Genomic DNA, 55,434 nt, shown 5'->3' on the forward strand with positions numbered 1-55,434 from the left:
GGCGTGGGCGGGCAGTGCCACGGCCGTCGTGCTGGCTCTCGCGCTGGTCCCGTGGTCCGGGGCGGTGGTGTGCACGGTCCTGACGGCGCTGGGCGTCGCGGGCACGCTCGCGCTGCTGTGGCGGGAAAGCCGGATCCCGTGAGCCACGGCTACGCGACCTACGGCGACGACCCCGAGTTCTCGCAGGAGTACCTGGAGCCGGCGGATCCGACGCGACGCGACCTCGACGAGCTGTTCGCGGCCGTGGACGGGTTGCGTGAGACCGACGACCGCCTGCGCCAGGACGTCGCCGGCCTGACCGAGCGGCTGGAAACCGGCGGCGCGGCCGGGCAGCAGGACCGGATCGACCGGCTCGGCCGCCAGCTGGAGCGGCTGCAGCAGCAGGTCCGCGTCCTGGAGCGCGCGGTCCGCGTGTCCGACGGGGTCCCCCAGGCGGACCTCGACGACGTCGGCCCGGAGACGCGGGCGCTCGCGGCGCAGGCGGCCCGCTGGGACGACCTGCACAAGGAACTCGTCACGAAGGAGCAGCGCGCCCGCTACGCGGAGGAGATCGCGCACCTGGACGCGGTGCGCTCGGCGCTTTCCCGGTGTGACGCCGACCTGCTGGAGGTCGTGCGCGTTCTGGCGTCGACGGATCGCGGATCCCGGGCCCGCGGGGACGCGGAGTCGTCGTTGCGGGCGCTGTCGACCCGGCGCCGGACGCTGCTGGACGAAGAGATCCCGGCGGCTTCGGCGGCGGCGGAACAGGCCCGCCTGGCGTTGCGCGAGGCGGACGCGGTGCAGGCGCGGGTGGTCCCGCAGCTGGAGCGCGCCGAGCGGGCTTGGCACGACCTGCAGGTCCGCCTGCGGACGCGGATCACGGACGCACTGGGAGCGAACGTCCTGCTCCCGACGTGGTTCGGCAACACGCTGGGCGTGGCCCCACCGTCCGGCACGTCGGGTGACGCGTGGATCCGCACGGCGGCGTCGGTGCTCGCGTACCGGGTGACGTTCGGGATCACGGACCAGGCGTTGCCGCTGGGGCCGCCCGCTTCGGAGGCCGCGGACACGACGGAACGGCGGTGGACCTGGCGAGCGAGGCTGGAGTCCGACCTCGACGCCCTCTCGCTGTAGTGGCCGATCACCCGCGCAAGGCCGCCTCCAACCGGCGGTGCAGCTCGCCCGAGCGGGTCTTCCCCGGCTTCCCGGGCGGGAACTTCCGCAGGGTTTCGCGCACCACGGCTGGCGCCTGAGAGAGCGCCCACGAGATCTCCGCCTCCGCCGAGCCGCCCGCCAGTTCACGCGCCAACGCGGCCTGCTGGGCCGGGCCGACGATGTGCTTCACCTGGTGTGGGGAGGCCAGGGGGTGGAGGTAGGCGGCGCCCGCCGCGCCCACTGCGGCCCGGGCGGCCGCCGCGGCGGCCGGGTTCGGTGCCTCGGTGGCCGCTGCCTGGGCCGCCCAAGCCGCCGTGCGCAAGGCCTTCGTGCGTGGTGCGCCTGCCGAGAATTCCCGCGCCGCCGCGATCGCCGCCGCCGGGCGGGGGTCGTCCGGGGTCAGCGGCAGTACCCGCGCGGCGCAGTCGGCGGCCCAGCCCGTCAGCACGCGTAGCTCGTCAAGGGTCAGCTCCATGCCCCTGAAGCTTAACCTTGAACCGCCGGTTGAACCTCCGGGCGGCGCAGGGCCTGGCGGCGCAGCCGGTTGAACAGCTTCGCGTTGTTCAGCGCGACGACCCCCACCACCGAGCCGTCACGGGAGAACGTCGCCGCGAACGAGTCGGACGCGGGGGCACCCTCGACGAACGAAAGCGTGTCGTCCGGACGCGGGTGGCCGGCCAGCTGCAACGTCCCCGAATACTGGTCCGACCACACGTAACCGCTCGGCGTGTACGTCCGCGCGGTGTGTCCGGCGAGCAGGTTGGCCACCGCCACCGGCGCCTGCTCGGAGGCGTTCGTCCAGTGCTCGTGCCGTCGTCCCCCGTAGCGGGCCACGTCGCCGACCGCGACCACCTGAGGCAGCGACGTCACCAGCCCCGCGTCCGTGTGGACACCGTCGCCGACCTTCAAGCCGGACCCGGCCAGCCACTCGGTCGACGGCGTCATCCCGACGCCCGTCACCACCACGTCGGCCGGGACGAGCTCGCCCGAAGCCAGCGAGACGCCGGCCGGCGAAAGCCCGGACACCCGCACCCCGCAGCGCAGGTCCGTGCCGTGGTCGAGGTGCAGCCGGGCGCACACCGCGGCCAGCTCCGGGCCCAGCACCGGGGCCAGCGGCGCGGCCAGCGCCTCCAGGACGACCACGTCGAGACCCAGCGAGCGGCAGGTCGATGCCACCTCGGCCCCGATGAACCCGGCCCCGACGACGGCCACGCGGGCCCCCGGCACCAGCGCCGCACGCAACGCGAGAGCGTCGTCGAGGGTCCGCAGCACGAAAGCGCCCTCGAAGCCCGGCAGCGTGCGCGCCCGGCCACCGGTGGCGACGACGACGCCGTCCGCGTGCACCGAGGTGCCGTCCGAGAGCAGCACGCGCCGGTCGGCCGGCTCCAGCGCCGTCGCCCGGACGCCGAGCCGGAAGTCCAGGGCCAGCGCCGCGAGGTCACCGGCGTCGAGCAGCTCCAGCGACTCGCGCGAAGCCGTCCCGGCCAGGAAGGCCTTGGACAGCGGCGGCCGGTCGTAGGGCAGGTGCGGTTCGTCGCCGATCAGCACGATCCCGCCGTCGTACCCCTGCGCGCGCAGCTCCTGCGCGGCGCGGACCCCGGCGAGCGACGCGCCGACGACCGCGATGCGCTTCACGCGGCATCCTCGTTCGCCGTCTCCCGGACGTAGATGACGCCTTCGTCGACGACCACGGCGTACGTGCGCACCGGGTCCTTCGCCGGCAGGCCGGTCGGCCGGCCCGTGCGCAGGTCGAACCGCGCCGCGTGCAGCGGGCACTCGACGAAGCAGCCTTCGAGCCAGCCGTCGGCCAGGGAGGCGTCCTGGTGGGTGCACGTGTCGCCGATGGCGTACAGCTCGCCGTCTTCGGTGCGGAACACCGCGATGGCGGGCGGCCCGGGGAGCCGGACCGACTCGCCGACGGGCAGCTCGTCCACCGTGCACGCGCGAATCATGACGCCTCCGGAAATTTGTTGCGCATTGAGGAACACCCGCTGCGATACGCAACACAAGTCTGAGTCCCGCGAAGAACCGAGTCAAGGGGATACGCGCGGGTAATTTCGTTACCGGGCAACGAGAACGCGCACGCCGAAGCGCCCGTACCGAGGATGGCGATACGGGCGCGGGCGGCGCCGGGGGCTAGTTCTCCCCGTGGCGGTAGAACGGGGTCTTGATCGGGGCGAGCGGGGTGTTGCCGAGGATCAGGTCGGCCGCCTTCTCGGCGGTCATCATCACCGGTGCGTAGATGTTGCCGTTGGTGATGTAGGGCATCACCGACGCGTCGACCACGCGCAGGCCCTCGGTGCCGTGCACCCGCATGCTCTGCGGGTCGACGACCGCCATCTCGTCCACCCCCATCTTGGTCGTGCACGACGGGTGCAACGCGGTCTCGGCGTCCTTCGCGACCCAGTCGAGGATCTCTTCGTCGGTCTCCACGGACGGCCCCGGCGAGATCTCCCCGCCGTTGTACGGGTCCAGCGCGGGCTGGTTGAGGATCTTCCGCGCCACCCGCACCGCCTCGACCCACTCCTTCCGGTCGGTCTCGGTCGACAGGTAGTTGAACCTGATCGCCGGGTGTTCCCGCGGGTCGGTGGACTTGAGCTTCACCGAACCCCGCGTGTCGGCGTACATCGGGCCGACGTGCACCTGGTAGCCGTGCCCTTCCGTGGGGGCCGAACCGTCGTAGCGGATCGCCACCGGCAGGAAGTGGAACATCAGGTTCGGGTACTCCACCTCGTCGTTGGACCGGACGAACCCGCCGCCCTCGAAGTGGTTGGTGGCGGCCGGCCCGGACCGCAGGAACAGCCACTGCGCACCGATGTAGGGCCGCTTCCACTTCGCCAGCGACGGCTGCATCGACACGGGTTGCTTGCAGGCGTACTGGATGTACACCTCCAGGTGGTCCTGCAGGTTCTCGCCGACGCCCGGCAGGTCCTTGACGACGTCGATGCCGAGCTTCTCCAGCTCGGCGGCGTTCCCGACGCCGGACAGCTGCAGCAGCTGCGGGGTGTTGATCGCGCCGCCGCAGAGGATGATCTCCTTGCCGTACACCTCGCCCGGCACGCCGCGGCCCTGCGTGTACTCGACGCCGACCGCGCGGGTGCCGTCGAAGAGGATCTGCGACACGAACGCGTGCGTCTTCACCGTGAGGTTGGGCCGGTCCAGCACCGGGTGCAGGTACGCGCCCGCCGCCGACAGCCGCCGTCCTTTCCGGACGTTGCGGTCGAAGGCCGCGAAGCCTTCCTGCCGGTAGCCGTTGACGTCGTCGGTGCGCGGGTAGCCCGCTTCCTCGGCGGCGTCGAAGAACGCCTGGAACAACGGGTTCGACGCCGGGCCGCGCTCGAGCTCCAGCGGGCCGTCGTGGCCGCGCCACGGCCCGTCCGGCGGGTCGGCGAGGCAGTTCTCCATCCGCTTGAAGTACGGCAGGCAGTGCGCGTAGTCCCAAGTGGACATCCCGGGGTCGGCGCCCCAGCGCTCGTAGTCCATCGGGTTGCCGCGCTGGAAGATCATCCCGTTGATGCTGGAGGACCCGCCGAGCACCTTGCCGCGCGCGTGGTAGATGCGCCGCCGGTTCATGAACGGCTCGGGTTCGCTGCGGTAGCCCCAGTCGTAGAACTTCGACCCGATCGGGAAGGTCAGCGCGGCCGGCATGTGGATGAAGACGTCCCACTTGTGGTCCGACCGGCCGGCTTCCAGGACGAGGACCTGGTTCGCCGGGTCCGCGGAGAGCCGGTTCGCCAGCGCGCAGCCCGCCGAGCCACCGCCGACGATGACGAAGTCGTAGGTATCGGAACTCATGGCGCCTCCTGGAGAACCTTATTCAGCCGTCGGCCGGCGCGAGAGTCACCGCCGGCAGGTATGTCACGATCCATAGCGCCGTCCTAACCAGAATAAGGTTCTCAGCCGGGCAGGGTGTCCGGGGCGGTGTCGGGCAGGTGCTCGGGGCTCGTGTGGGACGAACCCCAGGTGCGGCGCCGGACGTAGAGCATGATCGCACCGATGATCGCGATCAGCCCGGTGACGATCACCGCGCCCCACTGGAAGTACCAGTGGTCGGAGCCGTAGACCTCGGCGCGCGGCCAGATCAGGTTGACGGTCATGGCCCCGCCGTGGAGCACCGCGACCAGGTTCACCGGCGTGCCCCAGCGGCCCAGCTTGAAGTACGGGCCGTGCTCCGGGCGCGGCCAGTGCCCGCGCAGGCGCCGCACCAGCATCGGGCCGGTGACCATCAGGTAGGGGATGTAGAACAGGATGATCGCCGTCGAGGTCAGGATGAAGAACGCCCGCTGGTTGCCCAGGTTGATCAGCAGCACCACCACGGTGAGGCCGCCGGTGAGCAGCGCGGGCAGCACCGGCACCTTGGAACGCGGCGAGACCTTCGACATCGCCCGGCTGAACGGCAGGCGGCCGTCGCGGGCCATCGCCCACGTCATCCGGATGGCGGCGGTCTGCACGGCGAGGCAGCACACGGTGATCGCGATCGCCGAGCAGATCAGGAACGCGTCGCCGAGTCCCTCGCCGAGGGTGCTCTTCAGCAGGTACGGCATGCCGGACGTGCTGAGCTCCTTGGCGCTCAGGTCGCCGACGGCCATCATGCCGAACAGCATGATCAGCCCGCCCACGACGAAGGCCGCGGTGAGGGCCCGCAGGATCGCGCGCGGCGCGTGCCGCCGCGGCTGGGTGGTCTCCTCGGCCAGCGAACCCGCGGTGTCGAAGCCGTAGAAGACGTACGCGCTCATCAGCGACGCCACGAGGAAAGCCCCGAGGTAGCCCCACGACTGGCCCTCGCCGGTGCCGGCGGTGTCGAAGACCAGGCCGGGGCCGCGCTTGATGTGGATGGCCAGCGCGATCACCAGCAGGATGCTCGCGCCCAGTTCGACGGCGACCCCGAAGTTGTTGATCTTCGCCATCAGCTTGACGCCGATGATGTTGACGATCGTGGCGAACACGACCAGCACCAGCCCCAGGATGATGGCGTTCTGCGCACCACCCGGTGTCGTCGTCTGGCCGACGTCGGCGTCGCTGCCGACGAGCTGGAACGCGGTCGACACCTGCGGCAGGATGATCTGGTAGGCGACCGCGACGGCCGCGGCGGTCACGATCGCGCCGATGATCATGATCCAGCCGGCCAGCCACGACGTCGCCGGCTTGGCGATCTGCTTGGCCCACTGGTAAACCGAGCCGGCGAGCGGGAACTGCCCGGCGAGCTCGGCGAAGCACAGCGCGACGGCGAGCTGGCCGAGGAAGACCAGCGGCCAGGTCCAGATGAACGCCGGGCCCCCCGACCCGAAGCCGAAGAAGAAGAGCTGGAACACGCCGGTGAGGATGGAGATGTAGCTGAACCCGGCGGCGAAGCTGGAGAACGACCCGAGCGAGCGCTCGAGTTCCTGGCGGTAGCCGAACTTCTCGAGTTCGGAGGAGTCGTCGGCAGCAGGCCCCCCGCCCGCCGGTATTTCCTGAGTGGTCATGGCATGCGTCCTCACGTGGTGGGGTGGGGGAGGGATCAGCCTTTGAACCAGTGCTGCGGAACGGGATCGATGTTCTGGTAGATGTGCTTGCTCTCCTGGTACTCCGCGAGCCCGGACGGCCCGAGTTCGCGGCCGATGCCGGATCTGCCGAACCCGCCCCACTCCGCCTGCGGCAGGTAGGGGTGGTAGTCGTTGATCCACACGGTGCCGTGGCGCAGGGCCCCGGCGACCCGCTGGGCGCGGGACGCGTCCGACGTCCACACGGCTCCGGCGAGCCCGTACTCGGTGTCGTTGGCCAGTGCGATTGCGTCGGCCTCTTCGCGGAAGCGTTCGACGGTGACCACCGGGCCGAAGACCTCTTCCCGGACGACCGTCATGTCCCGGGTGCAGTCGGAGAAAACGGTCGGCCGCAGGAAGAAACCGCCGTCGTACTCCGGTCCTTCGGGCCGGTTGCCGCCCGCGCGGAGCGTGGCCCCTTCCTTGAGAGCGCTTTCGATGTACCCCTCGACCTTGGCGCGGTGCTGCGCCGAGACGAGCGCGCCCGTTTCGGTGGCGGGGTCGAGCGGGTCGCCGACGCGGATGCGGTCGGCCCGCGCGGCGAGGTCCGCGACGAACCGGTCGTGGATTCCTTCTTGGACGATCAAGCGCGCGCCCGCCGAGCAGACCTGTCCGGAGTGGACGAAAGCCGCCATCAGGGCGTAGTCGAGCGCGGTCTCGTAGTCGGCGTCGTCGAAGACGACGTTCGGGTTCTTGCCGCCGAGTTCGAGGGCGACCCGGCGAACGCCCTTGGCGGCGGCCGCCATGATCTTCTCGCCGGTCGCGTAGCCGCCGGTGAAGGAGATCAGGTCCACGCTCGCGTGCTCGACCATCGCCGCGCCGACGCGGCCGTCGCCGAGGAGCAGGTTGACGACGCCGGGTGGCGTCCCGGCCTCGTCCAGGAGTTCCACCAGCTTGATCGTGGTCAGCGGGGTGACCTCGCTCGGCTTGAGCACCACGGTGTTGCCCGCGGCGAGGGCGGGCGCGACCTTCCAGGACATCTGCAGCAGCGGGTAGTTCCACGGCGCGATCAGCGCGCAGACGCCGACCGGCTCGTGCACGATCCGGCTGACGACGGTCGCGCTGCCCGCGTCGACCAGGCGTCCGGCGTCCTTGTCGGCCAGGTCGGCGTAGTAGCGGAACACGTTGGTGACGTCGTCGATGTCGATGCGGCCTTCGCCGAGCGTCTTGCCGGTGTCGAGGCTCTCCGTGCGGGCGAGTTCCTCGCGGTCGCGGACCAGCAGGTCGGCCGTCCGGCGCAGCAGTGCGCTGCGTTCGCCCGCCGTCGTCCGGCGCCACGGACCCGCGTCGAACGCCTTCCGCGCGGCTTCGACCGCGGCGTCGACCTCCTCGTGGCCCGCCTCGGCCAAGGTGGCGATGACCTGGCCGGTGGCGGGGTTGAGCACATCGAACATGCGGCCCTCCCGGAGCGGTAGTGGCTGCTTCGCGTCCAGAGTGCGTACATTTGTACGCGAAGTGTGTACAGATGTCCACAAGGAGGCTCGGTGGCGAACAGCGAACCCGGCGCGACGCGGCGCCGCGGTCCGAACGATCCCGAGCGCCGCGCGCGGATCGCCAAGGCGGCGATCGAGGTCGTGGCGCAGCGGGGGATCGACGGGGTCACCCACCGCTCGGTGGCGGCCGCGGCCGGCGTCCCGCTCGGCTCGACGACCTACCACTTCGCGACCCTGGACGACCTGCTGGAAGTGGCGCTGCACGAGGCGGCCGAGCGGAACGTCCACGCGCTGGAGGAGTGGGAGTCGGCGCTGCCGCCGGACGCCGACTTCGCCGCGGCGCTCGCCGAACTGGTGATGGGCTACATCAACGAGCAGTACCGGGACACGGTCGTCGAGTACGACCTGTACGTCGCGGCCCTGCACCGGCCGGCGCTGCGCAAGGCGAGTGCGGCCTGGGACGACGCCCTGATCGCGTTCTTCGGCTCCCGGACCGACCCGCTCACCGGGCGGCTGCTGGCCGGGTTGTTCTGCGGCCTGCTGATGCAGGCCGCCCTGGCCGACCCGCGTCCGACCCGCGAAGAGATCGAAACACTGTTCCGCCGGGCGATCGAGGGACCGTCGGCCCGAACTTGTTGACAGCCGTGCGTGGCGGCAGTCACTCTGTTCCGGAGTGTGCAACAAGACGCGTTCTGCGCAACTACTCCCGTCCTGATCCGCGGAGAGGACCACGCCGGTGACCACAACCGACCTGCCGCCGAGCCTGCTCGCCACCTTGCCCGGCAGCGCCTACACCGATCCGGCGGTCTTCGCGGCCGAGCAGGCGAAGATCTTCGAGGCGGACTGGTTCTGCGCCGTGCGCAGCGCCGACCTCGCCGGGCCCGGGGCGTTCGAGACCGTGCCGATCGGCAAGGAAAGCGTGCTGGTCTCGCGCGGCCGGGACGGCAGGCTGAGCGCGTTCCTCAACGTCTGCCGCCACCGCGGCGCCCGGCTGTGCACGGAGGGCAGCGGCACGGTCAAGCGCGCCTTCCAGTGCCCGTACCACGCCTGGACGTACGGGCTCGACGGCAAGCTGATCGCCGCCCCGAACCTCACCGGCATGCCGGACGTCGACCGCACCGAGTTCGGTCTCACGAAGCTGCACCTGCGCGAGTGGCTCGGGTACGCCTGGGTCTGCCTGGCCGACGAGCCGCCGTCGTTCGAAGAAACCGTGGTCGGCGCGGTCACCGAACGGCTCGGCGGCCCGTCCGAGATCGACGCCTACGGCATCGACGGCCTGGCGCTGGGCAAGCGCATCGAGTACGACGTGCAGGCCAACTGGAAGCAGATCATCGAGAACTTCATGGAGTGCTACCACTGCGCGACGATCCACCCGGAGCTCACCGAGGTGCTCCCGGAGTTCGCCGGCGGCTACGCCGCGCAGTACTACGTCGGCCACGGCGCCGAGTTCGGCGGTGACATCAAGGGCTTCACCGTCGACGGCAGCGAAGGCGTCGACCGCCTGCCCGGCGTCACCGAGGCCCAGGACCGGAAGTACTACGCGATCACCATCAAACCGGGTGTCTTCGTCAACCTCGTCCCGGACCACGTGATCCTGCACCGGATGTTCCCGCTGGCCCCGGACCGCACGCTGGTGCGCTGCGACTGGCTCTACCTGCCCGAAGTCGTCGAATCCGGGCGCGACCTGAGCCGCTCGGTGGAGCTGTTCCACCGCGTCAACCTGCAGGACTTCGAAGCCTGCGAACGCTGCCAGCTGGCGATGGACTCGCGCTCGTACGCGCGGGGCGGGGTGCTGGTGCCGAGCGAGCACCACATCGGCGCGTTCCACGACTGGGTCCGCGCTCGCCTGGCGGTCTAGATCAAGGCCCGGATGGCGGCCTCGAACCCGGTGACGTGCGCCTGCGTCAACGCGGCCGCCTTTTCGGCGTCACCTTCGATGATCGCGGTGAGGAGCGGGACGTGCTCGTGGACGTGGCCGGCCATCCCGGACAGCCGGGGCACGAACACGCACCAGATCCGGGTGGCCAGGTTGTCGTACTGCACCAGCGTGTCCTCGAGGAACGGGTTGTGCACGCACCGGTACACCGCCCGGTGGAGGGCGAGGTCGGTGCGCAGCAGGTCGGCGTTGTCGCCGCCGGTGACGTCGGCGTCGAGCTGCGCGCGCAGCTCGGTCAGCGTGATCCGGTCGGCGTCCGTGGCCCGGGAGGCCGCGGCGGCCGTCGCCATCGGTTCGAGGGTCCGCCGGACCTCGGAGATGTGCGCGAGGTCGGAGATGTTGACGTCGGTGGCGAACGTCCCGCGCCGCGGGTAGGCGACGACCAGCCGCTCGGACTCCAGGCGTTTCAGCGCCTCGCGGATCGGGGTCCGGCCCATGCCGAGCGCGGCGCCGAGCTCCTCCTCGTTGAGGGGCGACCCCGGCGGGATGTCCAGCATGACCAGCCGATCGCGGATGTACCCGTACGCCTGTTCGGCCAGGGACGGGGGATTGACCTGCGGATGCATGGCACTTAGCCTACATCGACGATTGATATATCAGAAGTCGACCACGGAAGGTTCGCGATGACCGACCTGCCGGAGCACCCGGACTTCCTCTGGGACAACCCCGAGCCCCGCAAGAGTTACGACGTCGTCGTCGTGGGCGGCGGCGGGCACGGCCTGGCCACCGCGTACTACCTGGCCAAACAGGGCATCACGAACGTCGCCGTGCTGGAGAAGGGCTGGCTCGCCGGCGGGAACATGGCCCGCAACACGACGATCATCCGCTCGAACTACCTCTGGGACGAGAGTTCCGGCATCTACGAACACTCCCTCAAGCTGTGGGAAGGCCTGGAGGACGACCTCGGCTACCCGATCCTGTTCAGCCAGCGCGGGGTGCTGAACCTCGCGCACAGCCTGCAGGACGTCCGCGACAGCGTCCGCCGCGTCGAGGCCAACAAGCTCAACGGCATCGACGCCGAGTGGGTCGACGCCGATCGCGTCCAGGAGATCTGCCCGATCGTCAACACCTCGCCGGACGTCCGCTACCCGGTGCTCGGCGCGACCTTCCAGCCGCGCGCGGGCATCGCCAAGCACGACTACGTGGCCTGGGGTTTCGCCCGCGCCGCGCACCGGCTGGGCGTCGACCTCATCCAGAACTGCGAGGTCACGGGCATCACGACCGCCGGTGGCCGGGTCAGCGGCGTCGAGACGTCGAGGGGCCGGATCGCCGCGGGCAAGGTCGCGTTGTGCGCGGCCGGGCACACCTCGGTGCTGGCTCGCATGGTCGGCCTCGACCTGCCGCTGACGTCGCACCCGCTGCAGGCGCTGGTGTCCGAGCTCCTCGAGCCGATCCACCCCACGGTCGTCATGTCGAACGCCGTGCACGTCTACGTGTCCCAGGCACACAAGGGCGAACTCGTGATGGGCGCCGGTATCGACTCCTACAACGGCTACGGCCAGCGCGGCTCGTTCCACATCATCGAGCAGCAGATGGCCGCCGCGCTGGAGCTGTTCCCGGTGTTCGCGCGGGCGCACCTGCTGCGGACCTGGGCCGGCATCGTCGACGTCAGCCCGGACGCCTCGCCGATCATCGGCCTGACGCCGGTGGAGAACCTGTTCCTCAACTGCGGCTGGGGCACCGGCGGCTTCAAGGCCACTCCCGGCGTCGGCGACGTCTTCGCCGCGACCATCGCGCGCGGCAAGCCGCACGAGTACGCCGAACCCTTCGCCCTCGACCGGTTCACCACCGGTGCCCTCGTCGACGAGCACGGCGCCGCCGCCGTCGCGCATTAGGAGCTTCCGATGCAACTGATTCCCTGCCCGTGGTGCGGGCCGCGTGAGGAAGCCGAGTTCCACTACGGCGGCCAGGCGCACATCGCCTACCCGCCGGACCCGTCGGCGCTGTCGGACGAAGAGTGGGCGAAGTTCGTCTTCTTCCGCGACAACCCGAGCGGGCCGCATCCCGAGCGCTGGAGCCACTCCGCGGGCTGCCGCCGGTGGTTCAACGCCGTCCGCGACACGCGCACCCACGACCTCCTCGCGGTCTACCGCCTCGACGAGCCGCGGCCGGTGCTCTCATGACCCGGCTCTCCGGCGTCCCGCTCAAGTTCACCTTCGACGGCCGCGAGCTGACCGGCTACCTCGGCGACACCCTGGCTTCGGCGTTGCTGGCCAACGGCATCCACCAGGTCGCGACCAGCATCAAGTACGGCCGCCCGCGCGGGATCGTCGGTGCCGGCGTCGAGGACCCGAACGCCTTGGTGCAGATCGAAAAGCCGTTCCCGGAGCCGATGCTGTCCGCGACCACCGTCGAGCTGTACGACGGTCTGGTGGCGCGCGGTCTGCGTGGCCGGGGCCGGCTCGCCACCGAACCGGACCCGGCGCGGTACGACGCGAAGCACGTCCACTGCGACGTCCTGGTCATCGGCGCCGGGCCCGCCGGACGGGCGGCCGCGGCCGCCGCTTCCGGCCGGGTCCTGCTCGTGGACGACCAGCCCGACGGCGAAGCTCCGGATGGTGTCCGGTTCCTCTCGCGGACCACGGCGTTCGGCATCTACGACGACGGGTTCGTGCTCGCCCTGGAACGCCGCGGGGAACCCGTAGCGCCCGAACGGATTTCGCGGCAGCGGGTCTGGCGGATCCGGGCGAAGCGGATCGTCATCGCGACCGGCGCCCACGAACGGCCGATCGTCTTCCCGGACAACGACCGCCCCGGCATCATGCTCGCTTCGGCTGCGCGCACATATCTGAACCGGTACGGCGTCCTGGCCGGGCGGAGCGTGGTCGTGTTCACCACCAACGACTCCGCGTACGACGCCGCCGACGACCTGGCCGGAGCCGGGGCCGAGATCGTGCGGATCGTCGACGCCCGCGAGGGGTACGGCGTCATCGGCACCGACGGTGACACCCACGTCACGGCCGCCCACGTGGCGAAACTGGGCGAGCTGCAGGGCGAGCGGGTGCCCTGCGACCTGCTGCTCGTGTCCGGCGGCTGGAACCCGGCCGTGCACCTCTACAGCCAGGCGCGCGGCACTCTCCGGTACGCGCCGGAACTCGGTGCCTACGTCCCGGATGGCTCGCTCGCGAACGTGGGTGTCGTGGGCGCCGCCGCGGGTGAAGGACTGCCGGAGACGAAGGTGCTCTGGCAGGTGCCCGCGCCGGAGTCCGAAGCAGACGCGCGGTTCGTGGACCTGCAGCGGGACGCCACTGTGTCGGACATCCTGCGCGCCACCGGCGCCGGACTGACCTCGCTGGAGCACGTCAAGCGGTTCACGACCATCGGTACCGCGCACGACCAGGGCAAGACGTCCGGCATGCTGGCCGCCGGCATCACGGCCGAGGCCCTCGGCGTCGACCTCGCCGACCGGCGGCCGACGACGTTCCGGCCGCCGTACACACCGGTCTCCTTCGCCGCGCTGGCCGGGCGGAACCGCGGCGAGCTGCACGATCCCGTGCGCGTCACCACGCTCCACCCGTGGCACGTCGAGCACGGCGCCGAGTTCGAGAACGTCGGCCAGTGGAAGCGGCCGTGGTACTACCCGCGGCCGGGCGAGTCGATGGCGGACGCCGTCCGGCGCGAGTGCCGCGCGGCCCGCAACGACGTCGCGTGCATGGACGGGTCCACTTTGGGCAAGATCGACGTGCAGGGCCCGGACGCCGGCTGGTTCCTCGACATGCTCTACACGAACCTGATGAGCACGCTCAAGGTCGGCCGGATCCGCTACGGCGTGATGTGCGGGGTCGACGGCATGGTGCTCGACGACGGCACGGTGATCCGCGTCGGCGAGGAGCGGTTCCTGGTCACCACGACGACCGGGAACGCGGCGAAGATCCTCGAGTGGATGGAGGAGTGGCTCCAGACGGAGTGGCCGCACCTGCGGGTGTTCGCAACGTCGGTGACCGAGCACTGGGCCACGATCCCGCTGGTCGGGCCGCGGTCGCGTGAGGTGCTCGGCCGCTTGGCACCGGACCTCGACGTCTCGAACGAGGCCTTCGGGTTCATGACCTGGCAGGACGCCGACGTCGCCGGGTTCGCCGCCCGGGTTTGCCGGATCAGCTTTTCCGGCGAGCTGGCGTACGAGATCAACGTCCCGTCGTGGCACGGACCCGCGCTCTGGCAGTCCATAGTGGACCAAGGTGTGACGCCGTACGGTACCGAGACCATGCACGTCCTGCGCGCGGAGAAGGGCTACCCGATCATCGGTCAGGACACCGACGGCACGGTCACCCCGCAGGACCTCGGCATGTCCTGGGCGGTGTCGAAGAAGAAGGCCGACTTCATCGGCAAGCGCTCCTTCGCCCGCGTCGAGAACAACCGGCCCGACCGCAAGCAACTCGTCGGCCTGCTGCCGGTAGATCCGGCGGTGCTGCTGCCCGAAGGTGCGCAGATCATCGAATCGGACGTCCTGCCGGAGCCACCGGTGCGGATGCTCGGGCACGTCACCTCCAGCTACGACAGCGCGGCCCTCGGCCGGACGTTCGCCCTCGCCCTGGTGCGCTCGGGCCGCGAGCGGATCGGCGAGACGCTCTACGTCCCGGTCGGCACCGAGGTGGTGCCGGTGACCGTGACCGGATCCGTGCTCTTCGACGAGGAAGGAGCCCGCCGTGACGGTTGACGCGGTCCACGAACCGTTCCGCACCCAGCTCACCGTCCGCCACCGCGAGGGCGGCACGCTCCTCGGCGTCCCCCTGCCCGGCCCGTGCACCTTCACCAGCGGCGACGGCATCGACGTCCTGTGGATGGGTCCCGACGAATACCTCGTCCTCGCCGGACCCGGCCGCCAAGCGGAGCTGGAAGGGGCACTTTCACGTCAAAGTGCCCTCGCCGTGGTGGACGTGTCGGCGCAGCGGAACGTCTTCCGGCTGACCGGGGCGGACGCGGCCGACGTGCTGGCGCACGGGTGCTCGATCGACCTGGAAGCGGCGCCGCCGGGTACCTGCGTGCAGACGTTGCTGGCCCGCACCGGGATCGTGCTCATGGTCCGGGAAGAGGGCTTCACGGTCCTCGTGCGACAGTCCTTCACGGACTACTTCCGGGATTGGCTGGCCGACGCGAGCCTGGAGTATGTGTCGTGACCTTCACCCTGACCCTGAAGTGCCCCGAACGCTCGGGGATCGTGCACGCCGTCACGACGTTCCTCGTCGGGCGCGGCTGCGACATCGTCGAGCACCAGCAGTTCGACGACGACGTCCGCGGATCGCTGTTCCTGCGTACGTCGTTCACCTGCGCCGAACCGGCCACAGTGGACGACCTGACCCGCGCGTTCGCCCCGGTGGCCGGGGACTTCGGCATGGAGTTCGGGTTCTCCGACGGCACCCCGCCGCGGATACTGGTGATGGTGTCGAAGTTCGGGCACTGCCTCAACGACCTGCTGTTCCGCTGGCGCGCGGGCGGCCTCGGCGCCGAGGTCGCGGTGGTCGTGTCCAACCACGAGGACCTCCGGCCGATGGCCGAAGCCGCCGGCGTCCCGTTCGTGCACGTCCCGGTCACGCCGGAGACGAAGCCGGAGGCCGAACAGCGGCTCCTGGACCTGGTCGGGGAGTACGAAGTGGACTTGATCGTGCTCGCCCGGTACATGCAGGTGCTGTCGAACGAGCTGTGCCAGAAGCTTGAAGGCCGTGCGATCAACATCCACCACTCGTTCCTGCCCGGCTTCAAGGGCGCCAAGCCCTACCACCAGGCCTACGACCGCGGCGTCAAGTACGTCGGCGCGACCGCGCACTACGTCACGCCCGACCTCGACGAGGGTCCGATCATCGAGCAGGAGGTGCAGCGCGTCGACCACACGTACTCGCCGCGCGAGCTGGTGACCGTCGGCCGCGACGCCGAGGCGCTCGCCCTCTCCCGCGCGGTCCGCTGGCACTGCGAACGCCGCGTCCTGCTCAACGGCAACAGCACCGTCGTATTCCGTTAGGAGTTCCGCCATGAGTGCACCGAAGGTCGTGATCATCGGCGCCGGCATCGTCGGCGCGAACCTCGCCGACGAGCTGACCGCCCGCGGCTGGACCGACGTCACCGTGCTCGACCGGGGCCCGCTGCCGCGCACCGGCGGGTCCACCTCGCACGCGCCCGGCCTGGTGTTCCAGACCAACGCGGCCAAGGCGATGACGGACTTCGCGCGCTACACGGTCGAAAAGCTGCTGAGCCTGGACTGCTTCCTGCAGGTCGGCGGCATGGAGGTCGCGACCACCCCGGCGCGCTGGGAGGACCTCAAGCGCAAGCACGGCTGGGCGACGTCGTGGGGGGTGCCGGGTTCGCTCATCGACGCCGACGAGTGCGTCCGCCGGTGGCCGCTCCTGGACGGCTCGCGGATCTTCGGCGCGCTGCACGTCCCGACCGACGGGCTCGCACGGGCCGCCAAGGCCGTCGAGGTGCTGGCTTCCCGGGCGACTGCACTCGGGGCCCGGTTCATCGGGTCCACGCGGGTCACCGACGTGCTGCAGGAACGCGGGCGCGTCACCGGCGTCCGGACCGACCAGGGCGACTTCCCGGCCGACGTCGTCGTGTCGTGCGCCGGGTTCTGGGGCCGCGAAATCGGCGCGATGGCGGGTATGGACGTCCCGCTGCTGCCGCTGGCCCACCAGTACGCGAAGACCGGCCAGGTCGCGGAACTGGTCGGCCGCAACACCGAAACCGTCGAGGCGAGCCTGCCCATCCTGCGCCACCAGGACCAGGACCTGTACTTCCGCGAGCACGTCGACCGGCTCGGCATCGGCTCCTACGCCCACCGACCGATGCCGGTCGAAGAGTCCACGTTGGACCCGGCGGTGACCGAGACGGCCATGCCGTCGATGCTGCCCTTCACCGAGGACGACTTCACGCCGTCGTGGGAAGAGAGCAAGCTGCTGCTGCCCGCGCTGGGCGGGACCAAGGTCGAGGAGGGCTTCAACGGCATCTTCTCCTTCACGCCGGACGGGCAGTCGCTGGTCGGCGAGTCGGCCGACGTCCGCGGGTTCTGGCTGGCCGAGGCGATCTGGGTGACGCACTCCGCGGGCATCGCCAAGGCCGTCGCCGAGCTGCTCGTCGACGGGCACTCCCAAGTGGACACCCACGACATCGACGTCCACCGGTTCGAGGAGGTGCAGCTCGCACCGTCCTACGTGCACGAGACGGCTCAGCAGAACTTCGTCGAGGTCTACGACATCCTGCACCCGCTCCAGCCCAAGCTGTCCCCGCGCGACTTGCGGGTGACGCCGTTCCACGCGCGCCAGCGCGAGCTGGGCGCGGTGTTCCTGGAGGCGGGCGGCTGGGAGCGGCCGCACTGGTTCGAAGCCAACGCGCCGCTGCTCGAGAAGCTGCCGCAGGACGCGCTCCCGCCGGCGCGGGACGCGTGGTCGGCGCAGTTCCACTCGCCGATCGCGGCCGCCGAGGCGTGGCACACGCGCAACGGCGTCGCGCTGTACGACATGACACCGTTGAAGCGCGTGGAGATCAGCGGTCCGGGGTCGCTGGAGTTCCTCCAGTCGCTGACGACCAACCAGCTCGACAAGTCGGTCGGGTCGGTGACGTACACGCTGATGCTCGACAACGCGGGCGGCATCCGCAGCGACGTCACGGTGGCGCGGCTCGAACCGGAGCTGTTCCAGGTGGGGATCAACGGCAACATCGACGTCGACCACTTCGTCAAGCACGCACCTGTAGGGGTGCGGGTCCGGGATACCACCGGCGGAACCTGCTGCGTCGGCGTGTGGGGGCCGCTGGCGCGGGAGCTCGTGCAGCCGCTGTCGCGCGAGGACTTCTCGCACACCGGGCTCAAGTACTTCCGGGCGCGGCGGGCGCGGATCGCCGGGGTGCCGGTGGTCGCGATGCGACTGTCCTATGTGGGCGAACTCGGCTGGGAGGTCTACACGAGCGCAGACAACGGCCTGCGGCTGTGGGACGCGCTGTGGGCGGCCGGGCAGCCGCTCGGCGTCATCGCGGCCGGGCGGGCCGCGTTCAACAGCCTGCGGCTGGAGAAGGGCTACCGGCTGTGGGGCACCGACATGACCACCGAACACGACCCGTACGAAGCCGGGGTCGACTTCGCGGTGCGGCCGGCGAAGGGCGATTTCCTGGGCCGGGACGCGCTCGAGGGCCGGACGCCGGCCCGGCGGTTGCGGTGCCTGACCGTCGACGACGGCCGCACGGTCGTGCTGGGCAAGGAACCGGTGTTCGTCGACGGCGTGGCCGCGGGCTACGTCACGAGTGCGGCGTACGGGTACACCGTCGGGCGCCCGATCGCCTACGCGTGGCTCCCGGCGTCGGCGGACGTCGGCCGCAGCATGGAGATCGAGTACTTCGGCCGCCGGGTCGCGGCCACCGTGGCCGCCGAGCCGCTGGTCGACCCCGGCATGGAGCGGATCCGGCGGTAACGCCGGTCACGTCGGGTCACCTCCGGCTCTCGAACGGGTAATCCACAGCAAGTCCATGGAAGCACGCCAGGAAATTCTCAGGATCGAGGCGTTTCCTGGAGGGGCCGGAGGCTTGCCGAGAGCTGGAGCTGTGCATGAGCGAGTACGACCGAGGACCGCAGGGGAGCGGCGAGTACCCGTACGGCTACGGCCAGGGCGGGTACCCGCCGGAGTACTACGGCCGGAACGGCTATCCGCAGGACCACGGCTACCAGCCCCGTGACCAGTGGGGACGTCCGTACCCGCCGCAGTACACCCAGCCGTCGGGCTTCTACGGCCAGGAGGGGCAGCCGTACGGCTACCACGGTTATCCGCCGCCGGTGCCACCGCCGCCGCGGCGGCACCCGCTGCGGGCGCTGACCGTCGCCGTCGTCGCGATCGCGCTGGCCGTGGTCGCCGGGCTCGGGATCGGGCACCTGATCTCCGGGGTGGGCGCGCCCACCGCGGGCGGCAACCAGAACTTCGGCTTCTCGGGGCAGCCCAGCGCGGCGAAGACGGTGCTCGACGTCGACGCCGTGTCGGCCAAGGTCAACCCGGCGATCGTGAACGTCAACACCGAGCTCGGCCTGCAGGGCGCGGCCGCGGCGGGCACCGGCATCGTGCTCACCCCCGACGGCGAGGTGCTGACCAACAACCACGTCGTCGCGGGCGCGACCAGCATCAAGGTGACGAGCATCGGCACCGGCGACACCTACCAGGCGGACGTGCTCGGCTACGACCGCACCGAGGACGTGGCCGTCATCCAGCTCCGGGGCGCGTCCGGGCTGCCGACGGCGGCCATCGGCGACTCGTCCGCGGTCAAGGTGGGCGACCAGATCCTCGGCCTGGGCAACGCGGGCGGCAAGGGCGGCGACCCGGTGCCCGCACCGGGCACGGTGGCGGCGCTGGACCAGTCGATCACCGCGTCGGACGAGTCCAGCGGGTCGTCCGAGCAGCTCACCGGCCTGATCCAGGTCCGCGCGAACATCGAATCGGGCGACTCCGGCGGCCCGCTGGTGAATGCGGACGCCCAGGTCATCGGCGTCGACACCGCGGCGTCGACGGGCTACCAGCTGAACGGCCGCCGCAGCGGCGGCGCGGGCCAGGGCTTCGCCATCCCGATCAACCAGGCGGTCGCCATCGCCCACAAGATCGTCGCCGGCCAGGCGTCCGACAAGATCCACATCGGCAAGACGGCGTTCATCGGCGTCTCGGTGTCGGACGGCCAGGGCGGGGCCCGGGTCCGCGAGGTGGTCCAGCGCGGCCCGGCCCAGAAGGCCGGCCTGACGGCGGGCGACGTGATCACGGCGATCGACGGCGAGCCGACCGGTTCGGCGACGGCGTTGACGAACGTGATGGACACCCACCACCCGGGGGACCAGCTGACGTTGACGGTCGCTGGTGCCGACGGTGGTCAGCAGCAGGTCCAGGTCAAGGCGATCGAGGGGCCGACCGGCTAGCGGAGGGTTTCCGCCAGTACTTCGCGGTGCGTCTGCTTCGCCGCGAGGTACTTCTCCCGGCCGGCGTCGGTGATCGTGACGAAGATGCCGCGGCGGTCCACCTCGCACAGCGCGCGCTCGACCAGGCCGTCCTTCTCCAGGCGGGCGACCAGGCGGGAGGTCGCGCTCTGGCTGAGGTGGATCGTGCTGATCAGGTCGGCCGAACGGCACTTGAAGTCGCAGGTGGCGAGGCGCTCGAGGGCCTCGAACTCGTTCGCGCCGATGCCGTGGCGCTCCTGCAGGCGGCACTCGAGCGTGCTGAACACGGCCGAGTAGCGGGCCAGCAGGTCGTGCCACTCCTGGACCAGTTCCTTCTCGGCGACGTCGCTCACGGCGACCAATCTAGCATGCGCACACATCAGATGCAAATGCATTTAATGCTTGGACATTAGATGCGTGTGCATGTAATGTCGCCGCCATGAGTTCTTCCGTGTCCCTGTCCACCACCTCGACCCGGTGGGACGCACGTCTCTGGGGTGTCCTGCTCACCGTCTCGATCGTCATCGGCCTCGACGCGCTCGACGTGTCGATGGTCGGGGTCGCGCTCCCGGCCATCCAGGCCGACCTCGGCCTGTCCACCAACGCGCTGCAATGGGTCGTCAGCGGTTACGTGCTCGGCTACGGCGGGCTGCTGCTGCTCGGCGGCCGCACCGCCGACCTGCTCGGCCGCCGCCGCGTGTTCCTCGTCGCCGTCGCGATCTTCGCGCTCGCCTCGCTGCTCGGCGGGCTCGTCGACGACGGCGCGCTGCTCATCGCGAGCCGCTTCATCAAGGGCCTGGCCGCCGCGTTCACGGCGCCGGCCGCGCTGTCCATCATCACCACGACGTTCCAGGAAGGCCCGGCCCGCAACAAGGCGATCAGCATCTTCGCCGTGTTCGGCGCCAGCGGCTACTCCGCCGGCCTGGTGTTCTCCGGCCTGCTGACCGAGGTCGGCTGGCGCTGGACGTTCCTGCTGCCCGCCCCGATCGCGCTGGTGGCGCTGGTCGCGGCGTGGAAGCTGATCCCGGCGTACCGCGCCGAAACCGGCCGCGGCTACGACTTCCCGGGCGCGATCACCGGCGCTGCCGGCTCGCTGCTGCTGGTGTTCGGCGTGGTCGAGGCGCCGGGAGTCGGCTGGGCGGCCCCGCGCACGCTGATCACGTTCGCCGTCGCGCTGGCGCTGCTGGTGACGTTCGTGCTCATCGAAAAGCGCAGCCGCCACCCGTTGCTGCGGCTGGGCATCCTGCGCTCGGGCCCGCTGGCCAGGGCCAACCTCGGCGGCGCGCTGTTCTTCGGCGCGTACATCGGCTTCCAGTTCGTCGTGATGCTGTACCTGCAGCGGGTCCTGGGCTGGTCGGCCCTGCAGACGGCGCTGGGCTTCCTGCCGGCGGCGCTCATCGTGGCGTTCGGCTCCCCGCGCATCGAGCCGCTGATCGACCGGGTGGGCACACCCCGCACGATCTTCGCGGGCGTGGTCGCGCACGTCATCGGCTACGCGCTGTTCCTGCGCATCGACGAGCACTCGGGCTACGCGGGCAGCGTCCTGCCCAGCATGATCCTGCTCGGCATCGGCTTCACGCTGGCGTTCTCCTCGCTCAACATCCAGGCCACGGCGGGCATCTCCGACGACGAGCAGGGCCTGGCCGGCGGTCTGCTGAACACGTCACTGCAGGTGGGCGGCGCCATCGGCCTGGCGGTGGTGACGGCGGTCCTGACCGCCAACGGCGGCCGCGAAGCTTCATCGGCGGCGTTGCTGACCGGGCTGACGCCGGCGTTGACCGTGGTCACCGCGATCGCGGTGCTGGGCCTGGTGGTCGCGTTCAGCGGCCTGGTGGCCCGCAAGCGACCGGCCGAGGAGCCGGTCGTGGAAGACGACCTGCTGGCCCTCGCGGACTGACCGGGAAAGGCGGGAGGACCACCATCGCCGGGGGATGGTGGTCCTTCCGCACGCGCGGCCACCTGGGGACAACTGTGCGAGCCGGGCGAGCGAGCCACCGGAACTGTCGGTGCCTTCCGCTAGCGTGGAAATCGGGGGCTGCTCAGGCCGCCGCGCCCCGCTCGTCCGTGCCCGGCACCTTCGCCGTCGTGATGGCGATGCGGTTCCACGTGTTGATGGCGAAGATGAGCGCGAGCAGCTGGGCCAGTTCCTCCGCACCGAACTGGCCGGCGGCCCGCGTGTAGACGTCGTCGGGGACGCCGCCGGAGATCAGCGTGACGGCTTCGGTCAGCGCCAGCGCGGCCCGCTCCTTCTCGCTGAAGAAGTGCGCGGCCTCGTGCCACACCGCGACCAGGTGCAGCCGCTCCTCGCTTTCGCCGGCCTTGCGGGCGTCCGCGGTGTGCATGTGCAGGCAGTATGCGCAGCGGTTCAGCTGGGACGCGCGGATCTGGACCAGCTCGACCAGCGCGGGGTCGAGCCCGGCGCGGGCGGCGGCGTCGAAGCCGATCAGGGCCTTGAAGGCCTTCGGAGCGGTCTTGGCGAAGTTCACTCGGTGCGTCATGAGAAGAAACCTACGGCCGCTTTGACCCCTGAGTATGGTGCATTTCCATGGCGGAATCGTGGGTCAATTCGGGGGAGCGGCTCGGCACGGACCTGCACCTGGAGCTGTCGGCAGCCGGCGGCAAGCGGGCGGCGCTCACCACCGCGCTGCGGGACGCCGTCCGCGCCGGACGGCTCGCGCCGGGCACCCGGCTGCCGCCCTACCGGTCGCTGGCCGCGGACCTGGGCCTGGCCCGCAACACCGTCGCCGACGCGTACGCCGAGCTCGTCGCGGAAGGCTGGCTCACCGCGGTGCAGGGGTCGGGCACCCGCGTCGCCGAGCGTGCCGAGCCGGTGAAGCCGGTCCGGACGTCGAAGAAGTCCCCCGGAGCGCCGGCGCCGGCGTACAACCTCCGCCAGGGCCAGCCGGACGCGACGTCGTTCCCACGCGCCGAATGGCTCGCCGCCGCCCGCCGCGCGCTGAACGTGGCCCCGCACGACGCCTTCGGCCCCGGCGATCCGCGCGGACGCCCGGAACTGCGGGAGGCGCTCGCCCGGTACCTCGCGCGGGCGCGCGGCGTGCGCACGGCACCGGAGCGGATCGTGGTGTGCTCGGGGTTCGCGCACGCCCTGCGGCTGCTGTTCCCGGCCGTGCTGCGGGGTCCGCTCGCGGTCGAGTCGTACGGCCTGGCGTTCCACCGCTCGATCTTCGCCGCGGCCGGCGTGCGGACCGTCCCGCTGGCGCTGGACGAACGCGGCGCACGCGTCGAAGACCTCGACGTCCCGAACGTGCTGCTGACACCCGCGCACCAGTTCCCGACCGGCGGCCCGCTGCACCACGACCGCCGCACCGCGGTGGTCGGCCACGTGCGCGCAACGGGCGGCGTGCTCCTCGAAGACGACTACGACGGCGAGTTCCGCTACGACCGCAAGCCGGTCGGCGCGGTCCAGGGCCTCGATCCCGAGCACGTCGTCTACGCCGGTTCGGTCAGCAAGAGCCTGTCGCCCGCGGTGCGCCTGGGGTGGCTGGTGCTGCCCGGGCACCTCGTCGACCCGGTGCTCGCCGCGAAGGGCGAGCGCGAGGCCTGGGCGAGCGTGCTCGACCAGCTCACGCTGGCGGAGTTCCTGGAGTCGGGCGCGTACGACCGGCACATCCGCCGGATGCGTCAGCGCTACCGCCGCCGCCGCGACCGGCTGGTGGCGGCGCTGGCCGAGCGGGCACCGCACGTGACGCCGACGGGCATCGCCGCGGGCCTGCACGCGGTCCTGCGTCTCCCGCCGGGCACCGAGAGCACCGCGCTGAAGGCGGCGGCCTGGCAGGGCCTGGCGTTGGACGGCTTGGCGGCGTTCCGGCACCCGGCAAGCAACATGTCCACAATGGACGGATTGGTGGTCGGGTACGCGACCCCGCCGGAACACGCTTACCCGGCGGCGCTGGACGCCCTCTGCCGCGCCCTGCCGCCCGGGTAAGGGCTTACCCGACGATGTCGATCTCGAACGGCTCGGCCGCGCTGTAGTTGATGTCGGCCCACACCGCGCCCGGCAGGTCGTACCTCCGGTGGGACGTCAGCTTCGAGTCGTACCCGCCCGTCTGCTTGGGGTTGTGGCCGACGCCCTGGTGGTCGCTGCCCCACGCGAAGATGTCGCCCACCCACATCGGGTTCGCGTAGCCGTCGCCGCCGAGGCGGGGGCGGATGATGACCGCTGCTCCCGGGCTGCCGGACAGGAACACGCGCACCGCGTTCTCCGCGGCGTCCGGCGGGGTGACGGTGATGCGCTCCATGATCTCCACTCCAGTCGTCGTCGAAGGGCCGTCCACTCCGGGCCAGTAGTCGGCGACGGACGACACGTCGTAGCCCGGGGCGACGTTCCCGCGGTACTGCTTGGCGATCGCGCCGGCCGGGATCGTGGGATCGCCGTTGTACTGGGCGATCCAGTAGTGCGGTTCGGCGACGCCGGCGGACGAGAACGCCGTCCGCACCGACGGCCACGTCGACAGGTTGCAGTAGACCGTCGGGTCCGCGCCCGCCGCGCGGCGCATCCGGACCCAGCCGGGCGCTTCGGCCGGGCTGGCGTCGCCGGGCTCGACGTCGAGGACGTGCCCGTCGTTCGTCGACGCCTTCTTGACGATGGTGACCTTGACCGCGTAGGGGAACCGCGCCCAGTCCGCCGCCGACCAGGGCGCCAGCTTGATCCGGTCGATGTAGCCCGCGACCATCCGGGCCTCGCGGGGGATGTTCGCGGCCGTCACCGCGTCGTACATCGTGCGCACGGGTTCGGCCTCCGTTCGTGCCGCAGCGCCGTGGGAAGGACGGCGGATCGTTCTCGTGGCCCGCCATCGTGCAATTACCCGCGTGGGGTGCTCGTCAAGCGAAAAGCACGTCACCGCACGGTGAATCACCAAGACGGCCGCACCCGGCCGGTCCTTCACACCCGGTTCACGCGCCGATGGTGACGTTCCGCTTCCGGTACTGGCTTCCCGCTCACCCGGCTGGCAAGCTGCCAGCACCTCACGAGGGAAGGACGTGCATGGCGGCACACCCGGCGCGGGCCCGGCGGATCGACGCGCGGGTCGTCGTCCTGAGCGCGCTGCTCGTGGTCGCGCTGCTCGCGTGGGCCGGGGTCGGCTGGCTGAAGGACCGGCTGGCCGGCGGCGGCTGCGACACGACCACCGCGGTGCACCTCACGGCCGCCCCGGACATCGCGCCGGTGCTGGCCCAGCTCGCCCGGACCGTCCCGGGGCCCGACTGCTACGCCGTCGAAGTCACCGCCGGCCCGTCGACGGCCACCGCGACCGCCCTCGAAGCCAACGGCGCGAACGGGCCGGACGTCTGGGTGCCGGAGTCCAGCACCTGGCTGCTGCAGGCCCGCGACGGCGGCGCGTGGAACCTCCCCGAGTCCGGCCAGCCGGTGGCGAGCTCGCCGGTGGTGCTGGCGCTGACCGACGACGTCGCCAAGCAGGCCGGCTGGCCGGGGAAGTCGCCGTCCTGGTCGGACGTCCTCGCGGGGAGCCCGGTCGGGCTGCCCGACCCGGGCCGGGACCCCGCCGCCATCGGCGCGCTGATCGGCCTGCAGCAGCTGAGCAAGGACGCGCCCGACCCGGCCGCGGCGTTCACCGAGGAGATCCGCAGGCTCTCGGCGGTGAAGCAGCCGTTCACGGCGTGGCCGGCGTCGGAGCAGTCGGTGCTGGCCCGCAAGCTCGTCGCCGCCTACCCGGCCGTCGGCGTGCCGAGCTTCGACTACCCGTACGTCGTGCTGCCGCGGGCGTCGGAGGCCTCGCGCTCGGCGGCGGAGCGGTTCCTGCGGCTGCTGCTCGACCAGACCGCCACCAAGGCGTTCGCGGACGGCGGCTTCCGGACGCCGTCCGGGCAGCTCCTCGGCGACCGGCCGCGGGACACCCGCACGAACGCCGCCCCGCGCCCGGCCGGGCCGCCCGCGGCCGAAGCGGTGTACGGCGTGCTCCAGGCGTGGGCCGGGGCGAACCTCAGCGCCCGCGTCCAGGTGCTGCTCGACGTGTCGGGCTCGATGGCGGCCACCGTGCCCGGCACCGGCCGCAGCCGGATGGCGCTCACGCTGGAAGCGGCGACGCAGGGGCTCGGCCTGTTCAAGCCGACGACGGAGATCGGCCTCTGGCTGTTCTCGACCAAGCTCGACGGCGACAAGGACTACAAGGAACTGCTGCCGATGCGGCCGATCTCCGAGCAGCTGGCCTCGGGCGGCGTCGCGACGCTGCAGGCGGTCAAGCCGAAACCCGGCGGCGCGACCGGGCTGTACGACTCGATCCTCGCCGCGTACCAGAACGCCCGGCAGAGCTGGCAGCTCGGCCGGATCAACGTCGTCGTCGTGCTCACCGACGGCCGCAACGAAGACAGCGACTCGATCGGGCTGCCCGGCCTGCTCGCCGAGCTGAACCGGCTGCAGGACCCGCGGAAACCTCTGCCGGTGATCGGCATCGGCATCGGCCCGGACATCGATTCCAGCGAGCTGAAGCAGATCTCGGCCGCGACCGGCGGCGACTCCTTCACCACGCCGGACCCGCGCAAGATCTCCGACGTCTTCTACCAGGCCTTGAGCAAGCTCATGTGCCAGCCGCCCGCCTGCAAGAAGTGAGGACGCCCGTGTTGGTGCAGATCGAAAAGCCCGCCCCACGGGTGACGCGAAGACCGTCGGCGCTGGTCGTCGCCGCGTTCGTCGCCGGGGTGGTGCCCTTCGCCTTCCACGCGTGGGCGGCGCTGCACGGGAACTTTGCCCAGGACGACTTCGTCATGACCTACCGGGCCGCCGTGGCCGGGCCGTTCGACCTCGGCTACCTCTTCCAGGACTACCACGGGCACCTGACACCCGGCGGGTTCTTCCTCGCCGCCGTGCTGACGTGGTGGGCGCCGCTGAACTTCCCGTTGCTGGTGCTGCCGCTGCTGCTGATGCGGGCCGTGGCGACCGTGCTGTTCTGGTGCCTGCTGGTGCGCTGCTTCGGCCGCCGCTGGGCGATCCTGGTGCCGTTCACCGTGTTCACCGCCTCGACGCTGCTGCTGGTCCCGACGCTGTGGTGGGCCTACGGCGTCCAGATCGTCCCGGTGGTGCTGGCGGCCGCCGGTGCCGCGTACTGGCACGTCCGCTACCTGCGCGACGGCGGCCGGTGGTGGATCGGCGCCTTCGCGTGGACGTTGTTCGGGCTGGCGTTCTACGAGAAGGCCGCGGTGGTGCCGGTGCTGCTGGCCGGGGTGACCGTCCTGCTCGGACAGTCCTTCCGGGACCGGTGGCGCTACTGGGCGGGGCACGCGGTGCTGCTCGCCGCGTTCGTCGCGGGCTACCTCGCGCTGACGTCGAGCCAGGTGGGGGCCGGCGGCCCGCCGATGACCGCGGGCACCGTCGCCGACCTGACCGGCCGGATGCTCGGCGACACCTTCCTGCCCGGCCTGGCCGGCGGGCCGTGGTCGGGGCCGGGCCCGGGCGCGACCTGGGCGCCGTCGCCGTTCGCGGTCGTGGTCCTGCTCTTCGCCGCGGCTTCGGCCCTGCTGGTGGCCGGTGTGCGTGCGGGTGGCCGCCGGGCCTGGCGCGCCTGGGCGCTGCTCGGGCTGCTGTTCGCCGTGGACGTCGGGCTGCTGGCGGCGACGCGGCTGCGCGAAGTCGGCCCGGCCGCCGGTGACGACCCGAGGTACCTCGCCGAGCTCGCCTTCGTGGCCGCGCTGTGCGGTGCGTTCGCTTTCCTGCCGCCCGACGGCGTTGCGCCGTCCGGCGGAACGCGGGAACGGCCGATCGCGCTGGTGGCGTGCGTGCTGCTGCTCGTCAGTTCCGCGGCCGGGTTCTGGCGGCTGGCCCCGGCTCTGCGGTTCGAGCATTCCGCGCGGTACCTCGAAAACGTCCGTGCCGCCGTCGCCGAGGACCCGGATCTGGTCTTCTACGACACGTTCGTCCCGTCCGACGTGGTCCACGAGTGGTTCGGCGCGGACTCGCAGGCGTCCCGGGTGGCCGGCCTGCTGCCCGGCACGCACTTCGACCAGCCGACGAACCGGATGCACCAGCTCGACGCGTCCGGTACGCCCCACCTGATCACCGGGGTGGCCGCGGAGTCCCGCGGTGTGCCGGGGCCGGTGCGGGACTGCGGGTACACGGTCGGCGAAACGCCGGTGAGCGTGCCGCTCGACAAACCGGTGCTCGGCAGGCACCTGCTCAAGATCGACTACTTCACCTCCGACGGCGGCGAAGGCCTGGTCGACCGGACGCCGGTGTGGTTCCAGGCCGGGCTGCACTCGCTGTACCTGCCGGTCGACGGCCTGTTCGACCACATCGGCGTGCAGCTGTCGAGCCCGGGCGCGCCGGTGTGCGTCGCGAAGGTGGAGATCGGGCAGCCGGTGACTCAGTAGGGGTCGTACGGGCTGTCGTGGCCGAGCAGCCGGGCCAGCGGGCGCAACCGCAGCCGCAGCAGCACCTTGATCACGACGTTGCGCCCGAACCACGGCAGCTGCGCCAGCACGCGCAGCCGGTCGCGGGCCGACGGCGGGGCCAGCCGGAACCGCGCCAGCGACGTGGCCCGGTCCACATAGGTGTAGCGCCGTCCGAAGAGGACCTTCGCGATCGTGCCGAGGGTGACGCCGACGGAGGAAAAGCAGTCGTGGACCAGGATTTCCGCGCCCGGCGGCAGGTGCGCCGACCAGCGCAGGTCGTCGGTGTAGGTCCAGTAGTCGTGCTTGCCGTCGATGTAAAGCAGCTGTAGGGGCCGGTCCCAGTCTGGGCGCAGTTCCGTGCTGTAACCGGCGACGAGCTCGACGACGTCGTCCAGGCCGGCCCGGCGGATGTTGCGCTCGAACAGCTGCCGCGTCGGCGATCCGCCGAACAACCGGCCGTCGACGAAGGGGTCGACGGCGATCACCGTGGCGCCGACCGTGCGGGCCGCGGCACCCAGGACGATCGTGGACCGCCCCTGGTGGCTGCCGATTTCCAGGACGGTGTCGCCCTTCTCCAAGCGGCACACGGCGTTCCACAGCGCTTCGCCCTGCGCGCGCGTCATCCAGCCCTTGACCGGTTCGGCCGAAGCCCAGGCATCATCGAAGGAGATGGCGCACCTGCCTGAAGTCGGGAACTTTGCCTTCCGCAAAACTGTCGGCACATGGTAGCCAGGTTTCCGCCTAGTATCTACCGGATGGTAACCGCCACCCGCGAACGGTCCCGGGACGACGCCCCGCCCTCCGGCGGCGCCCGGAAGTTCTCGGTGGCCGCCTTCTTCCGCCGGCCCAGCACCTGGATCGTGCTGGCGCTGACCACGTTGTCGTTCCTGCAGATGCCGGGGAAGACGACGTTCGACACCAAACTGGACCTCGCCGTCGACCCGCTCGCCTTCCTGGGGCGGGCCCTGCACCTGTGGAACCCGGAAGCCACCGCGGGGGAGCTGCAGAACCAGGCGTACGGCTACCTCTTCCCGATGGGCCCGTTCTTCGCGCTGTGCCAGGCCGTGGGCGTGCCCGCGTGGATCGCGCAACGCCTGTGGGGCGCAGTCCTGCTGTCGGCCGCGTTCGGCGGTGCGCTGCTGCTGGCGCGGGCGATGAAGATCGGCACCGAGCGCACGCGGCTGATCGGCGCGCTCGGGTACGCGCTGGCGCCGCGCATGCTGACCGAAATCGGCGGCCTGTCCGCGGAAATGCTGCCCGCGGTGCTCCTGCCGTGGGTGCTGGTGCCGCTGGTGCGGGCCGGGGCGATCGGCTCGCCGCGGCGGGCCGCCGGGCTGTCCGCGCTGGCCGTGCTGGCCATGGGCGGGGTCAACGGCGCGATGGTCGTGATGGCCCTCGTCCTGCCCGGGCTGTGGCTGCTGACCCGCCGGTGGACGCGGACGCACGTCGAACTCGTGCTGTGGTGGTTCGTCTTCGTCGTCGGCGCGACGCTGTGGTGGATCCTGCCGCTGCTGCTGCTCGGCGAGTACAGCCTGCCGTTCCTGGACTACATCGAGTCGGCGACGAACACGACCGCGCCGATGTCGCTGTTCGAGGTGCTGCGCGGGACCAACCAGTGGGTCGCCTACGTCGTGCAGGGCACGCCGTGGTGGCCGGGCGGCTGGTCGCTGATCGACAACCCGGTGCTGATGCTGGCGACCGGGCTCGTCGCCGGGGTCGGGCTGTTCGGGCTGACCCGCCGCGGCCTGCCGGAACGGCGGTTCCTGGTGCTCGGCGTGGTGACCGGGCTGACCCTGCTGACCGTCGGCTACGTCGGTTCGCTCGACAGCCCGCTGGCCGAGCAGGTCCGGCACCTGCTCGACGGGCCGCTCGCCCCGCTGCGCAACGTGCACAAGTTCGAGCCGGTGCTGCGGCTGCCGCTGGTGCTGGCGTTCGTGCACGGCATCTCCAGCCCGGCCCGGGTGCCGTCCGCGCGGCGGTTCCTGCGGCCCGCGGTGGGCCTGCTGCTGGTGCTGGTGATGGCCGCGCCGGCGTGGCTGCTGAACCTGCGCTCCGGCCCGGGCTGGGACGCGGTGCCCGGCTACTGGTACGACGCCATGGGGTACGTCGCCAAGGCCGACCCGCACGCGCGGACGCTGCTGCTGCCCGCCACCGGGTTCGGCGAGTACGAGTGGGGCCGCACGGTCGACGAGCCGGCGCAGGCGATCGCGCGCAGCCCGTGGGCGGTCCGCAACCAGGTGCCGCTGGGGTCGGAGGGCAACACGCGGCTGATGGACTCCGTGGACGCCGCGCTGGCCGACGGCCGCGGCGACGCCGGGCTCGCCGCGTTGCTCGCCCGCTCCGGCTACCGGTTCCTGCTGCTGCGCAACGACATCGACCGCGAGCGGACCGCGGCCCCGCCCGTCGCGACCCTGCGGGCCGGCCTGGCCGGGTCGCCGGGCATCGCCAAGGCCGCCCGGTTCGGGCCGCTCGAGGTCTACGAGGTGCGGAAGGCGGTGCCGCTGGTCACCGCGACGGCGGCGACGGACGTCCCGACGGTGAGCGGCGGGCCGGAAAACCTGCTGCCGCTGATCGATTCCGGTCAGCTCGACCCGGCGACGCCGGCGGTGCTCACCGGCGACGGCGGGTCGCCCGGCGGCCCGCGGCTGGTGACCGACGGCCTGCGCCGGGCCGAGCGGAACGTCGGCGGCGTCCGTGACAACCTCAGCCAGACCCTGACCGCGGGCGAGGCCTACCGCCAGCAGCGCGCGGCCGGCGACCTGCTGCCGTTCCCGGGCCAGGAGCACCAGACCGTGGCCGCCTACCGGGGCATCCGCTCGGTGACGGCGTCGACGGCGGCGTCGTTCGCCGACGCCTTCGGCGGGTCCGACCCTTCGCACCAGCCGTTCGCCGCGATCGACGGCGACCCGCGCACGGCGTGGCACTCGTCGTCGTTCACCGGGCCGATCGGGCAGTGGCTCGAGGTCGAACTGGACACCCCGCGGCTGGTGAACTCCGTCGAGCTGCAGCTGGTCGACGACCTGCGGGTGGGCTGGCCGGCGACCCGGATCCGGATCACGACCGACAACGGCTCGGTCGACCAGCAGGTGATCCGCGGCGCCGGGCCGCACGAGTACTCCGTCGCCTCCGGCGTCACCCGCAAGGTGCGCGTCACGCTGCTGTCGCTGGTGGTCGGGCGGCAGGACGGGAACGTCGGGATCGCGGAGCTGAAGATCCCGGGCACCGAGCCGCAGCGCGCGCTGGAGGTGCCCGCGGACCTGCCGACCGGCCCGGCGCCGGGGTTCGCGTTCACGCGCGGCGCGCAGCCGCGGTTCGCCTGCCTGCCGGTCGGCGACGCCGTGCGCTGCGACGCCTCGGCGGCCCGCGACGGCGAGGAACCGGACGGGATCCGGCGGTTGTTCAGCACGCCGGCCGAGCAGACGTACCTGGTCGGCGGCTCGGTGCTGCCCGCGGGCGGCGGCCGCAACCCGGTGTCGCTGCCCGGGGTCACCGTGAGCTCGACGTCCCAGCTCGGCGGCGACCCGGCGGCGGCCGGGTTCGCGGCCGTGGACGGCGACCCGGGCACGGCGTGGCGCCCCGACGTCACCGATCTGCGGCCGGCGCTGACCCTGAACTGGCCGTCGCCGAAGCGGATTTCCGGGCTGCGCATCGAGGTGTCGCCGTCGAGCGGGGCCCGTGCGCCGCGGCAGGTGCAGCTGGCCGGCCGATCGGGGACGCGGACGGTGCAGCTCGACGCGAGCGGGTCGGCGACCTTCGAGCCGCTGGACACCGACCAGCTGCAGATCGTGCTGCCGGGTGACGACGACGATCCCGCGGCGCGCGCGGTCGTGGGCATCGGCCGCCTTTCGCTGTCCGGCAGCGACGACCTGCTGCCCGGGCCGGACCCGGCGTTCTCGGTGCCGTGCGGGTCGGGGCCGAACGTCCACCTCGACGGGCTCGACTACCGGACGTCGGTGCAGGGCAAGCTGTCCGACATCACCGCGCACCGGCCGCTGGCGCTGGTGATGTGCCGCGACTCCGAGGGCGGCATCGTGCTGCCGGCGGGCGGGCACGAGCTGCGGACGGACCGGTCGGAGTCGTTCGTGGTGCAGGACCTGTGGCTGCGTCCGGCCGGCGCTTCGCCGCCGCCGGTGCACCGCGCGGTGCAGGTGGGCGACTGGGGCGCGGCGTCGCGGTCGGTGACGGTGGGACCGGGCGCGGAGGCGGTGCTGGCGGTCCCGGAGAACGCCAACGCGGGCTGGACGGCCACTTTGGACGGACAGCAGCTGACCCGCACCCGCGTGGACGGCTGGCAGCAGGCGTGGGTGGTCCCGGCGGGCGCGGGCGGCGTGGTGTCGCTGTCGTTCACGCCGGACGCGCACTACCGCCTGAGCCTCCTGATCGGCGCGGCGGCGGTGCTGGTGCTGCTGGTGGGCGTGGCGTGGCCGGCCCGCCGACGCCGGTTCACGGTCTCCCCGGGCGGCGCCTGGACCCCGGTCGCGCTCATCGGGCTGCTGGTCGCGCTGGGCGGGATGCTGCCGGTGGTGCTGCTGATCGCGTGCCTGCTGGCCCGCCAGTTCTCCGAGCGCGCCCCGCGGTTCCTGGCGTTCGGAGGCATGGCCGTGGCGGCTCTGGTGTCGGTGACGGGCCGGGTGCTGGGCCACGGCCAGGAGTGGGCGTACGGCCCGCTGACCCAAGCGGCCCTCCTGCTGGCGGCGGCGGCAACGGTGGCCACCTGCGTGGACTGGTTCACCCGCAAGGAAAACCCCACCAACCCCACCCCCTGACCGGGTACCCGAAGGGTCGGCCCGCGTACCTGTACGGTCGGCCTGCGTACCCGGACAGTCGGTTGGCGTACTCGGAGGGTCGGTTCGCAAGCCGACCCTCTGGGTACGCAGGCCGACCCTCTGGGTACGCAGGCCGACCGGCTGGGTACGCAAGCGTGTGCAGAAAACTCGGGATTGTCGGTGCCTGTTGGTAGCGTGGAAAACGGGGGCTGCTCAGGCCGGTTTGCGCGGCCGGAACTCCAGTACCGCCCCCGCCGCGGCCAGCGCCCCGGCCGTGCACGCAGCCGCCGTGACCACCTCCATGGGTGAACTGTGCAGCCACGTCGTGATCAGCGCCGCCTCCACGGCCACCGCCGACCACATCAGGAGCGTCACGCGGCGGTCGCCGTCCGCCAAGCGGGCGTACAGCAGGATCTGGACCAGCGCCAGCAGTGAACCCGCCAGCGCGAACGGCCACACCGGCATCGCGGCGCCCGCGTACCGCGAGCCGCCGATCAACGCCGGCAGGGAAGGCCCCAGCACCAGCGAAACCAGCAGCACCAAGGCGTCCAGGGACGCGCAGACCGCGAGCGCCACCGGCAGCACCCGGCGGCGGCGATCGGACACCGCCAACCGCGGCAGGACCAGCACCCCGACCGCCTGCGGCAGCCAGTACGCGATCTTCGTGACGATCGCCCCGAGCGCGTACTCGCCCGCCTCCGAAGACGGCAGCGTGTGGCGGGCCAGCACCAGGTCCAGGTTCACCAGCAGCACCAGGGCCAGCATCGCCTGCGTCGTGTGCAGCACCTCGCCGCCGTGGCGGTCGGCCCAGCGGGGCCGCGGGCGGCCGCAGATCCGCCAGCCCGCCACGACCACCACCAGCGAACCGATCGCCGCGCCGGCCAGCGCGCCGGTCGGGGTGCCCGAGACGACCAGCCCCACCACCGACCCGCCGACCTTGCCCACGCCCTCCAGCGCGATCAGGCCGGCCAGCACGGCGAACCGGTGGCTGCCCTGCAGGAGCCCGTGGAACACGCCCAGCAGCGTCAACGGCCCGAGCGCCGCCGTCACCAGCAGCGCCGGGGCCAGCGAACCGAGGTGCAGCAGGAGCACCAGCAGCGGGCTCAGCGTCAACGCCGCCGTGGCGACGACCGCGCTCGTCATCAGGCCGAGCGCGAAGAGCGAACCCTGGGCCGGCGACGGCGAACGCGCCACCCGCAGGGCCACCACCGTCTGCAGCCCCATGGCGGGCACGACGCCGATCACCAGCACCGCCAGCAGCGAACTCAGCTCGCCGAACGCGCCGGGGGCCAGCAGCCGCGCGGCGGCCAGACTCAGCCCGTAACTGGCCGCGTTGTTGCCCGCGAGCGCGAGCGAGACGAGGATCGCCGCGACCCGGTTGCCGGTCCGCGCCGGGACTTCGGTGTCTACGCTCAACGGCGGGCTCCCATTACCGGCGGGTAATGACCAGGGACCCTAACCGCGCGCGCAACGGAAAGGAAGGGCCGTGGACGCACCGGGCAGGCGGCTGGCCCTCCCCGCGCTGTCCGCCGCGCTCGCGTTCGCCGTCTGCGCGCCCCTGCTCGGACGCGGGTTCGTCCTGAGCTACGACATGGTGTTCGCGCCACGGCAGTACTTCGTGCCGGACGCCTTCGGGATCGGCACCACGCTGCCGCGCTCGGTCCCGGCCGACGCCGCCGTCGCGCTCGCCACGACCGTGCTGCCCGGCGACATCGTCCAGAAGACCGTCCTGCTCCTGGCGTTCTTCTTCGCCGCGCTCGGCGCGGGACGGCTCGTGCCCACCGAGCACCTCGGCACACGGCTCGTCGCCGCGACGGCCTACGCCTGGACGCCCTACCTCGCGGAACGGCTGTTCATCGGGCACTGGCCGCTGCTGCTCACCTACGCGTGCCTGCCGTGGATCGCCCGCGCCGGGCTCGCCGCGCGCGAACGCGAACCCGGTGCCCTGCCGAGACTCGTGCTCGCCTGCGCCCCGGCCGTCCTGACCCCGCCGGGTGGTCTGCTCGCGGCCGCCGTGATGGTCGTGGCCGCCGGTTCGCGGCGGCTCTGGCAGACGGTCCCGCTCGCCATCGCGCTCAACCTGCCGTGGCTGGTGCCGACGTTCCTCAACGCGGGCGGCACGTTCTCCGACCCGGACGGCGTCACGGCGTTCGGCGCCCGCGCCGAAAGCTGGGGGCCCGCGCTGCTGAGCGTGCTGGGGCTCGGCGGCATCTGGAACGCCGAAACCGTGCCCGGCAGCCGGGCCGTGCCGTTGGTGCCGGTGCTGACGCTCGTTGTCGTCGCGGTCGCGCTCGCCGGGCTCCGGCCGCTCGCGCAGCGGTGGGGGAAGGCGCCGGTCCGGTCCCTGACCGCGCTCGGCGTCCTGGGTGTGCTCCTGGCCTCGCTGGCCACGCTGCCGGGCGGCCACGCGGTCCTCGTCGCCGCGACGCAACACGTGCCCGGCGCCGGATTGCTGCGTGACGCCCAGAAATGGGTGGCGTGGTGGGGTCTTCCGCTCGCGCTGGGCTTCGCGTTGGCCGTCGAAGCCGCCGCGGCGAAGCTGACCACCGGGCGCGGCCGGGTCGCGCTGGTGACGGCGGCGGTCGCCTTCCCGCTGCTGACGATGCCGGATCTGGCGTGGGGCGGCTGGGGACGGCTCGGCACCGCGCAGTACCCGCCCGACTGGGCAGCTGTGTCCGGAGAACTCGGTGACCGGCCCGGTGACGTGCTCGTGCTGCCGCTCTCGGCGTTCCGCGGGTTCGCCTGGAACGCCGACCGCACCCAGCTCGACCCGGCGCCGCGCGTGCTGCCGAAACCCGTGCTGGTGGACGACACCCTGCAGGTCGGCGCCGAGCGCATCGCCGGCGAGGACCCGCGGATCGGCGACGTCCGCGCGGCGACGTCGGCGCGTGAGCTCACCGCCGCCGGGATCGGCTGGATCCTCGTCGAGCACGGGACACCCGGTTACGTCGACCCGCGGTTGCTCGCCGACGCGACGCCGGTGTGGTCGGGTGACTGGCTGACGCTGTACCGGACCCCGGGTGTGCCCGCGGTGAAAGCGATCTCGTGGACGCCGGCCTTGCTGGCGAACGGAGTAGCGCTCGCGTTGCTGTGCGTCGCGGTGTTGTGCCGCATGTTACCGATGCGTACATTGGGCCGCGGCAGGATTCTCCCGCCGCGGAAGGAGTGACACGTGGGCACGGTCATCGGCGCGATCGTCGCCGTCATCATCGGCGGCGGAGCGGCGACAGCGGGCGGTTTCGCCCTCATCACGAGCGCCGACCCGGACACCGCCGCTCCGGTGCAGGAAAAGCTCAACGCGCAGGTGAAGTTCAACCCGGCCGACCACCCGCTCAAGATCTACGGGGACCGCTGACGCTCGCCTCCGACCACGCGCACCGCGTCGTCGGGCTCTACGGCGACCCCACCGTTTCCTGGAGCATCCTCCTCGAAGCGGACCTCGTCGCGGCCGCACCCGAACCGGAGAAGCTCCGCGCGCGCCTGACGGCCGCCGTCCAGCGGTACCCGCACCTCGGTGTCGTGCCGGAAATCGAGCGGAGCACCGACCTGCCCGCTGTGCGTGACCGTTTCGCTTCGGCGCCCTACGAACGCGGTGCGCCGTTGATCCGCGTCGCCGTCGGCGAGCGGGCGCTCCTCGTCGCCGCGCACCACGGCGCCCTCGACGGCCTCGGCCTGCTGGCCCTGCTCGGCATCCTCCTGGACGTCCCGGTTTCCTCGGCGGCGCGCGGCATCGGGGCACGCGTGGGCGGCAAACCCTTTGCGCTGTCGGCCCTCCAGCGGGTCGCCGAGGCGCTTTTCGCGCCACCGGGCCGGATCGCCCCGGACCGGGGGCCGGCGGCCGCGGGAGACGTCTTCGCGGCCTGCCACGAGCCCTCCCTGCGGCTGGGGGCCGCGGGGTTCGTCGCGGCGGCCGCGCGCGCCACGGAACGCTGGAACCGCGCGCACGGCACCCGCACGGCACGGGTCGTGGCGGCGCTGGGCGCGTCACGACGGCCGGGCGCGGCGCCGGAACCGGTGCACGACAGCGCGTTCTTCCGCCTGCGGCTGCGTCGTGGCGCGGACGTCGCCGCGGTGCTGGCGGTCCAGCCACCGGAGCCGGACTTCCCGGCCCGCAGCAGCCGCCTGGCCCGCCTGGGCACCCGGCTGCTGGCGAGCAGGCTGGGATCGACGTTCCTGGTCTCGAACCTCGGCGTGGTGTCCACCGGCGACCGGGTCCGCGCACTGGCGTTCTACCCGGCGGCGAGCGGCCGCTCGGGCGTGGCGTTCGGCGTGGCGACGACCGGCGGGCGGACCACGATCACGGTGCGAGCGCGCCGCAAGGACTTCGACGAGGTTGCTGCTGCCCGGTTGCTGGGTGAGTTCCGGGATGCGGTGCGGGAGCCGGCCGGGTGACGGGGGTCGCCTCAGGCGGGGCGGCGGCTCGGGACCCCGCCGGGCCGCGGGCTCATGAGGACTTCGACGAGGCTGCTGTTCGGCTGCCGGGTGCGTTCCGGGATGCGGTGGGGGACCAGGGTTCGCGGGCGCGGCACCGGTTTCCCGGCGACCTCCCGCACCAGTGACTCGAACTGCCCCGCACTCGCGTCCCAGCTGTACCGGCGGGCCCGCTCGGCGCCCGCCAGGCCCATCTCCGCGCGCCGCAGGCCGTCGGCCAGCAGGGTGTCCACCTGGGCCGTGAAGTCGTCGAAGTCGTCCGCCAGCAGGCCGGTGCGGCCCGCCACGATGGACTCCGTCACGCCGCCCGCCGCGCGGTAGGCGACCGAGGGCACGCCGTGGGCCGCGGCCTCCATGATGACGATGCCCCAGCCCTCCTTGACCGACGGGCACAGGTGCACCCACGACCGCGCGAGGATTTCGTGCTTGGCCTGCTCGTCGACCCAGCCGTGCAGGACGACCCGGTCGGCGACCCCGCGCGAAGCCGCGTGGGCGCGCAGCACCTCGTCCCACGGCCCCTGGCCGACGACCTCCAGCCGCAGCGACGGCCAGCGCCGCGCCAGCCGCGCCACGACGTCGATCGCGTGCTCGATCCGCTTGTGCGGCACCAGTCTGCTCACCGCGACCAGCGTCGGCTCCTCGTCGCGTTCGGACGTGCACGGCGGCGGCGTGTCCAGCCCGTTCGGCACCACGGTGACCCGCTCGCGTTCGACACCCAGCTCCGCCAGTTCCGCCCGGGTGACCTCGGAAACCGTGACGTACCGGCACCCGCGGAACAGCCACGGCGCCAGCCGCGACTCGATCCACCAGCCGATCCGCCCGAGCGTCTCGCCGAGCGCGCTGATCCACTGTTCTTCGTGGACGTGGTGCACGAGCACCAGCACCGGGCAGCCGGCGACCAGCCGCGCGAAGAACGGCATCCCGTTCTGCACGTCGACCACGAGATCGGCGCGGGACCGGCGGATCGCGCGCAACGCGTGCGCGTAGACGCCGAACTTGCCGCCCCGCCGCCGGTAGCGGACGCCGTCGCGCCACTCGCCCGCCGTCGCACCGGGGTAGGCCGCGCACTGGATCTCGACCCGGTACCCCGCTCTGGCCAGCCCTTCGGCCATCCGCTCGACGTACCGCTCCGACCCGCCGCCCTCGGGGTGGCCGGTGTCGCGCCAGTTGAGGAGGAGCACACGAGGACGTTCCATCGGGTTATCCAAACTGTAGCGACGATGCTAGGTTACTGGTGCGTACACCCTAGATGAACGTATTCGGGAAAGCGACGGTTCAATGGTAGGTAATCCGGTTCTCGTCGCGACGGCGCAACCCCACCGCGCCACGCTCCGCCGTTCCGTCACGCTGTTCCGGACATTCCTGACCGAACAGACCGACCCGGACGGCTTCTATTCCGCGCTCGCCGCCGACTCCGTCCGGCAATTGGCGGCGCACGCACCGCTGTCCGGGCGCACGGTGCTCGACGTCGGCGGCGGCCCGGGTTATTTCTCCGACGCCTTCCGCGCGGCCGGCGCGGTCTACCTCGGCCTGGACCCCGACGTCGGCGAGCTGTCCGCCCGCGGCGAGCCGGGGGAGAACATGATCCGCGCCAGCGGCACGGAACTGCCCGTGCGCAGTGGATCCGTGGACGTCTGCTACTCGTCGAACGTGCTGGAGCACGTCTCCGAGCCGTGGGTGATGCTCGCGGAGATGTGCCGGGTGACCAAACCCGGCGGCACCGTCTTCGCGTCGTTCACGCCGTGGTATTCGCCGTGGGGCGGCCACGAGACCGCGCCGTGGCATTTCCTCGGCGGTCACTACGCCCGGCAGCGTTACGCCAGGAAACTCGGAAAGCAGCCGAAGAACAAATTCGGCGAAAGCCTCTTCCCGGTTTCGGTCGGCGCCGCACTCCGCTGGGCGAAGACGACACCGCTGGCCGATCTGGTGGCCGGGTATCCGCGTTACCACCCGAGCTGGGCGATGTGGATCGTGCGGATTCCCGGCCTCCGCGAAATCGCGTCCTGGAATCTGGTGCTGGTCCTGAGGAAGCGCTAGCGGTCGGCGCCGACCGGTACCCGCTGCCGCCGCCGCGGCGGGGCCGGCGGGGCGGCCGGGCGCCGGCGGATCAGCAGGTAGCTCGCCACGAGGATCAGCACCGCGCCGCCGATGCCGAGCCAGAGCGGGCCGGTGCTCGACAGGAACTGCAGCTTGCCCTTGTTCGCGTCGATCTGGTCGACCATCTGCGCGATCGTCTTGGCGTTGTAGGTCAGCGTGCCGTCGAAGACGACGGTCGGGTTGCCGGTGGCGGGGCGCAGCTCCTGGTGCTGCTGTTGCTGCTGCTTCACCTCGACGCCGGTGACCGGCTCGACCCACATCGTGTTGACGCCGCGGTAGTACAGGTCCGCGTCGACGGTCGAGCCGGTGGCGCCGACCAGCGAGCCGGGCACCGACTTCGTCTCGAGCTTCGTGTCGGGGATGTCCTGGACGAACTTGTAGGTCTCGATCCCGTTCACCGTCTCGGTGCCCGTGTAGCGGGCGGTGACGGGCTGGCCGGTGTTGTCGTCGTAGACCTGGTAGTCCTTCTTTTCGGTGGCGAACGGGAACTTGAAGTTCAGGCCGGGCTGGGCCTTGTAGACGTTCTGCTCCGGCGGCTTGGCACCGGCCTTGTCGGCCTTGTCCCCGAGCTGGGTGACGTAGCTGCTTTCCTTGGTGCACTTCGGGTCGGCGTCGCCGCGCGGGTCGTAGCCCTCGGCGGTGCGCCGGTCGAAGCAGACCTGCCGCTTGCTCGCGTTGAGCACCGTGCCGTCGGCGTCGTCCTTGACCTGCACGGCGAGCAGCCAGACCGCGTAGTCGGTGCCCTCGTGCATCTCGGGCCGGGCGAAGTTCGCCTGGACGCGGGCGGTCGCGGTCAGCTTCGCGTCCTTGCGGATCTCGGTCACCGGGCCGGCGCCGTTGTCGGTGACGGCGAGGACCTTGCTCGCGGTGCCTTCCAGCACCGACGTCGAATCCTGGTCGAGCGGCACCTTGGCGAGCTTCGGGTAGACGTAGGTGGGCAGCAGCACCGCCCCGGCGACCGCGAAGACCCCCAGCGCCAGCAAGATCAGAGCCAAAGCTCGTCGCAACGGTCCTCCTGGGTCGTACTCCGGACACGCAAATTACCCGGCGGTAATCAGGTGCACGGATAGTGGCGCGCGCCACGTCGCGCGTCAAAGTGTGACCGGCGGTCACAGATGTCCGGTGCGACCGGAAGGTCGCACGGACGCGGCCGTTCGGACCAAGCGGCCAAACATGTTTGTTCCCGGGCACAACGGACGCGGGCCCACCATCGGACGATCCCAGCCGCCGCGCCGGACCGCGAAGGAGAACGCCCCTTTTGCTCCAGGACCCATCGATGGTCGCCATCGCGGCGACCGCGCGCTGGCGGGCCCGGATCGTGGCGGCCGCCGCGAGCGCGGGGATCACCTTGACCGACCCGCTGGCGGGCGTGCCCGGCATCCGGGTGCTGACCTGCGCACCGGGTGATCTGAGCGTGATCGTGCCCCGCCTCGCCCGCGACGACGACCCGCCCCGGCCGGCGATCGGCGCCCGTTCGGACTCGATCGCCGACCGCGAGCTGCGCGACGCGGTCGCAGACGTGGCGGCCCTGCTTTCGTTGCACGGCAACGTGGTCCTCGACCTCGACGCGGGCGGCCGCCGTCGCCGCCCGGCCCGCGCGGACGTGGTGGTTTCGGCCGGTGTGGACCGTCCGGAGTGGACGCAGTGGCCGGAACCGGCGGTGGCGCTGCCGGTGGGCAGGCACCGCCGCGGCGGCCCGCTGACGGTGGCGCTGACGGCGGGCCCGGGTTTCGAAGGCGCCCTGCTGGAGCTGGCCCGCCTGGTCGAGGCCGACGCGGCTTAGCTCCGCCCCCGGTCCCCGAGCGCCCCAATGTGGCCTTCGGTGCGTGAGACGCACCCAAGGCGGCCTTCGGTGCGTGAGACGCAACCAAGGCCGCCTTGGGGCGCTCGGGGATCAGTTCTGCCCGACGATGGCGGTCGCCCGGATCTCCACGCGCATTCCCGGCGCGCCCAGTGCCGCCACGCCGAGTTGCGTCCAGATCGGTGCGCGGTCGCCCATCCGCTTGCGGAACTGCTCCACCATCACCCGCGTGTGGTCGTCGCCGATGGTGTCGGCCGCCGTCGGGATGTGGAACGAATCGACGGCGACGACGTCGGCCCAGGTGGCGCCGGCCGTCGCCAGCGTGCGCTCGACGTTGTCGAACGCACGGACGATCTCCTGCTCCAGGTCCGCCGGGAACACCGTGTCGTCGTCCCACCCGCCCTGGCCCGAAATCTCCACGCGGTCGCCGATGCGGACCGCCTGGCTGTAGTGCAGGGCCTCGAGGTGGCGGGGGCCGTAGCCCGGGGTCACGAAGAACATCGTCGATCCTTCCATTGACTTCATGCTTGAAGTCAAGCTAGCACAACTTCAAGCATGAAGTCACTCCGCGGTGGTTAGGCTTCCGGTATGGCCACGGAACAAGAAGGCACGCGCTGGCTCGGCCCGGCCGAGAAGGAGGCCTGGACCGGGCTCGTCTCGCTCATCCTGCTGCTCCCCGGCCGGCTGGAGGCGCCGCTGCAGCACGAAGCCGGCCTGACGCTCTTCGAGTACCTCACGCTCAGCCACATCTCCGAGGCGCCCGAGCGCCGCCTGCGGATGAGCGAACTCGCCTACCTGGCCAACGGGTCGCTGTCCCGGCTGTCCAATGTGGTCAAGCGGTTCGAGCACCGCGGCTGGGTGCGCCGGGCGCCCGATCCCGGCGACGGCCGGTACACCCTCGTCACCCTCACCGATGCCGGGTTCGAGGTCGTCGAGCGGGCCGCGCCCACCCACGTCCGCAGCGTCCTGGACGTCCTCGACCCGCTCACCGCGGCCGATCAGCAGGCGCTCGCCCGGATCGCCGCCAAGCTGCGGGTGCGGCCCGCCGACCTGGGCTAAGCCTCGTCTTCGACCCACTCCAGCAGGTCGCCGGGCTGGCAGCCGAGCACCCGGCACATCGCCTCCAGCGTGCTGAACCGGACCGCTTTGGCGCGGCCGTTCTTCAGCACGGCCACGTTGGCCGGCGTGAGCCCGACCTGCTCGGCGAACTCCCCGACGCTCATCTTGCGCTTGGCCAGTTCGACGTCGATGCGCACGACGATCGGCATCAGATGACCGCTTCCAGGTCCGAGCGCAGCGACGTCGCCTGCCGCAGCAGAGCGCGCATGACCAGCATCAGCAGGCCGAGCACGGTGATCCCGACCGTGACCAGGAACAGCAGCATCGGCATGCCGGGGTCATCGGCGTTGAAGCCGACGAACAGCAGCATCCCGACGAGGACCAGCCACGCCGCCGCCACCGCCCACACGATCACGTCGACCCACTTCAGCGACGCGGCGGTGAAGATCCGGTCCTTCTTGACCAGCGTCAGCAACTGCCACGTCGCGACGACCACCACTTCGACGCAGAGCACCAGGAAGACCGCGATGGCGGTCAGCGGCCAGCGCAGCGGCGCGTCGTGCGGGTTCTGCTGCGCGTGGTAGGCGATCCCGCCCGGCAGCGACAGCGTCTGGAACACGACGAGGACGCCGAACAGCACCACGAGGAACACCCGGAGCGCGGCGACGGCCCACTTCTCGGTAACCATGCGCCGACTATCGCGCGAGATCTATCGAAATTCAATCGTTGAGCATCGAAACTCGATTAGTTCGGCTCGGGGTCCAGCCGGACGGACTCCAGTGCGACGTACAGCTCACCGATGTCGACCGGGTCGGTCAGGTCGCGCTTGGTCAGCTCCTGCACGCGGCGCAGCCGGTAGCGGACCGTGTTGGGGTGCACGAACAACCGGTCCGCGGCGTCCTTCGCCGAACCGTGGCCGGCGAACCACGCGAGCAGCGTGTCGAGCAGGACCTTGCGTTCCGCACCGGGCAGCGCCAGCACCCCGGCCAGCGCCGAGCGCACGACGTCGCGGGCCATGCCCGGCGCGGCCGCGACCAGCGTCGTCACCGGCGAGTCGCCGAACACCGCCACCCCGGCGGCGCCCGACGGCAGCGAGCGGCGGGCGATTCGGGCCCGGTGCAGGGCGTCCGGGACGTCGGGGAACCCGCTGAACGGCCGGCTCATCCCGGCCGCGACCGGCAGCGAACCCAGTACTTCGCGCAGCCGCCGGACGTCCTCGATCCGGTCGATCGCGACCAGGCCGGCCTCGCCGCCGGGCCGCCACGCCGACCGCCAGCGCCGCGCCCGCAGCAGCGCCTCGACGCTGTCGTGCTCGTCCGGCTCGACGCGTTCGGTGACCACGGCGACGAACATCCCCGCCGTCGGCAGGCCCAGTTCGCGCGCCGCGGTCTCCATGTCCGCCTGGCCGGCGAGCCGGCCGCGCAGCAGGTCGTCCAGCAGCCGCGCGTTCGCGTGCGACGGCTCCGCCGCGACCTGATCGTAGGCCGTGGTCAGTGCGTCGGAGTAGAGGTCGATCGCCTTCCAGACGTAGGAGTTGATCTCGATCGTCCGGGTCGGGTTGAGGAACTCGGGGCCGGCGAGTTCGAGGAGTCCTTCGTAGACGAACGTGCCGCCGATCCGGAACGCGCGCAGCACGGCCGGCAGCGGGATGCCCTGGCGCGCCTGGGCCAGGCCGGTCTTGCGGGCGGCGTCGAGGGCGAGGCCGCGGCCTTCGGCCAGTGCCGTCAGCGCGCGTTCGAGGTTGGCCCGGCAGACCTGCCGCAGCTCGTCCGGGGCGACGTCCTCGACCTGGCGGTAGAACTCGTCCTGCTCGCCGAGCAGCCGGGCGAGGCGATCGGCGAACTCGGGCAGCCTGGCCAGCATTTCGCGCAGGAGCTCGCGGTGTTCGCGAGGTACCGGCCTGGCCAGAGCGTCGATGCCCATCCCTCACCTTAGCTCGGGTCCGCCGCCGCGGACACGCACGAAGTTGAGTAAAATTCAGGTCCGTTCGGTGGCCGACACCGGGCGTCCCAACGGCTCAGGCGGGCTTGCGCGCGGTGAGGTAGACGTGCGGTTCCGGCGTCGCGTCCGGGTGGTCGGGCACGAACTCCGCCGCGTCCTCGCGCACGATGTCGAGGCCGGCGGCCCGCAGGCGCTCCTTCAGCGCGTCGGCGGCGAAGCTGCTGGCGCGGACCGGGTGGCCCATGAAGACGATGTCGACCCCGTCGACGTCCGCGGGCACGGTGGCGAAGACGAGCAGGCCGCCGGGTTTCAGCCAGCCCGCCAGGCGCCCGATCAGGGTTTCCTGCTCGGCCCGGGGCAGTTGCAGCATCGAGAAGAACGCCGTGATCGCGTCCCAGCTGCCGTCCTCGAAGGACAGTTCGCGCATGTCCGCGAGTTCGAACCGGGCGGCGGGCACCTGGTCACGCGCGATCTCGACCATCTTCGGGGCGACGTCGTAGCCGGTGACGTCGTGGCCCGCGGCGACCAGCAGTTCCGCGGTGGGCCGCCCGGTGCCCGCGCCGAGGTCGAGCACCTTCGCCTCCGGCGGCAGGGCCGCGAGCAGGTCGGTGAGGGCGGCGCGCTGCCCGGTCGCGGTGCGGAAGGCGTGTTCGTAGGCCGTGCCGAGCGCGTCGAACACTTCGGCGGCGGTTTCGGGGCGGGTCATGATCGCCCACTTTGCCAGACCTACGATGGGCGCCGTGACCGGTTTGCGTGGTGTCTTCGCCGGATTCGGCAAGAGCAGGGCGTTCGCGGTGCTCGGGCGGGCGCTCGTGCCCGCGGACCGCGCGCTGCTGCGGATCAGCGGCGGCCGCATCGGCGTCGGCACGGCGGTCGGGCTGCGGACGTTGCTGCTCACGATCACCGGCCGCCGCAGCGGCGAGCCCCGCCAGGTCCCGCTGCTCTACGTCGAGCGGGCCGGCGGGTACGTCGTCATCGGCTCCAACTGGGGCGGCGAGGCCCACCCGGCGTGGTCGGCGAATCTGCTGGCCCAGCCGAAGGCCACGGTCGCCCTGCGCGGACGCACCACCGAAGTCACCGGGCGGCTCCTGACCGGGGACGAGCGCCAGGAGATGTGGGACGCGGTCGCGGCGTACTGGCCCGCGTACGGCCGCTACGCCGTGCGGGCCTCGCACCGGGACATCCGCGTCTTCCTGCTGGAGCCGGTCAGTCGATGAGATCGGTGTGCCGGATCCGGTACACCTGCAGCCGCAGGTTGTAGTACTTGTCGGTCTCGCCGACCCACTGCATGCCGAGCCGCTTCGCGACGGCGATCGCGCGCGTGTTGTTCGGCCGGGCGACGGCGAAGAGCTCTTCGGTGTCCTGGGTGAAGGCCCACTCGATCAGCGCGGTCGCCGCTTCGGAGGCGTAGCCCTTGCCCCAGACGCCGGGGGTCAGTTGCCAGCTCAGTTCGAGATCCTCTTCGAACGGTGGCAGCAGCCGGATGCCGAGGCCGCCGATCACCGCGCCGTCCTCTTTGCGCTCGATCGCCCACCGCCCGCGCGGCGGGGGCAGGTTCGGCTGCGCCTCCTGCCAGGCGTTCAGCACCGCGCGCATCGCGCCGATGTCGCCGACGCGGTCCATGGCCGGGGTCAGCCAGTGCGTGACGTCTTCCGCGCCGTAGATGGCGAACGCGGCTTCGGCGTCGGCAGGCGTCCAGTCCCGGATCACGAGCCGGTCGGTGCTCAACGGGGTCTCCATACCAGGACGCTACGCCGGGAGGTCGCCGATTGTTCCCGGGAAAAGTAGCCGGAGATTGAACTCTCAAGCTGGGAAGCGGGTGGCGCTGGCAGCGGTTACATGTAACATGTTAGATCCTCCGGCGAGCAGCCAGCCGAGCGGTGTCATTTGGATGTGTCATTGGATGTGTCATGTGACATCTAACATTTCAGTGCGCTTCTTGCTGGCGATGTGTTTCCCATCGGCGCCGTGTCGCTTACATCTAACATGTCAGCTGTTAGCTGTTAGCTTTCAGATGGCGGCTTTCAGATGGCAGCCGCAGCTGCCATCAGTCGGAAGTTCGGGGCACGGCAGTTACATTTGAGATGTAACATGTCAGTTTCCGTGGCAAAGCGCTCGCCCGAGCCACCCTGAGGCCTACAGTCGGCCTGTGGACGACCTGCACTCCCTCCTGGCCCGCGCCGCCGAACTCGCCGCGGACTACCGCGCCGGGCTCGCCGACCGGCCCGTCGCCCGGCCGGTCGACGCCGCCGCCCTGCGCTCCGCCTTCGGCGGCCCCCTCCCGCAGCACCCCACCCCACCCGCCGAAGTGCTCGAACACCTCGCCCGCGCCGCCGACCCCGGGCTCGTCGCCACCGCCGGCCCCCGCTTCTTCGGCTTCGTCATCGGCGGCGCCCTCCCGGCCGCCACCGCCGCTGACGTCCTCGCCGCCGGTTGGGACCAGAACGGGTTCAACGCCGTCCTCTCGCCCGCCGCGGCCGCGGCCGAAGACGTCGCCGGCGGCTGGCTCAAGGAGCTGCTCGGCATCCCGGCCGGCGCCTCCGCCGGGTTCGTCACCGGTGGCCAGGCCGCGAACACCGTGGGACTCGCCGCGGCCCGCCACCACGTCCTCGCCGAGGCGGGCTGGGACGTCGAGCGCGACGGGCTCTTCGGTGCCCGGCGCGTCCGCGTCGTCGCGAGCGAAGAGCGGCACGCCACCATCGACCGCGCGCTGCGGCTGCTCGGGTTCGGCACCCGGGCCGTCGAACCGGTGGCCGCCGGCGCGCAGGGTGCCATCGACGTCGAAGACCTCGGCCGGGTGTGCGCGGCCGGGACCGGGCCGCTGATCGTCTGCCTGCAGGCGGGGAACGTGAACACCGGCGCGTGCGACGACCTGCGCGCCGCCCGGGAAGCCGCCGGTGACGCCTGGATCCACGTCGACGGCGCCTTCGGGCTCTGGGCCGCCGCCAACCCGGGAACGCGGCCACTCCTCGACGGCATCGAGCTCGCCGACTCCTGGGCCTGCGACGGGCACAAGTGGCTGAACGTCCCGTACGACTCTGGGTTCGCCTTCTGCGCGCACCCGGACGTCCACGCCGCCGCGATCGCCTACCGGGCCGCCTACCTCACCGGCGCCGGGGAAGTGTCCGGCATGGGCGACCTCACCCTGGAGTCGTCGCGGCGGGCCCGCGGCTTCGCCGTCTGGGCGGCGCTGCGGGAGCTGGGCCGCGACGGCGTCGCCGAGCTCGTCGGCCGCTCGTGCCGGCTGGCGCGCCGCTTCGCCCGGAAGCTCGCCGACGGCGGTGCCGAGATCGGCAACGACGTCGTCCTCAACCAGGTCCTGGTGGCCGTCCGCGGCGACGCCGACGAGCTCATCCGGAAGGTCCAGGACGACGGCACGTGCTGGCTGGGCGGCACCACCTGGCGCGGCCGCCGGTACCTGCGCGTCTCGGTGTCCGGCTGGTCGACGACGGAGGCCGACGTCGACCGCAGCGCCGCCGCGATCCTCCGGCTGGCTCAGTGACCTTCGCGCACCGAAAGTGCGTCCGTCCGCCAGGCGATCTCCTTCTCGCCGCCCGTCGGCCAGCTCGACGACAGCCGGCGCCGGACGCTGCCCAGCGCGCCCAGTTCGGCGAGGTCCACGTGGGAGCCCTGCGCGGCCAGCGAAGAAACCTCGGCCGTGGTGAGCGGGACGAAGTCGAAGTACTGCGCGTCTTCGCCGCCCGCCCAGTCGACGAACTCGGTGAAGATCGCGGCGAACGACTGGCCGCATTCCGGACACCGGCGCAGGGAAACGCTGAAGTGGGACCGCTCGACCAGCCGGTGGGTCTTGTTCAGCCGGGTGGTGCAGAAGGCCAGCGCGGTCAGGGCGTCCTCGCCGGAGCAGCGGGCGCAGCCGAACTCGGTCATCGGCCGATCATCGCACGCGTGAATCGGGACCCGGCTGCGGAGGTACCGGGAAAGCCGCTGACCACCCCGATTCACTCTGGTCCGCAGTGGTCTGGACCTGTTAGCCTCGGCACGTCCGCCCGCCTTGCCGGTGAGGAGAACCCGTGCTCCGCATGAGAAAACGCATCGCCGTCGTCGCGCTCGCGCTCGCCGGCGCCGCCGTCGTCGCGCCGCCCGCGGACGCGGGCCAGGGCCAGGGCCAGGGCCAGGGCCAGAGCAAGGTGATGGCCTACTTCGCCGACTGGGACGTCTACGCCCGCGGCTACCACGTCAAGGACATCGAAACGTCCGGTTCGGCCGCGAAGCTGACCCACCTCAACTACGCGTTCGGCAACGTCACCGGCGGCGGCTGCGCGGTCGGCGACCCGTGGGCCGACCACGACATGCCCTACGACGCGGCCACGAGCGTCAGCGGCCAGGCCGACAGCACCGAAGCCGGGGCGCTGCACGGGAGCTTCAACCAGCTGCTCGAACTCAAGAAGCTGCACCCGAAGCTCAAGGTGCTGTGGTCCTTCGGCGGCTGGACCTGGTCGGCCGGGTTCACCGAGGCGGCGAAGGACCCGGCCAAGTTCGCCGAGTCCTGCTACAACCTCGTCAACGACCCGCGCTGGGCGGGTGTCTTCGACGGCATCGACGTCGACTGGGAGTACCCGAACGCCTGCGGCGCCACCTGCGACACCAGTGGCCCCAAGGCGTTCACCGGGCTGGTCAAGGCGCTGCGCGCGAAGTTCGGGCGCCAGCTGGTGACCGCCGCGATCACCGCGGACGGCTCGAAGGGCGGCAAGATCGACGCCACCGACTACGGCGCCGCGAGCCGGTACCTGGACTGGTACAACGTGATGACCTACGACTACTTCGTCGCCGGCGCCAGCCCGGCCGGGCCCACCGCGCCGCACTCGCCGCTGCGCGCCTACCCGAGCCTCCCGACCGCCGGGTTCTACGCCGACGCGGCCATCCAGAAGCTGCGCCACCAGGGCGTTCCGTCGGGGAAGATGTTGCTGGGCCTCGGGTTCTACGGCCGCGGCTGGGACGGCGTCACGCAGAAGCAGCCGGGCGGCACCGCCACCGGCCCGGCTCCCGGCACGTACGAAGCCGGCGTCGAGGACTACAAGGTCCTCAAGACCAAGTGCCCCGCCAACGGCCGCGTCGCCGGTACGGCGTACGCGAAGTGCGGTTCGCAGTGGTGGAGCTACGACACGCCCGAGACGGCGTCGGCGAAGGCCGGTTACGCGAAGTCGCAGGGGCTCGGCGGCGTGTTCGCCTGGGAGCTGTCCGGCGACACGGCGAACGCGGAACTGCTGCGGGCCATCGCCGGCCGCTGCTGATCACAAGCTGGAGGGCCCGGGCGCGAGCGCGTCCGGGCCCTTCGTCCACTCAGGACCGAACCGGGAACCCGTGCTGTCGGGCGCCGAGGACGACGGCGAGCACCGGCAGCAGGAGCACGAGCAGCGTCCAGGGGAAGGCCGCCGGCCCGGCGGCGTCGAGCAGCACCCCGCCGGCCACCCCGCCCGCGGCCATCACGGCGTTCCACAGCGTGACGAGCATGGCCTGGGCGTTGTCCGCCGCTTCGCCGCCCGCGTTCCCGGCCGCCGTCTGCAGCAGCGTCGGGACGCCGCCCCAGCCGAGCCCCCACAGCGCCACGGCGGCGTAGACCAGTGCCGGGCTGCCCGCGAACGCCGCCAGCAGCGCGGCGGCCACCGCGACGCCGAGGGTGCTGAGCACCGTCAGGGTCCGCAGCGTGCGGTCGATCCGGGCGCCGACGACGCCGATGCCCGCCAGCGACGCGACGCCGAAGACGAGCAGGACGACGTCCACCGCGTCCGCCATGCCCGCGTGGGCGAGGAAGGTGGCGATGTAGGTGTAGAGCACGGTGTGCGCCAGCACGAACACGAGCGTCACGGCCAGCACGGGCACGACACCGGGAACGGCGAGGGTGCGCAGGACCGGCGTCCGGCCGCTCGCCTGCCCCGGCCGGCCGGGCACCGCCGCGGCGATCCACCCCAGCAGCACCACCGCGAGCGCCGACATCACGCCGAAGGCCCAGCGCCAGCCGAGCAGGCCGCCCAGGAACGTCCCGGCCGGGATGCCGAGCGACAGGGCCAGCGGGATGCCCGCCATCACGATCGCGATGGCCCGGCCCTGGTTGTCCGGGACGAGCCGGCGCGCGTAGCCGGCGAGCAGCGCCCAGACGACGCCCGCGGCGACGCCGGCGACGAAGCGCGCCGCCATCGTGAGCACGTAGTCCGCGGACAGCGTGGTGACGGTGTTGGCCACGGCGAACCCGGCCACCCCGGTGAGCAGCAAGCGTTTGCGGGACCACCGCGCGGTGGCGGCGGACAGCGGGATGGCGGTCAGCGCGGTGCCGAGCGCGTAGATCGTCACGGCCTGGCCGGCCGCGGCTTCGCCGACGCCGAGGCCGGCGCTCATCCCGGGCAGCACGCCGGCGGGCAGCGCCTCGGTGAGCACGGTGACGAACGCGGCGGTGGTCAGGGCGAGGAGAGCGGTCAGGGGAAGTGTGCGGCTGCGGAGGCTCGTCATGCCGCTATGCTCGAACCCTCACACCGATGTGAAGGTCTACCCCGGACACTGTGAGGTGGCGCACATGCGGATCGGCGAGCTTTCGGCGCGCACGGGCACGTCCCGCCGGCTCCTCCGGTACTACGAGGAGCAGGGCCTGATCATCGCGAGCCGCGGCCCGAACGGCTACCGCGACTACGACGAGGCGACGGTCGACCGGGTGATCCAGGTCCGCGGCCTGCTCGACGCCGGCCTGCCGACCCGGATCATCAAGCAGATCCTGCCCTGCCTCGACAAGCCGCGGACCATCTACTTCCCGGACGCGACCCCGGAGATGATCGCGACGCTGGAGGCCGAGCGCGACCGCATGACCCGGCGGGCGGAATGCCTGCTGCGCAACCGCGACGCGATCGGGGAGTACCTGGCCGCGGTCCGCGAGTACGACTCCGCGCAGCCGGCGTGAGCCCGCCGGGGTGTCACCAGCGGCGGGAGGGGTCGATCACGTGGACGGCCGCTTCCTCGGCCGACGCCGCGCCGCCGTCGATCCCGGCGTCGGAGGCGTAGAGCTCCTCGTCGGCGTCTTCGCCGAAGCCTTCGTCCGACGCGACCAGGCGGCCCGCGCGGACGTCGCCGACCTCGTCGTCGATCAGCTCGCCGTCGGAGTCCTCGCTGTCGCCCAGTCCGTCGTCGCCGACGTCGTCGGCCAGGTCGGGGACCTCACGGGCGAGCCGGCCCGCCCAGCTTTCGCCCTCCGCGGTCTCGCGCGCGGTGGTGCCCCAGCCTTCGGTCGCCTGCGCGCGTTCCGGCGGTGAATAACCTTCCGACAGTTCGTCGCGGTCGTCCAAAGTGTCCTCGGGGTCGAGGAGGCCGTTGTCGGCGTTGTCTTCGATGTCGTCGTCCACGCAACCATCTTCGCGCAAGCTCTATGGCTGCTCCCAGTCCGGGTGATAAGACGGTGCCATACCCGGGGTTTCGCCCCGCACGGTGAAAGGTGATCCCTCATGCCGATGAGACGCAGGGTGCTGGCCGCGGGACTGGCGGGGGTGTTCGGCGCCGCGCTGCCGGGCCGGACGGCGCAGGCCACCGAAGCCGCTCCGCCGTTGCGGCTGGACCAGCTGAAGCTGGTCAGCCTGTCGCACGTGAACGACCCGGCCACGACCAACGTCTTCCCCGGCGACCCAGCCTTCGAGCTGGAGACCATCGCCACCATCCCGGAAGACGGCTACTACCTGCAGTTCGTCCGCGAAGGCGAGCACACCGGGACGCACTGGGGCGCGCCCGGGCACTTCAACACCGGGGAACCACTGGCCGACGCCATGGACCCGGGTGACCTGTTCCGCCCGGCGGTGAAGATCGACGTCCGGGCGAAGGCCGCGAAGAACCCGGACTACGCGGTCACGATCGACGACCTCAAGGCCTGGGAGAAGCGCCACGGCCGGATCCCGGACGAGTCGGTGGTCGTGTTGTGGACCGGCTGGGACGCGAAGTGGGGCACCCCGGCGTACCCGAACACGGACGCGGACGGCGTGCTGCACCAGCCCGGGTTTTCCATCCCGGCGGTGCAGTGGCTGATCGACACCGGCCGCCTGGGCCGCCGCGGCGGCACCGGCACGGACACGTTCAGCCCGGACGTCGGCACCGACGAGACGTACACGGTGTCCAAGCTGGTCTACCGGCGCCACCGGATCAGCCTGGAGATCCTGGCGAACCTCGAGAAGCTGCCGACGACGGGCGCGTGGGTACTGGCGGGCGGCCCGATCAACCGCCGGGGCGCAGGCTCGACGGCGACGATCTTCGGCGTCCTGCCCCCGGGCGTGACCGCGGACTAGCCGGCCGACAGCCCGGCTTCAAGCGCCCCAAGGCGGCCTTCGGTGCGTCTGACGCAACCAAGGCGGCCTTGGGGCGCTTGGGCCTTCGGTGCTCCATCCATGCCCCCGCCACCACCCTCAACGGAGGCGCTTCGCGCCGCAGTGCTGATTCAACGCAACCCAGGCGGCCTTCGGTGCTCCATCCATGCCCCCGCCACCACCCTCAACGGAGGCGCTTCGCGCCGCAGTGCTGATTCAACGCACCCAAGGCCGCCTTGGGGCGCTCGGGTTCGGACTAGCCGGCCGACAGCGTCGAGAGGCGCAGCGACGAGAGCGCGGCCGGGTGGCCGAAGCGGTAGCCCTGGGCCGTCGTGCAGCCCGCGCGGATGACCAGTTCGGCCTGCTCGGCCGTCTCGATGCCTTCGGCGACCACCGCCACCTCCAGGTCCGCGCACAGCCCGACCAGCGACCGGCACAGGGCCGCGTCGCGGTCGGGACGCACGCCGGTCGTCAGGGCGCGGTCCAGCTTGATCAGGTCGACCGGCAGCGCGTGCAGGACCGTCAGCGAGCTGTACCCCGCGCCGAAGTCGTCGAGCGCCACCCGGACCCCCAGGTCCTGCAGGCGGCGGATCGCGGCGGCGCCCGCCGCCAGGTCCGGCACCGGTACCGTCTCGGTGATCTCGACGATCAGCCGCTCCGCCGGCAGGCCGTACCGGTCCAGGGCCGACCCGACGCTCTCCTCGAGCGCGGCGGCGCCGAGCCGGCTCGCGCACACGTTGACGTGCACGGTCAGGTCCAGCCCGGCCGCGGTGATCTCGCGGCAGGCCAGGTCCAGCACCAGCGCGTCCAGTTCCGCGCCGAGACCGGCGCCTTCGGCCGCGCGGACGAACGTCTCGGGCGACACCGCGGTGCCGTCCCGCGCGGTCCAGCGGGCCAGCGCCTCCACCGCCACCGGCGTCTCGTCGGCCAGCCGGACGATCGGCTGGAACACCAGCGCGAAGCCCTCCGGGAGACCGCCGTTCGCGCGGCGCAGTGCCGACGGGAAGTCGGGCGGCCCGTCGGGTGACGGGTGGTACACGACCGTGGTGTCCTTGCCCAGCCGCTTGCCCGCGTACATCGACGTGTCCGCGCGGCCCAGCAGCACGTCCGCGGTGACCAGCGGTTCCGCCGGGTCCGGCACGACCAGGCCCATGCTCGCGCGGACCGGCACCAGCGTGCCGTGCACCGCGAACGGCCGCCGCAGCGCGCTCTGGATCCGGTCGGCGATCGCCTGCGGGGCGTCGACCTCGCCCTCCAGCAGGATCGCGAACTCGTCGCCGCCGAGGCGGGCGACCGTGTCGTCCGCGCGCACGCAGCTCAGCAGCCGCTGGGCGACCGCGTGCAGCAGGACGTCGCCGCCCGCGTGGCCGAACCGGTCGTTGACCTCCTTGAAGTCGTCCAGGTCGACGAAGATCAGCACCAGCGGCCGGTGCCCGCCCTCGGCGCCCTGCTCGACGGCGCGGTCCAGCCGGTCGGCGAAGAGCGCGCGGTTGGCCAGCCCGGTCAGCGGGTCGTGGTAGGCCTGGTGGGTCAGCTGCTGCTGGCCCTCGTACACCCGGCGCAGCAGCAACCGGTTGTCCAGCAGGGAAAGCAGCTGCCGGGCGAGCACGAGGAACACCACGAGCGCGCCGACGAACACCTCGACGCCGTCCGGGCCGGCCCCGGCCACGATCTGCACGGTGATCAGCAGCGCGACCGCGGTGACCGGCAGGTACGGCAGCGCCACCTGCCACCAGTCGACGCCGACCGGCTGGCCGGAATCGTCCCGCCGCCGGGTGTTGGGCGTGACCAGCAGGGCGTAGGCGATGAACAGCGGGCCGAGCACGAACCCCGCGTCCGACCACGGCTTCATGCTCTCCGCGCCGATGCTGACCAGGTAGGCGAACACGCTGTCGGAGCAGGCCAGCGCGACGATCCCGAGCGCGGCCAGCAGCAGGTTCGCGCGGTAGGGGCGGTCCACCCGGTCGAACACGACCAGCAGCACCGCGACGACCACCACCACGAGGTCCGACAGCGGGTACGCGATGGCGACCGCCCAGGTCAGCGCGTCCGGCCCGGTGGCCCGGACCACCTGCCCGAGCGCGGCGGTCCAGGTCAGGATGAACAGCGAGCCGGTGACGACGAGCCCGTCGAGCACCACCGCGACGCCGAAGTGCGCGGTCCACTGGGCGGGCTGCCAGCGCTCGCGGTCCGGCCGCACCCGGGCCCTGGCGAGGACGAAGAGGGCGGCGAGCGCGAACACCGGGAAGCTCAGGTACCCGACGTCGGCCAGCGACGGCGAAGGCAGCCCGCGGCCGTCGATCAGCTGGTAGTAGGACCAGACGCACTGGCCGAGCGACCAGCCGGCCATGCCGATCGCCACCAGCACCCGCCACCAGCGCTGGTGCCGGCGCACCCGCCGCGCGACGACGACACCGCAGACGACCCCGGCAAGACCGGCGCTCAGCTGCATGCCGTCGTCGACCCACTGGGCGAAGGTGTCGCCCCAGAAAGCGAAGCCGTTGACCACGACCACGGCCGCCGTGACGAAGACGAGCAGGATGGCCATCGGGTACCGCCGCACTGTCATGGCACCTCACGAGGTCACGCACGCCGGTCGGACCGGGAAACATTACACCGCGCGTGATCATCCACAAACGCACCGGCACCGGCAGCCGCCGGGCGGGGGCCACCGCGCCGGTTTTCCCGCCGCGCGAGCTGGTGCCACCGCGTCAGCCGCCGGGGCCGACGCGGTCGTGGCGGCTGTGCGGGGCCGGCACGACGAACGCGATCA

General features: G+C 71.9%; 52 protein-coding genes (2 of these 52 running past the window's edge). 27 read left to right on the top strand and 25 right to left on the bottom strand.

Annotated elements, in window-relative coordinates; all coding sequences use genetic code 11:
• Together ACLJPY_RS11770 and ACLJPY_RS11775 are read left to right on the top strand one after the other, a co-directional pair.
• Positions 1 to 142 carry the end of a hypothetical protein gene (locus ACLJPY_RS11770; RefSeq protein ID WP_410588050.1) on the top strand. It extends 407 nt beyond the left edge of the window, so 142 of the gene's 549 nt are visible here — the last part of the coding sequence; the start codon falls outside the window, past its left edge; its stop codon occupies positions 140 to 142.
• On the top strand, positions 139 to 1,113 hold the full coding sequence (locus tag ACLJPY_RS11775; RefSeq protein WP_410588052.1) for a hypothetical protein: 975 nt from the start codon (positions 139 to 141) through the stop codon (positions 1,111 to 1,113). The genes ACLJPY_RS11770 and ACLJPY_RS11775 overlap by 4 nt, the downstream gene beginning before the upstream one ends.
• 7 nt (positions 1,114 to 1,120) lie before the next feature.
• On the opposite strand, the gene ACLJPY_RS11780 is transcribed toward ACLJPY_RS11775, so the two are convergent.
• The 6 genes from ACLJPY_RS11780 to ACLJPY_RS11805 all read right to left on the bottom strand — a co-directional run bounded on the left by ACLJPY_RS11780 (position 1,121) and on the right by ACLJPY_RS11805 (position 8,050).
• The gene (locus ACLJPY_RS11780; RefSeq protein WP_410588054.1) at positions 1,121 to 1,609 is read right to left on the bottom strand and encodes a putative immunity protein; all 489 of its coding nucleotides are present in this window, start codon (positions 1,607 to 1,609) and stop codon (positions 1,121 to 1,123) included.
• Positions 1,610 to 1,620: 11 nt separating this feature from the next.
• The gene (locus ACLJPY_RS11785) at positions 1,621 to 2,769 is read right to left on the bottom strand and encodes an NAD(P)/FAD-dependent oxidoreductase (protein ID WP_410588055.1); all 1,149 of its coding nucleotides are present in this window, start codon (positions 2,767 to 2,769) and stop codon (positions 1,621 to 1,623) included.
• Complete coding sequence (locus ACLJPY_RS11790; protein WP_410588056.1) at positions 2,766 to 3,086, bottom strand: bifunctional 3-phenylpropionate/cinnamic acid dioxygenase ferredoxin subunit; 321 nt, start codon at positions 3,084 to 3,086, stop codon at positions 2,766 to 2,768. The genes ACLJPY_RS11785 and ACLJPY_RS11790 overlap by 4 nt, the downstream gene beginning before the upstream one ends.
• A gap of 184 nt (positions 3,087 to 3,270) precedes the next feature.
• The gene (betA, locus tag ACLJPY_RS11795) at positions 3,271 to 4,929 is read right to left on the bottom strand and encodes a choline dehydrogenase (protein WP_410588058.1); all 1,659 of its coding nucleotides are present in this window, start codon (positions 4,927 to 4,929) and stop codon (positions 3,271 to 3,273) included.
• Between the two features lie 101 nt (positions 4,930 to 5,030).
• A complete protein-coding gene (locus tag ACLJPY_RS11800) occupies positions 5,031 to 6,599 on the bottom strand; it encodes an amino acid permease (RefSeq protein WP_410588060.1) in 1,569 nt (522 codons plus the stop codon).
• Between the two features lie 35 nt (positions 6,600 to 6,634).
• Entirely contained in the window at positions 6,635 to 8,050 is a 1,416-nt protein-coding gene (locus ACLJPY_RS11805) for an aldehyde dehydrogenase family protein (RefSeq protein WP_410588062.1), read from the bottom strand.
• Positions 8,051 to 8,140: 90 nt separating this feature from the next.
• Between ACLJPY_RS11805 and ACLJPY_RS11810 the strand changes: the two genes are divergently transcribed.
• Positions 8,141 to 8,728, top strand: coding sequence for a TetR/AcrR family transcriptional regulator (locus tag ACLJPY_RS11810; RefSeq protein ID WP_410588064.1), 588 nt, complete (start codon positions 8,141 to 8,143; stop codon positions 8,726 to 8,728).
• A gap of 97 nt (positions 8,729 to 8,825) precedes the next feature.
• Positions 8,826 to 9,947, top strand: a complete 1,122-nt coding sequence (locus tag ACLJPY_RS11815; protein ID WP_410588065.1) for an aromatic ring-hydroxylating oxygenase subunit alpha — start codon at positions 8,826 to 8,828, stop codon at positions 9,945 to 9,947.
• On the opposite strand, the gene ACLJPY_RS11820 is transcribed toward ACLJPY_RS11815, so the two are convergent.
• A complete protein-coding gene (locus ACLJPY_RS11820; RefSeq protein ID WP_410588067.1) occupies positions 9,944 to 10,591 on the bottom strand; it encodes a GntR family transcriptional regulator in 648 nt (215 codons plus the stop codon). The genes ACLJPY_RS11815 and ACLJPY_RS11820 overlap by 4 nt on opposite strands.
• A gap of 57 nt (positions 10,592 to 10,648) precedes the next feature.
• Here ACLJPY_RS11820 and ACLJPY_RS11825 point away from each other — a divergent pair, with 57 nt between their 5' ends.
• The 7 genes from ACLJPY_RS11825 (at position 10,649) to ACLJPY_RS11855 (ending at position 19,896) form a co-directional block, all read left to right on the top strand.
• Positions 10,649 to 11,860 carry a sarcosine oxidase subunit beta family protein gene (locus ACLJPY_RS11825; RefSeq protein WP_410588068.1) on the top strand — a complete coding sequence of 404 codons (1,212 nt, stop codon included), beginning with the start codon at positions 10,649 to 10,651 and terminating at the stop codon, positions 11,858 to 11,860.
• Between the two features lie 9 nt (positions 11,861 to 11,869).
• A complete protein-coding gene (locus tag ACLJPY_RS11830; protein ID WP_410588070.1) occupies positions 11,870 to 12,148 on the top strand; it encodes a sarcosine oxidase subunit delta in 279 nt (92 codons plus the stop codon).
• Positions 12,145 to 14,682, top strand: coding sequence for a 2Fe-2S iron-sulfur cluster-binding protein (locus ACLJPY_RS11835; protein WP_410588072.1), 2,538 nt, complete (start codon positions 12,145 to 12,147; stop codon positions 14,680 to 14,682). Before ACLJPY_RS11830 ends, ACLJPY_RS11835 begins: the two co-directional genes overlap by 4 nt.
• Positions 14,672 to 15,142: a sarcosine oxidase subunit gamma gene (locus ACLJPY_RS11840; protein ID WP_410588074.1), complete on the top strand. Its 471-nt coding sequence runs from the start codon at positions 14,672 to 14,674 to the stop codon at positions 15,140 to 15,142. The genes ACLJPY_RS11835 and ACLJPY_RS11840 overlap by 11 nt, the downstream gene beginning before the upstream one ends.
• Positions 15,139 to 15,981, top strand: a complete 843-nt coding sequence (gene purU, locus ACLJPY_RS11845) for a formyltetrahydrofolate deformylase (protein ID WP_410588076.1) — start codon at positions 15,139 to 15,141, stop codon at positions 15,979 to 15,981. The genes ACLJPY_RS11840 and purU overlap by 4 nt, the downstream gene beginning before the upstream one ends.
• Positions 15,982 to 15,991: 10 nt before the next feature.
• Positions 15,992 to 18,418: a GcvT family protein gene (locus ACLJPY_RS11850; protein ID WP_410588077.1), complete on the top strand. Its 2,427-nt coding sequence runs from the start codon at positions 15,992 to 15,994 to the stop codon at positions 18,416 to 18,418.
• Between the two features lie 134 nt (positions 18,419 to 18,552).
• A complete protein-coding gene (locus tag ACLJPY_RS11855; RefSeq protein WP_410588079.1) occupies positions 18,553 to 19,896 on the top strand; it encodes a S1C family serine protease in 1,344 nt (447 codons plus the stop codon).
• On the opposite strand, the gene ACLJPY_RS11860 is transcribed toward ACLJPY_RS11855, so the two are convergent.
• Positions 19,893 to 20,267, bottom strand: coding sequence for a MarR family winged helix-turn-helix transcriptional regulator (locus ACLJPY_RS11860; protein WP_410588080.1), 375 nt, complete (start codon positions 20,265 to 20,267; stop codon positions 19,893 to 19,895). The two genes, ACLJPY_RS11855 and ACLJPY_RS11860, sit on opposite strands and share 4 nt — an antisense overlap.
• 86 nt (positions 20,268 to 20,353) lie before the next feature.
• Here ACLJPY_RS11860 and ACLJPY_RS11865 point away from each other — a divergent pair, with 86 nt between their 5' ends.
• Positions 20,354 to 21,811 carry an MFS transporter gene (locus ACLJPY_RS11865; protein ID WP_410588082.1) on the top strand — a complete coding sequence of 486 codons (1,458 nt, stop codon included), beginning with the start codon at positions 20,354 to 20,356 and terminating at the stop codon, positions 21,809 to 21,811.
• A 142-nt stretch (positions 21,812 to 21,953) separates the two neighbouring features.
• Here the strand turns inward: ACLJPY_RS11865 and ACLJPY_RS11870 are convergent, their stop codons facing one another.
• Positions 21,954 to 22,412 (bottom strand): carboxymuconolactone decarboxylase family protein, encoded by a 459-nt coding sequence (locus ACLJPY_RS11870; protein WP_410588084.1) that lies wholly within the window; start codon positions 22,410 to 22,412, stop codon positions 21,954 to 21,956.
• 47 nt (positions 22,413 to 22,459) lie between these two features.
• Between ACLJPY_RS11870 and ACLJPY_RS11875 the strand changes: the two genes are divergently transcribed.
• Positions 22,460 to 23,860, top strand: coding sequence for a PLP-dependent aminotransferase family protein (locus ACLJPY_RS11875; RefSeq protein ID WP_410588085.1), 1,401 nt, complete (start codon positions 22,460 to 22,462; stop codon positions 23,858 to 23,860).
• A 4-nt stretch (positions 23,861 to 23,864) separates the two neighbouring features.
• Here ACLJPY_RS11875 and ACLJPY_RS11880 read toward each other — a convergent pair whose 3' ends face one another.
• Complete coding sequence (locus tag ACLJPY_RS11880) at positions 23,865 to 24,662, bottom strand: hypothetical protein (RefSeq protein ID WP_410588086.1); 798 nt, start codon at positions 24,660 to 24,662, stop codon at positions 23,865 to 23,867.
• A 257-nt stretch (positions 24,663 to 24,919) separates the two neighbouring features.
• Here ACLJPY_RS11880 and ACLJPY_RS11885 point away from each other — a divergent pair, with 257 nt between their 5' ends.
• Together ACLJPY_RS11885 and ACLJPY_RS11890 are read left to right on the top strand one after the other, a co-directional pair.
• The gene (locus ACLJPY_RS11885) at positions 24,920 to 26,500 is read left to right on the top strand and encodes a substrate-binding and VWA domain-containing protein (protein WP_410588088.1); all 1,581 of its coding nucleotides are present in this window, start codon (positions 24,920 to 24,922) and stop codon (positions 26,498 to 26,500) included.
• Between the two features lie 11 nt (positions 26,501 to 26,511).
• A complete protein-coding gene (locus tag ACLJPY_RS11890) occupies positions 26,512 to 28,254 on the top strand; it encodes a hypothetical protein (protein ID WP_410588294.1) in 1,743 nt (580 codons plus the stop codon).
• On the opposite strand, the gene ACLJPY_RS11895 is transcribed toward ACLJPY_RS11890, so the two are convergent.
• On the bottom strand, positions 28,248 to 28,898 hold the full coding sequence (locus ACLJPY_RS11895) for a class I SAM-dependent methyltransferase (RefSeq protein WP_410588090.1): 651 nt from the start codon (positions 28,896 to 28,898) through the stop codon (positions 28,248 to 28,250). The two genes, ACLJPY_RS11890 and ACLJPY_RS11895, sit on opposite strands and share 7 nt — an antisense overlap.
• A 132-nt stretch (positions 28,899 to 29,030) precedes the next feature.
• On the opposite strand from ACLJPY_RS11895, the gene ACLJPY_RS11900 reads away from it, so the two are divergent.
• Positions 29,031 to 33,041 (top strand): alpha-(1->3)-arabinofuranosyltransferase family protein, encoded by a 4,011-nt coding sequence (locus ACLJPY_RS11900; RefSeq protein WP_410588091.1) that lies wholly within the window; start codon positions 29,031 to 29,033, stop codon positions 33,039 to 33,041.
• 213 nt (positions 33,042 to 33,254) lie between these two features.
• Here the strand turns inward: ACLJPY_RS11900 and ACLJPY_RS11905 are convergent, their stop codons facing one another.
• Positions 33,255 to 34,457: a polysaccharide biosynthesis protein gene (locus ACLJPY_RS11905; protein WP_410588092.1), complete on the bottom strand. Its 1,203-nt coding sequence runs from the start codon at positions 34,455 to 34,457 to the stop codon at positions 33,255 to 33,257.
• 70 nt (positions 34,458 to 34,527) lie between these two features.
• On the opposite strand from ACLJPY_RS11905, the gene ACLJPY_RS11910 reads away from it, so the two are divergent.
• From ACLJPY_RS11910 to ACLJPY_RS11920, 3 genes are read left to right on the top strand one after another with little or no spacing between them, the layout of a single operon-like run.
• Entirely contained in the window at positions 34,528 to 36,210 is a 1,683-nt protein-coding gene (locus ACLJPY_RS11910) for a hypothetical protein (RefSeq protein WP_410588094.1), read from the top strand.
• Positions 36,211 to 36,213: 3 nt separating this feature from the next.
• Positions 36,214 to 36,396: a hypothetical protein gene (locus ACLJPY_RS11915; protein WP_410588296.1), complete on the top strand. Its 183-nt coding sequence runs from the start codon at positions 36,214 to 36,216 to the stop codon at positions 36,394 to 36,396.
• Entirely contained in the window at positions 36,393 to 37,433 is a 1,041-nt protein-coding gene (locus ACLJPY_RS11920; protein WP_410588298.1) for a hypothetical protein, read from the top strand. The genes ACLJPY_RS11915 and ACLJPY_RS11920 overlap by 4 nt, the downstream gene beginning before the upstream one ends.
• Positions 37,434 to 37,444: 11 nt before the next feature.
• On the opposite strand, the gene ACLJPY_RS11925 is transcribed toward ACLJPY_RS11920, so the two are convergent.
• Positions 37,445 to 38,653 carry a glycosyltransferase family 4 protein gene (locus ACLJPY_RS11925; protein ID WP_410588300.1) on the bottom strand — a complete coding sequence of 403 codons (1,209 nt, stop codon included), beginning with the start codon at positions 38,651 to 38,653 and terminating at the stop codon, positions 37,445 to 37,447.
• 97 nt (positions 38,654 to 38,750) lie between these two features.
• Here ACLJPY_RS11925 and ACLJPY_RS11930 point away from each other — a divergent pair, with 97 nt between their 5' ends.
• Positions 38,751 to 39,509, top strand: a complete 759-nt coding sequence (locus ACLJPY_RS11930) for a class I SAM-dependent methyltransferase (protein ID WP_410588095.1) — start codon at positions 38,751 to 38,753, stop codon at positions 39,507 to 39,509.
• Here ACLJPY_RS11930 and ACLJPY_RS11935 read toward each other — a convergent pair.
• Positions 39,506 to 40,552 carry a DUF3068 domain-containing protein gene (locus tag ACLJPY_RS11935; protein WP_410588097.1) on the bottom strand — a complete coding sequence of 349 codons (1,047 nt, stop codon included), beginning with the start codon at positions 40,550 to 40,552 and terminating at the stop codon, positions 39,506 to 39,508. The two genes, ACLJPY_RS11930 and ACLJPY_RS11935, sit on opposite strands and share 4 nt — an antisense overlap.
• Positions 40,553 to 40,845: 293 nt before the next feature.
• On the opposite strand from ACLJPY_RS11935, the gene ACLJPY_RS11940 reads away from it, so the two are divergent.
• Complete coding sequence (locus tag ACLJPY_RS11940; RefSeq protein ID WP_410588098.1) at positions 40,846 to 41,352, top strand: hypothetical protein; 507 nt, start codon at positions 40,846 to 40,848, stop codon at positions 41,350 to 41,352.
• Positions 41,353 to 41,463: 111 nt separating this feature from the next.
• On the opposite strand, the gene ACLJPY_RS11945 is transcribed toward ACLJPY_RS11940, so the two are convergent.
• On the bottom strand, positions 41,464 to 41,895 hold the full coding sequence (locus ACLJPY_RS11945; RefSeq protein WP_410588099.1) for a RidA family protein: 432 nt from the start codon (positions 41,893 to 41,895) through the stop codon (positions 41,464 to 41,466).
• 63 nt (positions 41,896 to 41,958) lie between these two features.
• Between ACLJPY_RS11945 and ACLJPY_RS11950 the strand changes: the two genes are divergently transcribed.
• Positions 41,959 to 42,429, top strand: a complete 471-nt coding sequence (locus ACLJPY_RS11950; RefSeq protein ID WP_410588100.1) for a MarR family winged helix-turn-helix transcriptional regulator — start codon at positions 41,959 to 41,961, stop codon at positions 42,427 to 42,429.
• On the opposite strand, the gene ACLJPY_RS11955 is transcribed toward ACLJPY_RS11950, so the two are convergent.
• The 4 genes from ACLJPY_RS11955 to ACLJPY_RS11970 all read right to left on the bottom strand — a co-directional run bounded on the left by ACLJPY_RS11955 (position 42,426) and on the right by ACLJPY_RS11970 (position 45,076).
• A complete protein-coding gene (locus ACLJPY_RS11955) occupies positions 42,426 to 42,638 on the bottom strand; it encodes a helix-turn-helix domain-containing protein (protein WP_410588102.1) in 213 nt (70 codons plus the stop codon). The genes ACLJPY_RS11950 and ACLJPY_RS11955 overlap by 4 nt on opposite strands.
• Complete coding sequence (locus ACLJPY_RS11960) at positions 42,638 to 43,117, bottom strand: DUF2975 domain-containing protein (protein ID WP_410588103.1); 480 nt, start codon at positions 43,115 to 43,117, stop codon at positions 42,638 to 42,640. The genes ACLJPY_RS11955 and ACLJPY_RS11960 overlap by 1 nt, the downstream gene beginning before the upstream one ends.
• 56 nt (positions 43,118 to 43,173) lie before the next feature.
• Entirely contained in the window at positions 43,174 to 44,352 is a 1,179-nt protein-coding gene (locus ACLJPY_RS11965; protein ID WP_410588104.1) for a PucR family transcriptional regulator, read from the bottom strand.
• 94 nt (positions 44,353 to 44,446) lie between these two features.
• Positions 44,447 to 45,076: a class I SAM-dependent methyltransferase gene (locus ACLJPY_RS11970; protein ID WP_410588105.1), complete on the bottom strand. Its 630-nt coding sequence runs from the start codon at positions 45,074 to 45,076 to the stop codon at positions 44,447 to 44,449.
• 43 nt (positions 45,077 to 45,119) lie between these two features.
• Between ACLJPY_RS11970 and ACLJPY_RS11975 the strand changes: the two genes are divergently transcribed.
• The gene (locus ACLJPY_RS11975; RefSeq protein ID WP_410588302.1) at positions 45,120 to 45,587 is read left to right on the top strand and encodes a nitroreductase family deazaflavin-dependent oxidoreductase; all 468 of its coding nucleotides are present in this window, start codon (positions 45,120 to 45,122) and stop codon (positions 45,585 to 45,587) included.
• On the opposite strand, the gene ACLJPY_RS11980 is transcribed toward ACLJPY_RS11975, so the two are convergent.
• Positions 45,577 to 46,110, bottom strand: coding sequence for a GNAT family N-acetyltransferase (locus ACLJPY_RS11980; protein ID WP_410588106.1), 534 nt, complete (start codon positions 46,108 to 46,110; stop codon positions 45,577 to 45,579). The genes ACLJPY_RS11975 and ACLJPY_RS11980 overlap by 11 nt on opposite strands.
• Before the next feature lie 418 nt (positions 46,111 to 46,528).
• On the opposite strand from ACLJPY_RS11980, the gene ACLJPY_RS11985 reads away from it, so the two are divergent.
• Complete coding sequence (locus tag ACLJPY_RS11985; protein ID WP_410588304.1) at positions 46,529 to 47,872, top strand: pyridoxal phosphate-dependent decarboxylase family protein; 1,344 nt, start codon at positions 46,529 to 46,531, stop codon at positions 47,870 to 47,872.
• Here the strand turns inward: ACLJPY_RS11985 and ACLJPY_RS11990 are convergent.
• Entirely contained in the window at positions 47,866 to 48,258 is a 393-nt protein-coding gene (locus tag ACLJPY_RS11990) for a hypothetical protein (protein ID WP_410588107.1), read from the bottom strand. The two genes, ACLJPY_RS11985 and ACLJPY_RS11990, sit on opposite strands and share 7 nt — an antisense overlap.
• A gap of 152 nt (positions 48,259 to 48,410) precedes the next feature.
• Here ACLJPY_RS11990 and ACLJPY_RS11995 point away from each other — a divergent pair, with 152 nt between their 5' ends.
• A complete protein-coding gene (locus ACLJPY_RS11995) occupies positions 48,411 to 49,622 on the top strand; it encodes a glycoside hydrolase family 18 protein (protein ID WP_410588306.1) in 1,212 nt (403 codons plus the stop codon).
• Between the two features lie 49 nt (positions 49,623 to 49,671).
• On the opposite strand, the gene ACLJPY_RS12000 is transcribed toward ACLJPY_RS11995, so the two are convergent.
• On the bottom strand, positions 49,672 to 50,835 hold the full coding sequence (locus ACLJPY_RS12000; protein WP_410588109.1) for an MFS transporter: 1,164 nt from the start codon (positions 50,833 to 50,835) through the stop codon (positions 49,672 to 49,674).
• Between the two features lie 64 nt (positions 50,836 to 50,899).
• Between ACLJPY_RS12000 and ACLJPY_RS12005 the strand changes: the two genes are divergently transcribed.
• Positions 50,900 to 51,277, top strand: coding sequence for a MerR family transcriptional regulator (locus ACLJPY_RS12005; RefSeq protein ID WP_410588111.1), 378 nt, complete (start codon positions 50,900 to 50,902; stop codon positions 51,275 to 51,277).
• A 13-nt stretch (positions 51,278 to 51,290) separates the two neighbouring features.
• Here ACLJPY_RS12005 and ACLJPY_RS12010 read toward each other — a convergent pair whose 3' ends face one another.
• On the bottom strand, positions 51,291 to 51,716 hold the full coding sequence (locus ACLJPY_RS12010) for a DUF5709 domain-containing protein (RefSeq protein ID WP_410588112.1): 426 nt from the start codon (positions 51,714 to 51,716) through the stop codon (positions 51,291 to 51,293).
• Positions 51,717 to 51,815: 99 nt separating this feature from the next.
• Here ACLJPY_RS12010 and ACLJPY_RS12015 point away from each other — a divergent pair, with 99 nt between their 5' ends.
• Complete coding sequence (locus tag ACLJPY_RS12015) at positions 51,816 to 52,643, top strand: cyclase family protein (RefSeq protein ID WP_410588114.1); 828 nt, start codon at positions 51,816 to 51,818, stop codon at positions 52,641 to 52,643.
• A 274-nt stretch (positions 52,644 to 52,917) separates the two neighbouring features.
• Here the strand turns inward: ACLJPY_RS12015 and ACLJPY_RS12020 are convergent, their stop codons facing one another.
• Positions 52,918 to 55,230 carry a putative bifunctional diguanylate cyclase/phosphodiesterase gene (locus tag ACLJPY_RS12020; RefSeq protein WP_410588115.1) on the bottom strand — a complete coding sequence of 771 codons (2,313 nt, stop codon included), beginning with the start codon at positions 55,228 to 55,230 and terminating at the stop codon, positions 52,918 to 52,920.
• Positions 55,231 to 55,372: 142 nt separating this feature from the next.
• Positions 55,373 to 55,434: the end of a hypothetical protein gene (locus ACLJPY_RS12025; RefSeq protein ID WP_410588117.1), read on the bottom strand. It continues 112 nt past the right edge of the window; only the last 62 of its 174 coding nucleotides appear in the window; its start codon lies off the right edge, out of view; its stop codon occupies positions 55,373 to 55,375.

Origin of the sequence: Amycolatopsis sp. lyj-23, assembly GCF_046549135.1 — a bacterium.
GTDB lineage: Bacteria > Actinomycetota > Actinomycetes > Mycobacteriales > Pseudonocardiaceae > Amycolatopsis.

What these genes read in the sequence shown, in the direction of transcription:
- ACLJPY_RS11790 (WP_410588056.1), bottom strand. Translation starts at nt 3,086, where the DNA reads ATGATTCGCGCGTGCACGGTGGACGAGCTGCCCGTCGGCGAGTCGGTC.
- ACLJPY_RS11900 (WP_410588091.1), top strand. Translation starts at nt 29,031, where the DNA reads ATGGTAACCGCCACCCGCGAACGGTCCCGGGACGACGCCCCGCCCTCC.
- ACLJPY_RS11870 (WP_410588084.1), bottom strand. Translation starts at nt 22,412, where the DNA reads ATGACGCACCGAGTGAACTTCGCCAAGACCGCTCCGAAGGCCTTCAAG.
- ACLJPY_RS11965 (WP_410588104.1), bottom strand. Translation starts at nt 44,352, where the DNA reads ATGGGCATCGACGCTCTGGCCAGGCCGGTACCTCGCGAACACCGCGAG.
- ACLJPY_RS11960 (WP_410588103.1), bottom strand. Translation starts at nt 43,117, where the DNA reads ATGGTTACCGAGAAGTGGGCCGTCGCCGCGCTCCGGGTGTTCCTCGTG.
- ACLJPY_RS11940 (WP_410588098.1), top strand. Translation starts at nt 40,846, where the DNA reads ATGGTCGCCATCGCGGCGACCGCGCGCTGGCGGGCCCGGATCGTGGCG.
- ACLJPY_RS11830 (WP_410588070.1), top strand. Translation starts at nt 11,870, where the DNA reads ATGCAACTGATTCCCTGCCCGTGGTGCGGGCCGCGTGAGGAAGCCGAG.
- ACLJPY_RS12020 (WP_410588115.1), bottom strand. Translation starts at nt 55,230, where the DNA reads ATGACAGTGCGGCGGTACCCGATGGCCATCCTGCTCGTCTTCGTCACG.
- ACLJPY_RS11990 (WP_410588107.1), bottom strand. Translation starts at nt 48,258, where the DNA reads ATGACCGAGTTCGGCTGCGCCCGCTGCTCCGGCGAGGACGCCCTGACC.
- ACLJPY_RS11850 (WP_410588077.1), top strand. Translation starts at nt 15,992, where the DNA reads ATGAGTGCACCGAAGGTCGTGATCATCGGCGCCGGCATCGTCGGCGCG.
- ACLJPY_RS12015 (WP_410588114.1), top strand. Translation starts at nt 51,816, where the DNA reads ATGCCGATGAGACGCAGGGTGCTGGCCGCGGGACTGGCGGGGGTGTTC.
- ACLJPY_RS11805 (WP_410588062.1), bottom strand. Translation starts at nt 8,050, where the DNA reads ATGTTCGATGTGCTCAACCCCGCCACCGGCCAGGTCATCGCCACCTTG.
- ACLJPY_RS11825 (WP_410588068.1), top strand. Translation starts at nt 10,649, where the DNA reads ATGACCGACCTGCCGGAGCACCCGGACTTCCTCTGGGACAACCCCGAG.
- ACLJPY_RS11930 (WP_410588095.1), top strand. Translation starts at nt 38,751, where the DNA reads ATGGTAGGTAATCCGGTTCTCGTCGCGACGGCGCAACCCCACCGCGCC.
- ACLJPY_RS11855 (WP_410588079.1), top strand. Translation starts at nt 18,553, where the DNA reads ATGAGCGAGTACGACCGAGGACCGCAGGGGAGCGGCGAGTACCCGTAC.
- ACLJPY_RS11865 (WP_410588082.1), top strand. Translation starts at nt 20,354, where the DNA reads ATGAGTTCTTCCGTGTCCCTGTCCACCACCTCGACCCGGTGGGACGCA.
- ACLJPY_RS11885 (WP_410588088.1), top strand. Translation starts at nt 24,920, where the DNA reads ATGGCGGCACACCCGGCGCGGGCCCGGCGGATCGACGCGCGGGTCGTC.
- ACLJPY_RS12005 (WP_410588111.1), top strand. Translation starts at nt 50,900, where the DNA reads ATGCGGATCGGCGAGCTTTCGGCGCGCACGGGCACGTCCCGCCGGCTC.
- ACLJPY_RS11820 (WP_410588067.1), bottom strand. Translation starts at nt 10,591, where the DNA reads ATGCATCCGCAGGTCAATCCCCCGTCCCTGGCCGAACAGGCGTACGGG.
- ACLJPY_RS11895 (WP_410588090.1), bottom strand. Translation starts at nt 28,898, where the DNA reads ATGACGCGCGCGCAGGGCGAAGCGCTGTGGAACGCCGTGTGCCGCTTG.
- ACLJPY_RS11835 (WP_410588072.1), top strand. Translation starts at nt 12,145, where the DNA reads ATGACCCGGCTCTCCGGCGTCCCGCTCAAGTTCACCTTCGACGGCCGC.
- ACLJPY_RS11955 (WP_410588102.1), bottom strand. Translation starts at nt 42,638, where the DNA reads ATGCCGATCGTCGTGCGCATCGACGTCGAACTGGCCAAGCGCAAGATG.
- ACLJPY_RS11950 (WP_410588100.1), top strand. Translation starts at nt 41,959, where the DNA reads ATGGCCACGGAACAAGAAGGCACGCGCTGGCTCGGCCCGGCCGAGAAG.
- ACLJPY_RS11945 (WP_410588099.1), bottom strand. Translation starts at nt 41,895, where the DNA reads ATGAAGTCAATGGAAGGATCGACGATGTTCTTCGTGACCCCGGGCTAC.
- ACLJPY_RS11875 (WP_410588085.1), top strand. Translation starts at nt 22,460, where the DNA reads ATGGCGGAATCGTGGGTCAATTCGGGGGAGCGGCTCGGCACGGACCTG.
- ACLJPY_RS12000 (WP_410588109.1), bottom strand. Translation starts at nt 50,835, where the DNA reads ATGACGAGCCTCCGCAGCCGCACACTTCCCCTGACCGCTCTCCTCGCC.
- ACLJPY_RS11780 (WP_410588054.1), bottom strand. Translation starts at nt 1,609, where the DNA reads ATGGAGCTGACCCTTGACGAGCTACGCGTGCTGACGGGCTGGGCCGCC.
- ACLJPY_RS11970 (WP_410588105.1), bottom strand. Translation starts at nt 45,076, where the DNA reads ATGACCCGCCCCGAAACCGCCGCCGAAGTGTTCGACGCGCTCGGCACG.
- ACLJPY_RS11995 (WP_410588306.1), top strand. Translation starts at nt 48,411, where the DNA reads ATGAGAAAACGCATCGCCGTCGTCGCGCTCGCGCTCGCCGGCGCCGCC.
- betA (WP_410588058.1), bottom strand. Translation starts at nt 4,929, where the DNA reads ATGAGTTCCGATACCTACGACTTCGTCATCGTCGGCGGTGGCTCGGCG.
- ACLJPY_RS11980 (WP_410588106.1), bottom strand. Translation starts at nt 46,110, where the DNA reads ATGGAGACCCCGTTGAGCACCGACCGGCTCGTGATCCGGGACTGGACG.
- ACLJPY_RS11800 (WP_410588060.1), bottom strand. Translation starts at nt 6,599, where the DNA reads ATGACCACTCAGGAAATACCGGCGGGCGGGGGGCCTGCTGCCGACGAC.